The following is a 54,631-nucleotide window of genomic DNA, read 5'->3' on the forward strand; positions in this document are numbered from 1 at the left end:
GGCTTAATCATTAAACTCGCTGTAATTAATGCAATGGGTAATTTAACGATAACAGGCGGTTACGCAAACATTATTGAGACCGGGCAATCAGCCCCATTAAGTGTAGCCGGTCCATTAACCCTTGAGGCGAGGTACCCATTACTTCCCCCCCAATACGTTAATTTAAGCACAATAGGCGTTAAGGGCCTGGTTAGTGGTACGTTTTATGGGGGGGATCCAATGTACATAGGCTTCTTCCTGGTGGCTCCAGTGAGTGTTAGGATTAATGTTTGGGTAAGTAACGTGAAGTATAGTGACTGTATCCTCGACATAACCCTTTCATACTCAACGCCAATACCCCTCGTAATAAGTGAATTGACGAATGCGACGTTAGTTGATGATACTCAATCGTCATACGTGTTTTACGTAATTGGTAATATCCCGGTAAGAACTTACATAAGCCCTGGCATTAATAATACCGTCATTACAATTAATTTAAGCAAAATCTCGAGTGCCAGGGTATTTACATGCTCATTAATAAGTGGTCATACGTATACCCTTTACTTACCAATTACGGTCACGTATATGTACCCAACAACAAATGTAACGAACCAGTTAACGCTTTATAACGTGTTCAGGGCAGGTGGTTGATGTGAGGATTGAGGTTATTATCCAGTTGATAATTGCGTTGGCATTTGCGATATCCTGGTTTCTGTCACCGCTGTGGTACTTAAAATCCAACATTTATGTCCAAGAATTAACGCCACTAGGCTTCTCAATAACATTCCTCGGCCATAGGTACTTCCTACCCCTACCAAATGCTATTACGGCACTTACTTACGCGATTGCCTCAGCAGTAATACCAGTAATTTGGAGGAGTAGTAGGTATTCCCTATACCTATCCTTATTCACGCTTTCGCTCGCGGTCATGCTTATCATTACGGTTTTCGTATTCCAAAGTAGGTACTTATTCTATGGAGCTACTCAATACTTAGTACCGAGACTGGCTACATGTACATTAGGATACTCTACAACACGTACTTCGGGGCACCACTTTACTTACTGGCGATACTATATGCTGTGACCTCCGTAAATGCCGTGACTAGGGCCAGGTGGATCGTTATGAGGAGAATGACCATTATTGAGGAGACGTTGATAATGGCTAGGACGGAGGGGCCTATTAAGGCCATTAAGAGGGCCCTAGATAAAATTGGTATTCAGTACTCAGTAATCAATGAGGCATTAATTATTGGGGGGGATTTGGCGATTATGGCTAGTGGCGCTGAAAGGCCTAAGGAGGCTAGGGAATACGTGGCCTTCACCGATAAGGGCTCCATGTACTTTGACGGCTCATCAATCACCGAATTAAGTATTGAGCAGGGGGGGATAATGCTTGCCCTCTCCAGGGCATTGGTTAAGGGAAGGCCAGGTAAGCCTCCGGTGATTGAGTATGCGTAGGTCACCCCTGGTAGCGATTTCCATATTTGCCGTGGCGTTAATAGCCTTGGCTAGTGCCGTGTATTATAAGTATGTAATAACGTCAGTGAGTATTACCAATCCTCCAGTGAGTATTGAGGAAGTTCAATCTCAGTATGTAAATAACTTCATGAATGGACCAACTGGGCTTTATGTGAGTATTTCAATTAGTAAATCAGAAATGATCAGCATTAATAATACGGAGGCCATAAACATAACCCTAGCAAAGCTAATAATTATGCATCAATCAGAAGTAAGGCTCGATTTAGGCGTCCAGGAACCAGCGCAGTTATTGCTAATGATTGTGAACTCAAGCAACGCCTTAATAGCCACCTACCCTAATAATACTATTATCAGCCTAAATCCTGGGGATTACCTAATTATTGAAGAGCTGAAACTACCGATAAACTTCACAGGAACGGTCACAATAAGTGGAACATACGCGGTCATTATTAAGGGTGTGGAATTCGTATACGATATCAACGAAAATGTTAACGTTACTAATTAACACACCATAGGTACTTTTGCTTATCCTATTCTCTTTATTTCAAAAAATAGATTTATAAATACAGGTTATTATTGAAAAATATTTGAATTATAATTATTTTATTAAACTTTTTCTCAATAAGAATAGAAATATTTAAATACTAGAAATAGAAAGCGAAATACCTGTGAGAACAGCATTCATAGCATTAATACTTGCATTAGTAATACTCGCCGTAGTTAATGTCATGGTCTCCGCGCAACAACAGCATTATCATTATTTATTTAATATTCATGTTCAATTAACCAATGCATCATACATATACTATGATGATGCTGATGAAATAAGTATTCAGCAATCAGAGAGCCTTAAGCTCACGAATGTTTCCTACCTAGGCAATGGTATTTACAATGCATGGCTATATATACAGAGACCCAATGGTCAGTACGTTGCGATACTGCATGTAATTAATAATGGTGAGCCGTATGTGGATTCGAAGGATGTATTATTAACGCCAGGTAATTACTACATATCCATACTCATACAGCCAAGCCCTGTAATTCACTACGGTGATAATGCCACGGTAACGCTGTACTTTGTAATAACTCATGGTTAAGATGCCCATGGTCACTGGTGCAACGCGTTAATAATTTATCTATGAAAATAATAAGTAATGACAATGATTGCCAACTTCGGCTACTTTGAGAGGTTTAATGAGAGGACTGCCAGGGTGTACAGGTTCATTGAGATACTCCTACTATGGAGTTATAGATTAGCTGCGAACGTGGTCAGGAAGTTCGTAAAGTCTCCTGCAACAATACTTGAGATAGGTTCTGGCACGGGTAGGTTGGCCAACATATTAAGTGGTTATGGTTATTACGTGGTTGGTGCAGATGTGAGTTTGCCAATGATTAGGCAGGCTAGGAGGTTTTGGAGGCCTGACTTTATCAATGCAGGAAGTTGGTTCTTACCAATAATGCCAGGGAGATTCGATGCTGCCGTGGCTATGTTTACGCTTCATCATTGGGGGGGGATCATGCCTCATCAATTAGGAATGTTTATGAATCGCTAAGGCCGAACTCCATTTTCATAGTAGTCGAGGCCGATGCCGATAGGGTAGGGACGTTAGGGGGGGGCCATTCATGCGGTGAAAAATGCCTACTGAATGTATTAACTCCCTACTTTAACGTTGATTTCATTAGATCGTTCCCACTAATAATAGCTATTGGTAAGAAGTTAAAGTAATTAATTACGGCATGGATTTAACAATGTATGAGCGGTTTATATGTTAATAAAATTAAAGAGGAGAGCCCTGAACGCACTCCGTATTGCTGAAAATACTGATGACTTTGATTTAGCCATGTTCCTCATAGATCAAGCACTTCAACTTTACATAAAGGCTATTTATTTCGAGTTGTTTGGGTCTAAAGTTAGGGGGGGTCACGGCATTAGGGAATTGATTGGTATGTTAACTAAGGGACTTGAATATCAGGGCTTTAATGAATTAGTGCGTGAGTTGAGGGATTTTGTAGTTTCCAATAGGGATATTCTAATAATGCTTGAGGAGGCGTACACCGAGGGGGGGGAGGTATGGCGAAATTAGTTATGATGTCGATGATATATCTAAAGCACTTAATGTGGCTAAGGAATTAATAAGATATTGTTAGATAAGGTTGCTAGTAATGTCAAGTTGGGTTAGGTACCACTTCGAGCATTTAAGGAGGTGGAGGGAGTACGCAGTGGCAGTTATGAGGGCTGCCAAGGACTTAGTACCGGGTGTTAGGGTTTTTGTCATTGGTGGGATTGCCGAGGGTAGGACTACGGTCCTTAGTGACATAGACATATTAATAATCGTACCAGGAGGGATCACTGTGAATAAGGGTAGGCTTTATAGGGACATTCTCATTAGGGCTATGGATGTCTACGGCCTTCCCTGGGACGCACCGGTAGAGTTACACATAGTCTACGATTATGAGAGTAAGTATTACCTCGAATCATCAAGTAAAGTCATTGAAATTAGGGTTTAAGTGAAGCAGCCATTTCTTAGGTAATTCCATACGATGCCCATTGATGAACCCTCAATGATTATTACTGAGGATGTGATCGCTATGTTTATTAGTGATGGTGGATCAATAACCATTGTAAATAAGGAAAGTAGAAATGCAAGACTTAATTGAGCCGCCGCAAGTACTTTAAGTAGTCCCTTATTCATGGTGCTGCACTTAACGTTTTTCCTTGATTGAATTACCTTCTCCATAGGTACTTAGAAAATGATTTTGCCAGGTATTTAAGTATTGATGCTGTTAAGAAATGCATTAAATACCCTGCCATTAGCATTATGCGTGGCTTCATTAAACGAACTAGGAGGTATCATTAGGGATGTTAGGGACTTGGTTGATGATGCCATAATTATGTATAGGAGGGTTCGCTGGTCAATGATTAGGTTTGCCAATAATGAACCCACGATAGCCAATAACTGGGTAACTCATGAAACAACGATATACGTTGCCAAGTCGAGGAGGTATTTAACGGCGTCACTCTCTACGTCGGATATAAACGCTATTAAAAATAAGATTCAGGAGTTGCTCAGGGAATTAAATAACATGCCGGAGGATGAGTTTTACGTACCGTTAACCCATGGTGAGAGGCCAAGCCGGTTAATTGGTAAGTATGACGGCAGAATTGAGGGAGAGACCGATAAGTTAATTGATGGGTTAAACGAAGCAATCCAGGCATCGCTCAGTGAGGGTTCGCAGAGAAATGCGGGTGCAATGACCTTCGGTGTTGAGGAACGTTATTATACCGATAATGCTGGGCTTGAGCTTGAGGATAAGGCTTCCTTCGTGACTCTCACAATTAGGGCGTTTATTGATGATTTAACTGCAACATCAGTATCAATATCCAATACCCTGGATGGATTTAAACCAAAAGATGCGGGTGTTGAGGCAGGCCGCTTAGTGAGGATAGCCAAGGATTTACCTGAGGAAAGTGTGGATAGTGGTCGGTATAATGTAGTTCTTGGTCCATTAGTGTCAGCTCACTTATACGGCTTAATGACTGCTGTGTGGTTTAACGCCTACTCAGTAATAACAGAAATGTCAGGCATTTCTAAGAATGATATTAGCAATACCATAGCTAGCGAGGGATTATCAATAATGGATTTATCAAGCGACCCCCCCAGCGCCTTTGGTTCAGAGTCCTTTGATTATGAGGGCAATAAGACAATGAACATGGAGGTAATAAGGAGGGGAGTACTCACTGGGTTACTACATAATAATAGGACGGCCGCTAAATTCAATACAACCAGTACAGGTCATGCAGTTGGTAATTGGTTACGGCCGAGGCCGAGGCACGTGGCGATAGGCACAGGGCAATTACCCAGTGATATTGAGGCGATAGCAGCTGAGCTTGGGAATGGCATTATCGTAACGAATAATTGGTACACAAGGTTTCAGAATGTTAAGGAGGGCGTATTCTCAACGGTCGTTAGGGATGTGGCGTTTTTAGTGAAGAATGGTAAGTTAAGTGCCAGGATTCGTGGATTAAGAATTGCGGATTCCTTCAAGGCATTGCTTAGGAACTTCGTCGACTCAAGCAGGGAGGCTAGGCAGGTTTATTGGTGGGACTCGCCACTACCTGGCACGGCACCGTATGTGTTAATTAGGGATTTAAACATATCAAAGGGTTAACGCGGCGCCTTCAAAACCCTGACGTTAGCCACCCTAAAAGTGGGTCCACCTAAGTAGACAGGGACTCCTTGCTCCGGGTTACCCTTGCCGCAGGTTCCTGGGTAAAACCTGAGGTCGTTGGCTACGGCATCCACGTTACTCCACAATGTCTTTGTGTCGACCTCGATGAATGGTTCCCTAACCATGTACTTCAGATCTCCATTCTCTATGTAGTATGCCTCGAAACCCCCCCCATAACGCCCAAACCAGCGTTTATCGTCAATATTCCACTCAGTATATGAGGCGATGTACAGCCCCCTCCTGGTCTCCCTGATTATCTCCTCGGGCTTCCAATTACCCGGTGCTAGGTATGTATTGGCCATCCTCGGTATTGGCTCCTTATCAAACTCGCTGGCCCTAGCGGCGGCATTACTTGTTAACCCAATGTATGATGCGTACTCCCTATTCATTAAGAATTCATTAATCACCCCCCCATTCCTAACCAGGAACCTTGGCCTGGCAGTGACGCCTTCTTCATCGACTAGGTAGAAGCCGTAGCTATTGGGTATTGTTGGGTCATCAATTATCGTGACCAATTCACTGCCAATTCTGTAATTACCCAGGTAATCCGGCCTGGCATATGACTCGCCTGCCTCGGCACCCTCCCTACCCATGATCCTATCCAACTCCAGTGGATGGCCTATGCTCTCATGGACCATTATGCCCGCTAACTCGGGGCTTAGTACTACATCCATTACCTCGTCATGGGGAAGCGGCTTAGCCTTATCAAGCACGTCCTTAATTACGCTAACCTCCCTATCAACCTCCCCATCAACGCCGCTTAAAACTTCAAAGCCTCCCGAACCACCGAATTCAATATTCCTCTGGCGCTGCCTTTCTGCGGGTCATAGGCTATTAATGAACCGAATAGATAGACCCTGGGTACCCTGCTCCTAACGTAGGCCCCCATCACTAGTTATAATTAACTTCTCAGTAATGGTGGTGCTTAGATATAGGTTTCTAACCCTAATCCTAGGTTCAACCCTAGCATGAGCATCAAGCTCGCTTAAGTACTTAATTAAGTACTCATTTGATAAATCCTCAACCCTAACCCTCTGGCTAACATCATACGTAATCCTAGCCAGCCTCTCCCTACTAATGCTCACCTTCCTCCTCCTAAGCCTAGCCACAGACCTAGCCAACGACACAGCCCTACCAACAGCATCCCTAACCGACTCCCAATCAGTATTACTCGTCGCGGCAAAACCCCACATGCCATCAACCAAGACCCTAACCGAAACACCGCCATAGGAATAACTACTCAATGACTGAAGAACACCATTCCTAACATTAACAAACCTAACAGCATCAACTTGATACCTAACCTCGGCATACGAAGAGCCGCTGCTCAGGGCGATGTCAAGAGCCTTAGTCATTACATCCTCAGGCAAGCTCATTAAGTAGACGTTAAATAACGGCTTTATAGACATTATGTTCTGTTGATTTTTACGCTGGAAATCAGTAAGGATGTCCCTCATCAGGTTTCAGGGTCTAGGGATTCATCATAAACGTGATCAATAAGTTTATGCGTGAATATATTGATTTTCCTAATTAAACGAAAGCTAAACGCTATGTATACTAGTATGGGTCAGACTTGCCAGGTAATCAGCATCAAGTCAGCCAACCCTCTCTCGTCACTGTAGACATCCATTATCCATTCACTTAAAGCCTTTACTCCAGAGAAATAAAAATCAGCAGTGGTCTTTCACTTCACAGATCCGATACTGGGCCCTCATCACGAAATATTCATATTCACATTACAATTTATGCACTTCTGTTTAACTCCGCAGAGCTCGTCATATTTAATCGGAGACGTAATCACGAACTGCTTACTGAACCTGGCAATAATCATACCTTGATTACAAAGCATTGTTTGAGGCCCTCCAGGAATGAGTTTAACACCAACTCGTCCATAAGTATGGATACTAGTATGAGGCTTAACTAGGTTGTATAATAATCGTAATTATCGGCTTATATGCATGATGCATTGTACTTATATGCATGACTCGGAGGAATTGAATGTAAAAGTGGTGGGCCCGGTGGGATTTGAACCCACGACCTACGGGTCTGGAGCCCGCCGCTCTGGGCCTTGCTGAGCTACGGGCCCAATTAGGTATATTCATTGTTTGTTTTTAAGTTTTTTGCGGTGTTTGTGATGTACATATCTAGTACCTATTGTAAAACGCCTGCCTTAGAGTTGATCCTATTAATCCGATCACCGCCTTGGCGTGTGGTATTGGGAATCCATAAAATCCGTGGGTTACTCCGTTGAATCTCACAGTTACTGTTGGTACCCCCCCTGCCTCGGCGAGTTTCGTTGCGTAGGTTTCTGCGGAGTCCCTTAGTGGGTCGTACTCAGAGGTTATTACTAGGGCTGGTGGTAGGTTGCTTAGGTTGTCCACGAGAATTGGTGAGAACCTTGGGTCAAAGGCATCAGCAGGGCTCCTTAGGTAGGCCTTATTGAAGAATGCCATGGCTTCACGTTCGAGGAATAGGCCAGTGGAGTATTCCCTCATCGTGTATGATGCCAGGTCAACACCAATGAATGGGTTTATTAGGACTTGATACTTTAGGGCTGGTTTTAATCCCTGGTCCCTAGCCATTATTGCCACTACGGCGGCTAGGTTACCACCAGCGCTATCGCCACCCACTGCCACCTTCTCAGGGTCTCCATTAATTTCCCTGGCATGCTCAAGGGCCCACTTAGTTGAGTCGAAGGCGTCAATTACGGCTGCAGGGAATTTATGTTCTGGTGCTAATCTATAATCCACGGAAACTACTACGCAGTCGCAGGCGACAGATAACTCTCTGCATAGTGGGTCGTAAGTCTCAACATCACCAAGTACGAAGCCACCACCATGTAGATAAACAAGTACACCGAAGTCGTTGCCCTCCCTAGGCACGTAAACCCTAGCTGGTATTTTCGTCTCCGTCCCAGGTATCATTATATCGAAAACTCTATAAATAGGTCTTTTTGGTTGTGACGTAAAGAATGCCCTAAACATCTTTCTAAATTCGTCAAGTGGAATCTTCGTCATTTGGGGGGGCATCACCTTATTTAGTTCCTCAAGGAATCTCCTAACTGCAGGGTCAAGGGGGGGCATGCCATTATTTCGGTCTAAGTCTCTAAAGTATTCACTCTATATAGAGCATAGTCAGCGTCCTAAACCACACTCCCATCTATACCTATGTTTAACTTAACCCAGTTAGATACAATACATATGGGAAGGTCAGGGACCGCATCGGAATCGGCTACAATTATTGACTCATCCTCCCTCTAAACAAGAACTAAACCGCAGAATGTACTTATTGGTACTCTAGCAATTGAACTGCTCATTAAGTTAAGGCCAATTAACTTATCACTGCCAGACCTAATGATCTTTACTATTAAGTTGCTTGGTGCTTTATTTATTGGCATACTTTCGCTGAGTGTAATATGGCATGCCATGTAATGCTAATCCCAATGCTATTAGTAATTGAAAAATAGTATTAATCGCCTCAAGTTTAAACAGGCAATCTTTGGTGACGACTTCTTAATTGTTTTGATATTAACAATAGTCATTGCTCCCTCACGATTACGGCCGGGTTATAATTCATAATTGGCTTCATGTTCAATTTCGTTCTTAGCCTGTCCAGACCATCATAGTGCTAGTTAACTATAAAGGCTTCATTAAGAATGTTGGTTATTAGAGTGCTGCAGCCAAGCGGGTAAGATCGCCTTTGGCATATTGGGCTTATTCATGGTTGGTCTTGGTATTTACTCATTTTTCACTCCCAGCGGTTAGGGGAAGCACTATTTTTAAACTGGTACTTGGCGCCTCAATGCTGTGGTTGCTACTGAAAGTATTAGGTTGAGGAGTTACTTGTTTAATTACCCCCCCGTTAATAGGCCCAGGAGACTTAGGTCAAACGTCCTCGTTAGGAATATGGTTGCTGAGACGATGCTTAGGCCTGATGATTTCGTGATGCCAATATTCGTTAGGGAGGATATTAACGAGCCAGAGCCTATTAAGTCACTACCTGGACAGTACAGGTGGCCCCCCCTTAATGACAAGCTAATTAACTTTGTTGATCAGTTAGTCAGTTCTGGCATTAGGTCTGTTATTTTATTTGGCATACCTGAGCATAAGGATGAGTGGGGTAGTTCGGCGTATGACGAGCATGGCATAATACAGAGGACCATTAGATTCCTTAAGGACTCCTTCGAGGATAAACTCATCGTAATGGCCGACGTATGCCTCTGTGAGTACACAGACCATGGCCACTGCGGTATTGTTAAGAAGTTGCCGGATGGTAGGTACATAGTTGATAATGACTCAACAATAGAGCTCTACGCTAAGACCGCGGTGACCTACGCCGAGTCCGGTGTTGATGTTGTTGCGCCGTCCGGATGATGGATGGGCAGGTTAAGGCTATTAGAGAGGCCCTTGATAGGGCCGGCTTTAGCGACGTTATCATAATGGCCTATAGCGCCAAGTATGCGAGCTCGTTTTACGGCCCATTCAGGGAAGCCGCAGCTAGTGCACCTAAGTTTGGTGATAGGCGTAGTTACCAGATGGACCCGAGGAATGCGCATGAGGCTCTTAAGGAGGTTGCCATGGACATTAATGAGGGCGCTGACATAGTAATGGTTAAACCGGCAATGCTTTACCTTGATGTTATCAGGCTTGTGAAGCAGAACTTCCCTGAGGTTCCGTTAGCTGCTTACCAGGTTAGTGGTGAGTATGCCATGCTTAAGGCAGCGATAATGAATGGTTGGCTTGATGAGAAGAAGGCCGTTCTTGAGTCATTAATCGCCATTAGGAGGGCTGGAGCAGATTTAATAATCACGTACTTTGCAAAGGATGTTGTTAATTATCTAGATGAAATTGAGAGACTCTTCTAATTAATGACTTGGTCTAAAAATAAGTATTTATTCAATATATTTATTTTTATTCTAGAGAAAGCAATATAAATCCCTCAAATCATATCATGGCGACCAGTATGAACCTTAGTCAATTCCTGGCAGATAGGTCAAAATTAATGAGGGCTTCTGAAATTAGAGAATTATTGAAGTGGGTTACAGAGAATGTTATTTCCTTCGGTGGCGGAATGCCTGACCCATCCTCATTCCCTGTTAAGGAGATAATAGAAATAACGAGGGATGTATTATCAACTAAGGCAGAAAAGGCACTTCAATACGGAACCACCGGCGGTGTAACGGAATTAAGGGAGGAAATAGTCAAGTTTATGGGTAAGGAGGGCATTAAGGTTAATGGTCCTGAAAACATAATAATCACTGTTGGTAGTCAGGAGGCCCTTGACATAATTGGCAGGTTATTCATTAACCCTGGGGGGGATTACGTAATCACTGAAAGCCCAACATATCTAGCCGCGTTGCAAGCCTTTAGGATTTATGGTCCCAGGATAGTTGGTGTGCCCATGGACAATTATGGGATTAAGGTCGATATTCTCGAGGATACGATCAAGAAGATATCTGAGGATGGTGGCAAACTTAAGTTCATATACGTGGTGCCCACGGGGGGCAGAATCCGACGGGTATCACAATGAGTATGGAGAGGAGGAAGGCATTGCTCGATATCGCCAGTAGGTATGATGTATTAATAATTGAGGATGACCCATACGGCTACATATACTTCGGTGATGAGGAGCCGCCAGCGAGACTTAAGGCGATGGATAGTGAAGGTAGGGTTATCTACCTATCCACATTTAGTAAGATTGCAGCACCTGGGCTTAGGCTTGGTTGGGTTGCGGCTAGTGATGAGGTTATTAGGTGGTTTGAGCTTGCCAAGCAGTCCATTGACCTGCACACATCAACTCTCAACCAATATATTGCAGCTGAGTTATTGAGGAGAGGCGTCATTGAGAGGAATATACCGAGAATTAAGGAAATCTATAGGTCAAAGAGGGACCTAATGCTTCAGGCGTTGAGTGAGTACATGCCTGAGGGTGTTACCTGGACTAAGCCATCAGCCGGCATGTTCATTTGGTTAACAACGCCTGAGAAGATAGACACGGGAGAGATGCTTAGCGTGGCTATTAAGAAGTATGGTGTTGCGTATGTACCTGGTAAGTCCTTTTATCCAAATGAGGATAGGCACAATGACATGAGGCTGAACTTCACATACCCGACGCCGCAGCAGATATTTGAGGGTATTAAGAGACTGGCGCTGGCAATTAAGGAGTACTTATCTCAGTAGCTTTAGGTTTCTCAGAAATTTCATGGAGTTTCACGGTAAGTTTATCGTAAGTACCGCGGGTCTATACTTCACGAATCCTTATAAGCTACTAAGTAGCCCCCCCTAACTCAATGCAGAGAGGTAGCACTAGCGATAATGCCATTAATGAGCTCGATATTAATAAACTAGGTAATGTGCTGGGAATCGTTGAAAAGAGCGTCAACGAGAATAATAGGTTAATACTTACTGTGAGTTCAAGATTTAGTTATAATGACTTAATTAGCAAGTTATTCATTGGTTCATACATAGTAGTGGTTGATGCGTCAACAGGTAATGAGGTGCTTCTTAGGGTTAGTAAGGTTGAGAGTGTAATAAACCCGCCACTATCAATAAGGGGGGGCGTTAACTCGACGTATATTAGGATTGTCAGTGATTTCGTAATATCACGAATAAGGGAGAATGGGGGGGCATTTCGATACGCATCATTGCTTGTAATACCCATTAATGGTAGCATGGTTATCTACCCAAGTAGTGAGGTTATTAGAGGATTCCTTGGATTAACGGGAAATTTGACATTTGGCAAGACATTAATTAATGGGTATGACATACCAATAACCCTCAGTGAGGATGCACTTAGTAGGGGCTTATTAATAATGGGTCAGCCAGGTTGTGGTAAGTCCTTCTTCATAAAGAGGTTGATTAAGGAATTATACTCAATGAGTAGTTATGAAAACATAGTAATATTTGATAGGACAGGTGAGTATACGAAGGATCTCATTGAGAATGGAGTTGATGCGTCAGTGCTAATACCGGTGGACCTTATGAAGTTAGGTAGGCCGGCTGATATCGATGAGTTGAAGAAGTACATCGCAGACAAACTACGGATACTTGGATTTCAGAGGAGGGTTAGAATTTCAATGAGTATGTCGAAGAGCGACGGGGGTTGAATTTAATGTTGATTTTCAGAGGAAGGGACTTGGTAAGTTAAGCATTATGCCGTTATCAATAAGATTTAGGTGGTTTATTGAGAGGGCGGTTAATTACCTGGATCCGGAGATTAAGTATGTAATTACCACATTAATGATGGACAATGAGAAAGCCCTTAACACTGTACAAAGCTTCATCAGCGCCATTAAGGATCCAGAACTTCTTAATATAATTGGTAGGGGGCCGATAAATAAGGCCATTGATCTGGCATACTCATTGAAGGACACTGGATTCTTTGATGCGATGGTTAACATTGGCGGTGAGAACATGGATATTTCAGTGTTCAGCCCCATAAGGGTTTTGAGGAGTAGGATTGCGATTATTGATCTTCATGAATTACCTGACTCATTAATGAGTATTTATGAGACATTGCTCATAGAGGACATTATTAAATGGTTCATAGGATCCAGGGATAATAAGGTTATAATGATTGTGGATAACGCGGAGGGCCTCATGGGTAATAAGGACTTACTGAATTCGCTAATTAATAATATAAGGATTGGTAGGTCCCATGGCATATTCTTCATAGTAGCCACTAGGTTATTCTCGAAAAAGCTGTATAGAGAGTTTGGAAACCTCATGTTGATGAGGATGAATGGGTCGGTGAAAATTGGATGCCAGGAGAGCGTAAACCTACTTAATAATGAGTTCATCTTAATCTCTCCATGGTTAAATATTAACTGCATAAAGGGTTCAATAGCGTAATTCTTAATTAGTGGTTACGACTATTGCACATAATGGCGGTTATAATAGCTGAATTACCACCGCTGAGAAAAATTGATAATGTAGATAATTACCTGAATATGATTAGTGGCGTTATTGATTACGTGACGCACATCGACATCCCTGATTCCACATTCGCAAACCCATCGGCAAATGCAATACTCATAGGTGCATTAATTAGGCGTAAATTTAATATTGAGGTTATTGCAAATGTTAGGGTTGCTGATCACAATAAGGTTGGTCTTACGGCATTAATAATGGGCGGCTTAATCAATGGCGTTAGGAATTACCTATTAATGAGGGGTGACTTGGGGGCCGGGCGTTACGGCTGTCCCTGATTTAACACCAGTAAGCGCAATTAATTATTTAAGGGATGCTGAGCAAATAAGCGGTGCTAGGTTTGGTATTTCCATATCAAGTTTTGAGGAAAGCTACATAAGGGAAAGACTAAGTGCCAAACCTGACTTTGCAATGCTTCAATACACATTGTCAATGGAGGACTTAATGAGGGTTTTTACCGTGAATAAGGAGTTTAACGTCGATGTTTACCCAGCATTACTAATAATTACTAATAAGTCAGCTAAAATAATAGGTAGGATACTCAATACTGAGGTTCAGGTAAAGCCTGACCCAATAGGTGATGCGGTTAATAGAGCCCGTGAGCTACTGAGGTACTTCCCCGGTATTTACCTATCGGCCCCCCCAGGGGGGGACTTTGAAGCGATAGCTGAAACCGCAAAAGCCTTAAGGAAGTACCTATGATTCTTCCTGATTCTCTTCCTCCTCACCAGGTAATCTAAGCAACGACTTTATCTGCTTCTTTGCCGGGGGGGCCTCAACCTTAGCCTCAAGCCTATCCCTATACATGGCTATTATCGTATCCACAATACTCAGTATTGCCCTAGCCGTATCCGAAGTGGAGTACTTCATTAGGAAGGGCTCTCCAAGATCATTGGACTCACCAATCCTTGGGTCAAGGGGGGGTATCATGCCTAGGTACGGCACACCGTACTTATCAGCCATCTCCTTACCAATCAACTTCCCAAAGATGTAGTACGTCTTACCCGACTCAGGACAGTAGAAGCAGCACATGTTCTCGATTACACCGGTTATCGGTATTTTAACCTTCCTCGAGAAATCAATGGCCTTCTGCACAATCCTCTTTGAAACATCGCTCGGTGCAGTCACTATTATGCTACCGGTCATCTCATTAGCAAGGGCCTGTGCTATTGTTAATGGGGCATCGCCGGTACCTGGCGGTAAATCAATGAATAAGGCATCCAACTCACCCCCCCAGCGTACATTACCTAGGAAGTCCTTAATTGCCCTATCAACTAATGGGCCCCCCCTCCAAATAACAGCCGTATCGTCAGTGGGCAGTAGGAAGTCCATGGAGACCACCTTTATGCCGAATGGGCCTTCGGCAGGTATTATCTTCTCATCCTCACTAAGGTAAAGATTAGCGCCAACTAAACCAAGCAACTTAGGTATTGTTGGTCCATACACATCAGCATCAAGTATGCCAACCCTATAACCCCTCATTGCAAAGCCCAGCGCCAGGCTTGCCGTGACAAAGCTCTTACCAACACCGCCCTTGCCACTCATTATTGCGAACTTCGTTTTAATGGTCTTCATTGTCTGGGCTATCTCGCCTGTGTCTAATGGCCCGGCCTTCTGCACAGAGACCCTAATCTTACCTCCACCTTGACTGCTTTGTGATGACATGCGTATTACAACTACACTTGATGTATTTAAAAATCAAACTCCTTAAGCCATTATTTTTAGTACTGTGATATGAAGTCCTCAACCTTCGGAATCTCCTTAGGCAATCCCTTCCTCTCCCTAATCTTCATTATCATATCCATTAGCATGTTCTCAGGGACTGGAGACCACCTTGAGAACTGAAGGCTCCAGAACACCCTACCAGCAGTTGCACTTCTAAGCTCATCACTTAGGGTGAATGATTCAATGACGGGTATCTCGCCCTTAATCGTCACCATGTACTCAGACTGAATCATATCAAGTACCTTACCCCCCCTATGCCTATTCAACACACCGATCACGGAGCCGATGTTCTCCTGCGTCGTCTTAGCCTCTATTGATAGCATGGGTTCAAGCAGTGTTGGTTTGGCTGCCAGTATTCCAGCCATTATGGCATTCTTCGTGGCAGGCATTATCTGAGCCGGACCCCCCCTGTGCGCTGGGTCCTCGTGAACCACCGCATCATGCAGTACCACCTTTATACCCCCCCTAACAGGTTCCTGAGCCAGTGGACCTGCCTGTATTGACCACCTAAAGCCCTGCACTATGTAATCCCTAACCTCCCTAAGGTACTGAATACCTGTTGTCTTATCAACGAAGACGTTGATGTACTGCTCGTCAACAGCCCATATGCCCTGGCTCATCAGTGTCCCAGCCAGCTTTCTCCCTAAGTATCTTCGCCCTCTCCCTCGGGTCCTGGTCATCCGTTACCTCGCCAAGTTGTATAAGCCTTATGGTCTCCTCATCAAGCGGTTCAACACTTATGTAAAGCTTATTGTGCTTGTTCGGAGACTTACCCTCAAATGTCGGTGATGCAGTCCTAACAGTCTCCCTAAACCTAACTAGTGGCTGTGAAACAGTGAAATCAAGCTTAGTCCTCTCCTTAAGCATCCACGTAGCTATCTCTAGGTGCAGCGTACCAACACCGCTGAGCAGTACCTGCCTGTCTCCTCATCAATCTTTAGGCTTAGTGTTGGGTCCTCAATCGTTAATTCCTTAAGGCCCTCAACAAGCTTCGCCAGGTCATTTGGATTCTTGGGCTCTATGGCCACTGTAACCACAGGCTCGCTTATGTACTTCATCCTCTCGAATGGTGCCGCCACATCCTTAATTGAGGCAGCAACTATCGTCTCGCCAGCCCTCGCATCATCAACGCCCAGTAAGGCAACTATGTTACCGGCCGGTACCTCAGGTATTACTATTCTATTCGGACCCATGTATAGGTAAGTCTGTAGAACCCTCTTTGTCGTCTTTGCATTTATTAGGTAGACCTCGTCACCCTCCCTAATAGTGCCACTGAACACCCTGCCAGTGGCTATTAATCCTGCGTGTGGGTCCTTATTCATTTTGCTAACGGCTATCACTGTTGGGCCGTCAGGGTCAGCCTCAAGCAATGCCTTACCGAGTGGTGAGTTTATGTCTCCCCCCCTCCAGATCTTCGGTATCCTGTACTTCTGGGCTACGTTTGGTGGCGGTACGTGCTCGACGATCATGTTCAAAATAGCCTTATAGAGTGGGAATTCCTGCGCCAGCTCATCGACGTAGTTCTTCTCGTAAGCATCAACAATATTGCTGAACTTAAGACCTGCCTTAGCGGCCTGTGGTATTGTCACACCCCCCCACTTATGGAGCGCTGAGCCAAGCGCGACTTGACCCTTAGATGGATCAACCTTCCACTTGTCCTTGAAGGCTGGGTCCGCGTACATGTCGATTAGGTTGTTGAAGTCCTTAACGATCTCCACAATCCTCTGCTGGATCTCGTTGGGGGGGCTCAGCCTAAGCTCCTTGATTAACCTATCAATCTTATTGATAAAGAGTACTGGCCTAACCATCTCCTCCATTGCCTGCCTAACCACAGTCTCCGTCTGCGTCATAACACCCTCAACCGCATCAACGACGACTAACGCGCATCCATAACCCTGAGAGATCTCGTAACATGGCCCGTGAAGTCCACGTGACCCGGCGTATCAACGAAATTAATTATGTATGGCTTACCTTCATACTCGAAGTATAGGCTTATGTTAGCGGCCTTAACGGTCATCTGCCTTAACTGCTCGATTTCGACATAGTCCATTGCCAATGCCTTACCAGCAACCTTGGGGCTAAGTAAGCCGGCACCCATTAGCAGTGAGTCTGTGGTTGTTGTCTTGCCGTGATCAACATGAGCAAGAGTACCTGCGTTTCTAACCTGGGCAGGATTTCTCATTATTGAGAGTATATCCTCAATCTTCTTCTCGATAATCCTAACTGCCATCGATAATCAGAACCCAACGTTAAGTAGTCCTAATAAACCTTTCTAATAACGATATTAATAAAGACAAGGCATAAGCATGTTAGGCATATCGCATTAAGCGGGAATTACACGACCTAATCAATGAACGTAAAACAACGGAACAATTAATGTAATGTTTGACATCAATTAAGTAATCATTGGTTAATCTATTTAATTCATTGATTATGAAATCTCTCGATGCCTTTGAGTATCCTCCTTTACATTCTATTCCTAATAAATAATCAATCAATAAATAGTAAGTAGCAGGTATGGCGATTTCTGACGGTAATGACTCAAGGAGTAACTCCTTAGTAACGTTTAGGTGAATATTACCATGCCTAAGGTAATGACCGCTGCCAATACCGACTAGGTGGGCAATCTCGTGAGCAAGGACTTGCCAACCCCCCCAATAAGTCGCGCATTTACTAAAGTCACGTTTAATGCGCCAAGTCCCAATATGAATGCTGGCGGACCTATACCTCCTAATGTACATTACATAACCATAAACATGCCTGTGACCGACATTACCATGAATATACACACTACGTATATCCTCAGGAACCCCCCCAAAGAGGAGGGCATTATTGAACGTGGCAATTATGAAGTTGGTAATGCTTTGATCACTGAAATTACCGGTATTTAGCGTATTAATGATGGAACTGTTGATGACAAACTTAATCCCATTATTTAATACCCTAATCCACAGAACGTGAAACTTCAGCACAATTTATAAGTAAAACCCATCAGTTCCAGGCTAATCTCCTCATTAATCGGCGGAGGTGCATATCATCATTAGTACCTACATAAATACATAAAAGGTTAATATATTTTACAAGTAACTGTGGGCAGGTAATGGTTAGGTGGATTAAGCTTACGGTAATTAATGATAACAAGCCAAACCCACCATTACTTAATGATTGGGGGGGTTGGAGCATACTTATCGAGACGGATAAGTGGACTCTGCTTTACGACGCAGATACGGAGTCGAGGGTTATTGAGAATAATGTAAGGGCCTTGGGCATAGACCTCAATAGGGTTGATGCAGCCTTCCTTAGTCATTACCATGCTGACCACTATGGTGGGTTTAAGTACGTTGGTGAGGTTAGGAGGGGGGGGTTAACGGTGTATGTTCCTGAGGTTGATAACGTATTACGTAGGTGGGGGGGTCTTAATCCGGTTACTGTTAGGGATTCGAGGGAGATACTTGAGGACGCCTTTACGACAGGCGTCATGAGCGGTATGGGTGTTTATGAGCATTCATTAATCATTAGATTGAGCGGTTATGGTTCTATTATCGTCGTTGGTTGTTCTCATCCAGGCATTGATAACATCGTGAGGAGGGGGGGCCGTGAACTGCTCGGTGATGTTTACCTGGTAATTGGTGGTTTCCATGGCCCATCTAGGCAGCAGCTTGATGTTGTCGCTAAGTACTCAAGGTATGTATGCCCAGCTCATTGCTCTGGTGATGAGACTAGGCATTACGTGAGTGTGGCTTATAGGGATAAGTATTGTGATGTTAAGACCGGTACCGTGATTAACCTGCCAATGAGTTGATTCAACTAGAATGGTTCTTAAATTAGTGAGTGATATCGTTAGCTGATAATGGTTAGTAAGGACGTGATTTTCGACGAAGTTAGAAGAAATGGTAGAGAGTGGATAATTAGGGGGGGTAGGGTTAGGAGTAGGTCTAGGCCAAGTACCTGGCATAATGTTGAGGTTAGGATTAGGAGGTTGAGGAATAGCGAGGTGGCCATAGTTGGTAGGTGCGATTGCGAGGCATTTACTAAGGGCCACATGGTTTGTTGGCATATGCTTCACTTAACGAATGTCTTCATTAGGAATAGGCGTAAACTAGTTAATGGTCTTGGGATCTCTGTTAATTAGTAATTGAAAGAAAGACTTATAACACAGAACCTAGAGTAGATACTGTGCTTGATTTATTATCAATTATGGTGTTCTATATCTAACAGGAAATAGCTCACTGGTCACTATAAATGCGACAGTATACACGCCAGCACTATTAATGAACATAACACTCCCAGTACAGCCACTGGGCCTGTGACCGTGACGAATAGTACAGGACAGCCAATACCCTACTATATATTGAATAACGAGGTGTACCTACCGATGGTCAATACAGGAAATATAACAATAACATACACACCGTATATAAAGGTCTTAAGCAATGGAACATTACAACTCAGTATAAATACTAATTATGAGACCCAGGTCTACATGGCAAGTAATGTATTGCCAACAACAATACCAAGCAATATACAGGGCTTTCAGGAGACGGGCAATGGAGTTATACTAACACTAGCGCCAGGTAACTACGTGATAAACTTCTTAACAACAGGCCCTGTAATAACCATGAAGACCACAACCACGCAGCATACAGCGAAGACGAACATGGCACAGCTCATTCCCTACTCATCACTGGGTTACATAATAGTAATAGTTGTGGTTGTGATATTATTATCGGTATTACTCATCATAAGACGCAGAAAGTGATTGGTAAACCCGGGTAAACGTTAATAATTGAATTACTAATTAAGGCTGTGAGTCTAAAGTTACCGCCATATACATTTGACGACTTCCAGGTTGGCATGAAAATGAGATCACAGGGATTAACAGTCACTGAGACCCATATCATTCAATTCGCTGGATTAACGGGAGATTACAATCCATTACACGTTGATGATGTGTTTGCAAAAGAGACTATTTTCGAGGGTAGGGTTGCCCATGGACTATTGGTCCAAGCCCTCGCCGTTGGCCTATTCGCACCGTTGGTTGCCGGTACGACGATAGCGCTGCTCGAGGTTAACTCGAAATTTTTAAAGCCCGTTAAGATCGGTGACACGATATACGTCGAGTCCGAGGTCGTTGATAAGAAACCAAGTAATAAGTACAACGGTGGTGTAATAACGTTTAAGCATGAGGTTAAGAATCAAAGGGGGGGAGAGACGGTAGCTACGATAGAGACGAAGCTCCTAATAGCGAGGGGGGGATTAGCTACAAAGAAGAACGCACTAAAGATGTAATGACGTAAAATACGACGAGTAGCGCTTTTAAACTGGTTCCTTGCCTTTGTTATTAGCCGGGTCGTCTAGCGGCCAAGGATGGCGGGCTTTGGACCAGCAGGGGGGGTAGAAACCCGTTGACCCCGGTTCGAATCCGCCCGGCTACCAATGGGTATTAATCTTTGTTCAGTTTGCCTAATGTCCTCCTAAGCATGTACCTTACTCATTGTCTCTTCATGCATCTTTTTCAACATATCATAGACCTTAGTTGCGAGCTTTAGATGCCTCTCTATTCCATATCATAGTTATGTATACATCAAAAGCTATTATTCCTTGATTAAAGCCTCGGATATAGTACGACCACCCTACTGGGTCTTCCGATTTTTTCATGGGTCATTACCCTAACATACCTGCCTGCCCTACTCATTGCCTCATTTAATTCCTCCTGTGTTGGTCTTCTCCAGGGCGTGCCTGGTATTGGAATTAATGGGTCAATTATTAGGACTGGGTCTCTTGTAATGCCTGTCAGGTATTTCGCGATTCCCTCTATGTCCTTTGCATCGTTTAGACCAGGTATTAACACGGTCTCAAAGATAACCCTAACGCCGCTCTCCAGTAATCGCTTTATATTCCTTAGGACAGGTTCAAGGGGGGGTTTACCCGTATATTTAATATGCTTGCTTGGGTCAAGGGTCTTAATCCCAATGACGACCTCGCAATCCCCGCATAGTCCTAGTTCGTTTAGTAATTCATTACTTATTTCGTAGGCATTGGTTAATAGTCTTATTCTCAACCTTCTATTATTCAATTCCCTAACTATCATAGGTAGGGCTGGGTCGATTGTTGGTTCTTCACCTCCGAGGACGGTCTCTTCCATGCTGTATTGATTAATGGCGTTATCAATTATTTCTAGAAACTCGTTAATGCTCAATAATCCCTGGAACCTTAACTTAACCAATTCGTCATTGCCTAAATGGTGGTCCCATGGTGTTAGCTTCCTTATGCACCATGGCAGGTAAAGTTGCATCCTAGGAATTGCACGTAGGCTGAGTGCAGGTCTATGTAATACGTTATGTGGCTGATTCTTGTGCTCACATGGTTGGTTAGAAATCCTATTTTTAAGCATGGTCATTATTAAAGTAAGGTTAATAATTCATTGCACAAGCCTTATTTTGATGCTGATGACTTGCCCAACTGATAAGTGATGTAGATTAGGGGCTGGGCTTAGACAATTAGTTCTACGCCGGCGTTTTTCAGCGCCGAAATGGCTATTTCCTTATCATCCTGAGGTTTATTACCGGCAATGCCTATTGCGAACATTAAGCCCTGGAGCCTAAATGGTACCCCCCCGCCAGCTGTTACTGTAAGTCGCTCATTCCAGCCAACGCCGTAATTAATACCGACTTCATCAAACACAGCGTCTGATGGGACCTTAAAGGCTGCTGCTGTCCAAGCTCTATCGCGTGAAACCTCAATATAGCCGTAGGGAGTTCCATCCATCCTATAAATCAGTACTGGCCATCCCCCCCACTCATCAACTATTGTTATAGCTACTGGGCGTAGCCTCTTCTCTATGATGTGGTTAATCACGGTATCGGCGATCATCCTCAATGACCTAAGCATATCCTCGCCGGTAAAGTCAATATGATCCTCCCTATAAAATGCGCTCAACCCAGCCTGTGCTATTGCCTCATCCTCCTCGGCGGAGCCGCCGCTATGCCCTATACCGCCAATGACCTTATTACCTGAGACCACAGGTACTGAGCCAGGAATTATTGTGAGTCTACCACCATACTTAACATTGAGTCTCCAACCCTGACCTCTTGTAACAACCTCGAGAACTCTGGCTGAGGTCTTCATTGTTGCCGCTGTCCAGGCCTTGTCAATTGCTATGTCGAAGGTCGCCGGTAAGCCGTTGTCTCTACGCTCAGCTGCAATTACGTGGCCACCCTCATCAACCACGGCAAAACTGCCTGGTAATACCCTATTGTCTCTTGCATATCTAATCATTGCATCAATCATCTTCCTGCAACGTCGAGGGTTATAGTCCTTGGCACGCTCATGATTGCACACCCCTCCTAGCCCTTGGGTCAAAGCCCTTCTTAGGCTCAAGCTTAAGCCCCGACTGCATTAATAACTCAACAACCTTCTTACCAAGCATTGGTGAGGCGGATACGCCGGCCGGCCCAAGCACTATGTTGACCCAGTTTGGTACGTAGTCCGGTATGTCTACCACGAAGTCATGCCAGCCAGTGTCCGCGTTTGTGTATGCCATGAAGCCTATGAACGACTTAACAACATGCTTCTCAAAGGGTATTTCAGGGAATAACTCCTTGGCAACCTTGATATTGTGATTAACAGCCTCCTCACGGACAGCCCTATCGCTCCTATACGTGAGCTCAAGGTAAATGCCTGACCTAGCAAAACCATAAATATTGGGTAGTACTGCTTTCACATGCGGCATATCCTCTATCCTAGGCAGTACGTGAACCTCATGACTTATTAACTTACCAACTTCTTCGTCAAAGTCGGTCAAGGTGCCCTTTAGCGGCACAATAGAGAAGTTTCTCGCACCAACCATCTCGGCAATCCTATCAACCTCAATACCTGCCGCATTGACTACGAAGGTTGACTTAATGGCCAAACCCTGTTTAGTATAAATGTTATATACTATTCCCTGCCTCTCAATCCTAACAACCTCCTGGTTAAGTAGGAACTCGACACCATTAGCCCTGGCATTCTCCGCAAAGGCTTGGCAACCTTAACGGGGGGGTCAGTTATGCATAGGTTTGGGTCATGTAGGGCTCCCAAAGCATTTGGTGTAATGTATGGCTCCATATCCAATAATCGCTTCCTATCCACAAATTCAAGGGGTTGAAAACTACCCTCAGGTATGTAATAAGGCGCATTAGGCTCAAGCGATGATTTAAAGGCCCTTGAGTAAAGCCTCAGGTACCTCCTGAAGTCAGCCTTATCCCTAATTAACCAAAGACCACCAATTCTCTTCAATGGGAAACCAAGCTCATCAGCGAGCTTTGGCCAAAGCGGTATGCTCTTAACATTCAACTCGGCATGGAGTGTGCCCGGCCTAAATGATAATGCGTCACCACCTTGACAGACCAGGTTGTGATTCGTTGACGTACTTTCCAACCCAATGTCACTATGCTTCTCAATAACCACAACACTAACATTATACTGCGATAACTCGCGGGCTACCGATACACCGGCAATCCCACCACCAATAATTGCAACGTCAAAATTAAGAAATTCCGGCATAATTACTTATTCTTCTTAAATTAATTAAGTAATGCCCATAAAATAACTATATATTTAACGAAAATCACTCACCAGAATAAACTAAGTACTTAATTCCATTAAAAGTAACCTCCCTCGTTAAACTCCTTATCTTATCGAGAATCTCCATATCTAGATTATTCCTCCTAATAACATCCATCACCTGTTCAATAGTCATTGGCTGTATCTTGAGTATACTTAACAAGCTATTTACCGGATCATTCCTATCTATATGAAACTCTCCTCTCTCAATATAGTCTATTATGAAGATCCTATCACTATTTACATACTTTGAGAGCACTCTGGCTAGGTTCATTAGTACATCGGATGTTGGTGGCTTAACCCAGGTCTCAGCGGGTGGTCTTGTGGGCACCATCATGTAGACCCTATCCGGCCTGTACCTACTTATGGCATCGCCAATACGTTCTATCTCATCCTCATTATCATTTACTCCATGAACAAGCATTACCTCAGTCCATATCTGCCCACTAAACACCTCACGGAATCTCTCAATACCCTCTATGAACTTATCAAAGGTTATCTCCCTATGAGGCCTATTAATGAGCCTAAACGTTCTCTCACTTCCCGCATCAGTGCTTACCTTAACCACATCCAATTCACTTAACCATGCCCTGACATTCTCATCAATTAGCTTGGCACCATTGGTCAGTATTGCCAAGGGCTTATCCTGATTATCCCTAGCCCACCGAATTAACTTACCCAGGCCAGCATAAAGCGTTGGTTCCCCATCGCCAATAAATGTTAAGTAGTCATAATCCTTAGTCCTCACCGCGATTTCCAACTCTTTAATAATATCCTCAGGTGGGTAAAACATTCTCAGGTCATTTATTACGTGCTTTGTCCTGCCTAGTTGGCAGTATATACAATTGAAATTGCAGTACTTAAGTGGAACAACATTTACGCCAAGCGACCTACCTAATCTACGAGACGGCACGGGACCAAAGATATACTTAAACATTAAGTGCTCATTGAACTCTCACTATGCTTATTAAAATACTTTATTGAATGTTTATATTTCTATTTCTAATTAATAAGTAATTGAAAGTAATAATGAGATAACGCATTAAAAACCTCTTTCTACACCTGTATTTACGGTAAAATATCGCGTACTTAGGGAAAACATTATATTACATGTATAATACTCAATTATTAAAAAGGGTATCCAGTAAATAATGACTATTGCTTAAAGAGTTTTCGTAAATTTTTAGGATGGTTCTTTAATGAAGTATTTCGTGATTAGCCAAAAGGTTGAGTACTCAAGGAGGATTTATCAGGAGGCCATGATGCAGTGTTTAAAGCCATGGTATACCGATGACTGCCGCAGTTGTAGGTCTGAATTCAATAGGTGTTTGGTTAGTTACCTATCATTATTAAATTGAGAGGGAATACTTAAATCATCGTTATTAAAAATCATCGCGTGACATACATATTTCCAAGTAGGGAGTGGGTTAATGCCTTATGCCTGAATCTTAATAATGATAGGGATTTCCTCAATGCAATTAATGGCTGGAAAATAGAAGTACTACTCGTTGGCAGAAACCTAAGCCCAAACGTAATAAATCATCTACAGAGAACGTACGGCATTAATAAAATTGAAACGATAGGCGTATTCTTTAGGTTTGATGATTCATGCATTGAAGCCTCCCTCATTATAAATCCAGACATTAACTCATACCAATACGTGGTTATTGCTGATTACGATGTATGGCTTAAGATACTCAGTGGATTAAGTGATCCGGTAACGACTATGCTCAGCGTATTTAGGAAGTTGGAGGTTAGGGGTAGTATGGTGACGCTTATTAGGTTGGCTGCAAACATTGTTTCACCGATGGCTAGGGTTATTATGAGGACACCAACAGAGATAATAAAGTAATTTAATTTTTAATGAACTATGGCGCTATGTTACCACCACCAATGCCACCAGCGTCTCCAACCGCCATGCCATCCTCCGTAAAACCAACCCCCCCAGCCTGGACCCCCCCATGGAGCAGGTGGTGGGTATGGGTAGCTTGTGTACCAGCTCTTAAAGCTCTTGCCTAGGTCTGTCAATTCCACGTACTCCTCACCACCCTCCTTAACAACCCTTATTAAACCAGCCATTTGTAGCGCACTTATTGCGTAATCAAAGGCTGCGCCGTAGAGTGGTACCCTGCTTCTCAAATCGCTCATCTTTATCCTATCCGTTATTTGGTTTAGTATTATCCACGCACCCCACCTCGTTATGCCGAACATTCTTATCACCAATATCGCTTCTGATATCGGATTTAAAAACCTTTCTCATCATGTATTCATATAAATACTTAATTAAAATGAATACATCTGATTATCCCTTTATACCACCGATGTTGAAGCCCTCGAGCAACCTACCCATTATTATGTAGCTAAGCACCATAACAGGTAGCGCAACCACAAGGCCGATGAAGCCAGTAACCCCCCCAATCAACAGCCTTACTCCTTATCGCCTCTATTGCAAATATGGTTACTGTCTGTGCGCCCGTTGGCGGGAAGTTGAATTGCCATGGGGTCTCCGTTAGTATCAACGGATAAAATAGTAACTGCCAACTTATTATGAAGGATAGTATCATGACCATAAACCAACTACTCCTGGTTATTGGGGCTATGATCCTAAACAACGTATAAGTCGAGGAGGCACCCTCAATCTCAGCCAACTCCTGATACTCATTTGGTAAGTCCCTATAAATGTTGAAGAGGAGCCAGGCGGACAGCGTTACCGTGAATATGGGCTCGGCAAGTATTAATGCCCACCAGGTGTTTAAGAGCCCTGAGTTCATGAATAGGATGTACACTGGGAATATGAAGCTCGTGGCTGGTAATGAGTATAGATATATCGTGATTAGCAATAGCCAGTAAATGTTTTGCTTAGACATTATGTAAGAGGCAGTACCTGCAAGTATAGCCGATATTAACGCTACGAATGCGCCAACAACGAGGTTTGTGAATATGTATGGTGTGGAGCTCGTAATCGCGCTTATAAAGTACTTAGCCGTAAGTGCGACTGGGTATAGTATTGGTGGTGATACGAAGTCATAAATGCTGGGCCTAAAGGCGAGTATTACCATCCAATAAACGGGGGGGAATATTAAGAATAGCAGTATTATTACTGTTAAAATCCATAGTAATGAATCATAGACCTTATCCGGAACCTTAACCACGGGAAGCCTAACGTAAAGCCCCCCCCACTACGCATAACATAAAGCAGCGCAGCCGCCGGCAATGTAGCCAAGGCGCGAGCAACGCAGCGGCAGCCTCGCCACCAGAGAAGTTTCCAATGAAGTAAAGTAAATCGAATATGAGGAGGGGTAGTGTTGTTGAGGAGTAGCCTGGCCCACCCTCGGTCAATACGTATGGTATGTCGAAGTTACCCAGTTGGAGCACGAATATCACTAGGAATGCCGTAAGCACAATCTTGAAAATGTAGGGCAATGCAACACCACTATAGTACTGCGAGAGGGAGGCACCATCTACCTGGGAGACCTCCTTAAGCTCCTTACTAATTGACTTAAGCCCACCAATTATTATTAAATATGCAAAGGACGTACTGCTCCATATTCCTACGATTATTACCGCCCATATTGATAAGCCAGGGATTGTGGTCATGTTAAGCATGGGTATGTGAAATAACTTGAATAGGTAATAGAGGGGGGCCCGTACATTGGGTCGAAGAGTGTGTACCAGATCATTGATGATGATATAAACGGTATTGTGTATGGAACAAGTATTATCAGCGACATTGGCACCTGCCACCTCATGGGCAAGCTATCAACCCTAATAGCCAGTACTAATGCTAATAAAGTCGATACTAAGGCGGTTATGGTTGCAAAGAGCAATGTGTTATAAAGTGCTAAGTTGAATGTGCCGGGTGGGAAATCCGTTATTAAGCCCTTTATTGATGATGGATTAAAACCAACGAAGTAGAAGGTTAGGATTAATGGAATTAATCCAAAGGCTAGTATATACGTTAAATATGGTATTAGCCAAAACCTCCTCATGTCAGCCCAGTTACTTATCGTGAAAAATTTAATTTTTAATTTTTAAATTACGTAGTGTAGTATAGTTCAACATTAACCTGAGCTTGAACATGAACCATAGGTCTGAATAAGGGCGTTTATCCAGGATGACGCTGCCGTATTCATCGCCTGCTGCGCGCTCACCTGCCCAAGCAGGTAGCTAAACACTTCCTGGTTAAAGCTCGGTATTAACTCTGTGTATGTGGGTGGTATGTTTGGTGGATTCGCCCAGGCGTACTGAGCCGCGTCATAAACTGCCTCGAGTAATTCCTTATCATGCGGACTAAGCGTACTATTACTCAGTAGCATTTGGAATGCCTCCTTCGATATTGGGAACTTATGGAAGTACAGGTACTCATACACCTGGACCTTAGGCGATACCAGGAACGCGAGGAATTCAAGAGCCAACTGCTTATGTGTTGAGTACTTACTAACGGCGAGGAAGTTAGTGCCGGTCTCGGCGTAGCCGCCAGGTAACGGTGCTAAGCACGTATCATTGTACACGTTTGATGGTAGGTATGATAATTGGCTAACGAATAACAATGCCGCCGGTGCATACTCAGCATAAAGCTCTGGCAGGTTATCATAGGTTATTGGCGTAACGTTTGGCGGTGGCTCATATGAAACGAGCTCCTTATAGACCTCGAGTGCCTCAATACCATCTGTGGTGTTGAAGTCGGGCAATGGGTATGTACAGCCTGGCGCTGGTGCTCCGTAGAACATTATGTTGAAGTTGGGCAAGCCACCAATCCTGCCCTTGTTAAGATTTGGATCCCTCATATACCACCAGCCAAATATTGCTGGGTAAGCATCTATTATACCGTGTGATACGTGGTCATCGACCAGGACCCCATACTTGGTAATTCCGTGGCTCACGAGGAATTGATCAACCTCAAGCACCGTAGTCCAGTTTTGCCAGGTTAATGGGTTAAACTCAACGCCATACTCACTATAGAACTCCTGGGCCAATGTTTGGTTGTTGAATATTGAGCACTTATAAGCGAGCATGTAGGTTACCGTCTCATATGCTATGCCGATATACTCGATTTGACCTGTCGTAGTATTGTAGAACTCACCGCCAAAGGCTCCTGAGGAGCCATTAAATCGCTCATGTTAAATAAAGTCCCTACATATGGATTAAGCGGTAATACATAAGGCACAAACCTAAGCGCTGATGTTGACGTGAACTCTATAATGTCATACTCAGTTGAGTGCGCCTCGAGTGCCGTTAATTCATTAGTAACGTACTGACTAAATGGGTATGTAATAACCTTAACATACACATTTGGATGTTCCTCATGGAATAATTGACCGGCGAATTGTATGAATTGTGCAGTGGTTCCTGAGTAGGCAACCACAACTAATGTCACGGTTTTAGGCGTGGTTACTGCCTTAATGTAGTAGTATGCACCTACCGCGATTATTACTACGATTATAACACCAATTATGGCCCAGGCAGTACGTGAAATACCCCTCCTCACATAATGAATTACTACACTCTGATTATAAGTATTTCCTAGGATTGACTCTTTGATATTATTCAAATTACTATATTTTAATGTCAGTAAATCAGTAGTTAATTATTTCAATCTCTGAGTATCAATGGGTGTACATGGCAATGGTATTACTATGCTGACCTCATTACCAACATTACTTAATATTGGTGATTCCACGTAGTAATGAATCGGCACTAAATACTTAACACCAGCCTCCTTAGCAATCTGGACCGCCTCGCTAGTCGTTGAATGACCATGCAAATGAGATACCTCCTCAGTACCTGGGTTTCCTGATGCTTCATGAATTAGCAATGTGCAGCCTTTAGCGAGATTAACTATGTTCCTGGTGGGCCTGGTATCGCTACTATACGTTATGCATGATCCATCAGACCCATCAATCCTATATGCTAGGGTTTGCACGGTATGATCTGCCAATATCGCGGTAACTCTATAGTCATGGCTTATCAACACGGTTAAAGGCTCTGGACTTGGATCTATTGGATGAAAGTCTATTGCTGGTAGGTACTGAGGTATGCCTAAAGCATCAAAGAGCTTCTCTAAATCTACGTCCCTGGGGCCATAAACCTTAAGCGTAATTCCTCTAGACCTTGCAAAGAGGGCCAGGGTTGGTAGGCCCATTACGTGATCCCCATGCCTATGCGTTATGAGTATTAGGTCGAGGTCATTCACATCAAAGCTACAGCCCCCCCTTAAAGCCCTATACGTACCTTCACCGGCATCAATTAGAATCCTCGAATTACCGACCTCAACGATTAACGATACGTTACCCAGCAATGGATTAGAGACCCAGCCACCAACTCCAAGTGGGATTACCCTCACAGCACTTAGTAAAGATCCCAGCAATTATAAGGAGTACTTCAGAAAGACATCATATTAGGAAGGCTATCTCAAGCACCGCAAGTAAAGCACCTATTATAGTCCACCATGTAAAGACTAAGTTTAAGGCGGCAACGACGATGCCTAACGTACGAACTTCAGGATCATCATGTCTAGATATTAGTAGCGCGCCGGCGCCTATATTCATTATGGCGAGGGCAATGACTATTAATGTTAATGCCCAGAGAATCGTAGTGCCTATGTTGGGTATTGGTACGAGAATAAGCGATGCGACGCCGAGGAGGAGGGCTGGAATGAGTAGAAAGGCTCCACTGACAAGCATTAATATACCGGCAACCCTGGGCTCGCTCATTAGAATCACGCATTATTAAGCCATTAAATACTTTAAGTTATCCATAAACCCTCCTTAACCAATCGACCATCTCCCTAACACCAACATCAATGGCGGGCTCAACATCGCCCAACACCCTCCTCGTACTTTCACAATCGTATTGCACATTGACATACTTAAGTAGTGAACGAGCACCACCAGGTAGGAATAGGCCAATAATGCCTGGCGGTAATGGTATCCTAATACCACCAACACCTAAATACCCAGCCATTAACTCGGCGAAGTTACCCAAGCTATACATGGTGCACTCTGTTGCGTATAAAAACGTGTTCCTGTAATCCTCATTAACCGCCAGCTTCTCAAGCATCTCCACCAGGTAACCCACATAGATGGCATTAACAAGACCCCCCCTGATCTGCGGCACCAAGCCCATCCTCACAAACCTATAAAGGCTGAGGAATTCGTAGTGATCATTATAAGGTCCATAAACGAGCGTTGGTCTAACAATGACGTAATTAAGCCCCTCATTACCCAACTCTCTAATGGTCCTTTCACCATCGCACTTAGACCTCTCATAATCACTCCTTGGCTTTACATATGAGTAATCACAATGCACAGGCTCCTCCCTTATGTAATTACCTATCCTGCCCGAAGCCGCTGATGCACTTATGTGTATGAACTTTATTGATTTATCAACGTTGAGTATTGCCCTCGCGATATTGCGAGGAACCTCAACATGGGCATTCCATAATTCATTCCATGAGCCGTTTAACAAACCAACCGTATTAAATACGTAATTCGGCCTAACACTACTGATTAGCTTCACTACCTCATCGTAATTACCTGGGTCTAACCTATGCGGTTTAACGTTCAATTCAAGTATGTCCCTCATCATGAACGCCTTACTGCCGTGAATGGACCTGTAGGTTATATGTACATCAAAGCCTTTATCAACTAAGTGCTTAGCCAGGTTGGTAGCAATGAACCCAAGACCTATAATCAGTGCCTTCTCCACAGTGTCTTATTTATGACAAATAGTAATTAAGTCTTTCCCTAAATAGAGAAAATAGCCGATATCACTAACAAAGAAGGTTTTATAAATGCTGGGCTTCCGAATGCCATAATCGTATGCAGAGGGAATTGTGGGTATCAATAAGTGAGGGTCAGAGAAGGGCTGTATTGATAAATGCATTTCTTGGGGCGTTGCTTGGATCAATAAATATCTCATCAGTCGTTATTGCATTACCTGCAATACTCAGGGGTATTGGGCTAAGCATTAATTCATCAATAGGCTTCATGATAATGGCTTGGATAATGTTTGCATATCCATTGATAATGGCAATAACCGTGGCGCTCATTGGCAGGTTATCTGACATGTATGGCAGGGGGGGTAGAGTATTCACGATAGGCGATGTCGTATTCACCACAGCATCGTTACTACTGGGATTAACGCCAGGTTATGGAGCCATTGCCGGGATTCAAATGGTCATTTATAGATTCGTGCAAGGCTTAGGTGGATCAATGATGTTCGGAAATAGCGCCGCTATAATAACTGATGTCTTTCCGCCAGAGCGTAGGGGGGGCGTGGCTCAGGGAATCGTTGGTATATCATTCAGTGCCGGTAGTATATTAGGCTGGTAATTGGCGGATTATTAGCAACTATTGATTGGAGGTGGGTATTTCTATTCAACGTACCAATAGGCGTTATCAGCATTGTATGGGCATATAAGAGTGTCTATAGGTTACCCACAGGGTATGTAAAGGCTAGGATTGATTGGGTTGGGGGCGTCATTACTAACAATATCATTAGTATTATTACTCATGGGGGGGTTGATGCTGTCTATGATGCCCTATGGAGGCTCATCACTTGGTTGGGGGGCAATCCAATGGTTTGGGTATTACTCGGCGTTGGTGGCGCTTTATTTGCATTATTATTCGTTATTGAGTCCAGGGTCAGCGAACCAATGCTTAGGGTTAGGCTATTCAGGATTAGGCAGTTCACCTACGGCGTAGTGAGCAGTCTCTTCCTATTTCTTGCGCAGGGAGCTAACGTCTTTGTCCTATCACTACTCCTACAGGCGATTTACCTGCCGCTTCACGGCATTCCATACGCCGATACACCACTTTGGGCTGGTATATACCTAATACCAAGCAGTATCACCAACGCGGTCTTCGCACCAATAGGCGGTAAACTGCTAAATAGGTTTGGCGCCAGGGTAGTATCTACATTAGGTGCAGTATTACTTGCAGTAAGTTTTGAATTATTAACATTACTACCGATAACTAACTTCAATTACATATGGTTTGCAGCAATACTACTACTAATGGGTTCTGGTTCGGGGCTCTTCATGTCGCCAAACCTAGTATCAATACTAAGTGCCGTGCCACCGACGGAGAGGTCAGCCGCCTCTGGACTAAGGTCAGCAATGCAAAACATAGGATTACTGATGAGCTTCGCGATATTCCTAACGCTTATCTTAACCGGAGCCTCGACAGTACTGACTCAATCGATATATAAGGCATTATTAAGCGCCGGGGGGGTCCCCATAGCAGATGCGGAGAAATTGGTATCAATACCACCCGTCTACGCGCTATTTGCTGCATTCCTGGGCTACGACCCAATACAAACCTTAATTCAGCAGGCTGGAATATCGCTACCAAGCAACGTATTCTATAATATAGATAAGTTAACATTCTTCCCAAGTGCAATAGCGCCTGCAATGTCCGTGGGCTTCTATTATGCGTACCACGCAGCCGCGATACTAGCCTTACTAGCAGCCGTATTCTCATACCTAAGAGGTAAGGAGGCATTTCACCATAACCAAATCCCCCCCGAGATTGCCCATGTAAGCGTGAAAGGCACTACGAAGGTTATAGAGCAGGCAAACACCATCGACCCATTAAATAATAAACCCATTAGTGATACCAGCAATACCGCCAACATCGATATTAAATCAGATCCAATATTGAGAAAGGCCTATGCGGCCTATTTATTGATGAATACGGAACTTGGCGAAACTGTGTTGAATAGTATAACTGGTAGGGAGCTTGTTTATGCCGTAGCCGTGACCTCGGGACTACCTGAGTGGTTTATAAGCTTTGTAAATAATATTGATAATTGCCAAATCACCAATTCAGCTCTAGAGACATTAATTAAGTACGTAAACATACCAGATTGGCTAAGTGAGGTCATTAATGGTTGGTTTAAAATAAGGGGGGGTTCAAGTAAAACGTAAAATTATTTTAAGTAAGTTAATCATTTTAATAAGATCTAATTTTCAATTTTTAAACTTATAGATATAGTATGTATGACCTATTTCCACTCCACAAAACAGCCCTACCATCCCTTAGGTACTCAACAGCCGTATAGCCTCTGTATATCCTCCTTTCGGTATTCACGTGGTTATTCTTTGATCCTTCTTTGCTCATGAACATTTTCTTATCACCGAAACAAGGATAGAGTTTCTCTGTTAATAAATTTATATTGTGAAATGGGTTTAATCAATATATTAACTCTTGATAACTATATAGATTATAAATCACACAGAGCCTAGGATAAATTTTTATTTCGTTGATCAAATCATGTTTGAATGATTGAGAGCAGGAAGGATGATCATATTAGGATTGCATCGGAGCAAAATGTTGAGGAGGGCAACAACCTATTTAATGAAGTGCATCTCATACACATCGCATTGCCTGAGATCGACCTTGATGATGTCGACACGGAAATCACGATTTTTAATAAGAAGTTATCATTTCCATTCATTATTGGCGCAATGACTGGCGGTACAGAGACTGCTGAAAGAATTAATGCCACACTCGCTAGATGCGCTGAGGAGTTTGGTATTGGCATGTACGTTGCTCCCAGAGAGTCGCCATTGTTAAGCCTGAGACGGCTAGGAGCTTTAGGGTCGTTGCTGAGAATGCCCCCCCAACGGCCCTTAAGATAGCCAACCTAGGCGCCCCCCCACAGGTCTCTAGGCTTGATGAGAAGGTTCTCAGTGATTGGGTCTCACAGGCGATAGACATGATTAATGCCGACGCAATAGCCATACACTTGAACCCTGCCCAGGAGGTTTTTCAACCTGAGGGTGAGCCCTGGTTTAGAGGCGTCATTGATAAGCTTAGGTTCATTAAGAAGGTGGCTAATAGGCCGCTAATCGTTAAGGAGGTTGGTAATGGAATATCCATGGAGGTTGCAAAGGCACTTGCTTCTAAGGTAAGCCCTGATGCAATTGATGTTGCTGGCACTGGAGGTACGTCATTCATAAGGATTGAGAGCATAAGGCTGGAACTATTGATGAGGCCAATGTATTCAGTGGATGGGGAATACCAACTGCATTATCTATATGTGAGGTAAGGAGTGTCTATGACGGTATAGTGATCGCCTCAGGCGGTATTAGAAATGGTCTTGACGGCGCTAAGGCAATAGCCATTGGCGCTAATGCCTTCTCCATGTCTAGACCACTCCTGCTTGCCGCACTCAAGGGATATGATGAAACCAGGAAGTTCATTAGTAAGTTACAGAGGGAGTTTAGGATTGCCATGTTCCTTACCGGTTCTAGGAGCATTAATGACCTCAGTAAGGCACCCATTGTTTTTGGCCCAACGATAATCTCCTGGCTTAGCCAAAGGGGGGGTGTGCAATGCAGGCACATTAACCGTAGTGAATAATATAGTTATTGCTGTAGCTCCTGAGGGCGAGCATAAGCATTTTATAGATAATGAATTAACTTACCTATGAGTTATGTCTATTCAGGGTATTTCATGCCCAAGATGCGGCTCAAGGAGGATAGCCATCGTTGTTTCGGAAACATTGACATTTAAGTGCCTGGACTGTGGTTACACCTGGTCGCCAAACCTACCTGCCCAGGGCCTTGTTCACACTAAGGCCGGTGATGTTCACTGGACCGAGATTAAGAAGATAATGGAGGATGCCATAAACTACGTCATAGGCCTACTAAATGAGGGTGTGGTTAATTGTGATGACGTTATTGGTAGGGTTCAGGAGAAGTATGGTAATTACCTTTCATCGCGTGAAATCCTTAGAACCATAATAAATGGGGTTAAAAGGTATCTTGAAGAAATTAGATACAAGGACGTCAATAAATATTCAGCACTAAGTACCGAGCTGGCTAAGTGCAGGGAATTAATGAATAAGGGTGGCTGATCTTATTCTGACGGCATAGCACTTGTCCTCTTATTCTTAAGTCTCGTCTTCTTCGAATAGCCAGATGCCCAGACCCTCTTACCCCTAGGCACGATCTGTGGACACCTCCTGCCAGTACACCTTGGCGCTATTATACCAACCTTCTGACCAGGCGGTGCAGTCCTTGGCACCGGCGTCTCACCCTTCTGGTGACTACCACCACCATGTGGGTGAGCATATGCATTCATTGCCTTACCCCTAACTGTTGGGTACTTCCAGGACTTAGCCAGTGACCTGTAGTACTTGGCCCCAGCCTTAACCATCGGCTTCTCAATCCTGCCACCACCAGCCACTATGCCCACCGTTGCCCTGGCCCTCGAGTCTATCTCCATAACCTTACCACTGGGTAATTGAACAACAGTAGTGCTATCCTTATGGATGAGAACAACGGCGTAAGTACCGCCTGACCTAACGAATTTGCCACCATCATTAACCCTCTTCTCAATGTTATAAATCATAGAGCCCTCAGGAATCTTGCCAAGCGGCAGTATATTGCCTGGCGTTGGCTTGGCCGCTGCGCCAATCTCTATGATCTGCCCAACGTACATGCCCTCAGCCGCGTAATTGAGGAATTCCCTACCATCCTCAAGCACTATCCTAGCTACGGGAGCATTAAGACCAGGCACATGCATCAACTCCTTAACAACGCCCCCCCTAATTACGCTATTAAGCTCGGCATCACTCATTGGTAAATACCTAACGGGACCCTCCCTAATCCAGCTTGGGCTTCTGAACTGCGAACCGCCTCTCCCTCGTCTCTGCACTAGTATTCTCTTGCCCACGGTTAATCCCGTTAATGGTGATGGGTAGTGGGTTTTTAAATATTTACATTAATGGGTAATGCAGGATGAGGAATTCGAAGAATCAGGAGAAGACTATAGTCGTTAGGAAGGCGGGGGGGACTGATGAGTATAGTCTTATAGAGATTAATAATGGTGATGTTCATGAATTTGAGGAGAAGGGTATTGGCGATGTGAGGGATGGGACCATGGTTCTAAGGCCCATTGAGCTTGTGTACCTGTCCATTATCGGGTACAGGGTGATGATTGATGGTAATGAGGTTGGTGTGAATGAGTTGATAAGGGAGGTTAAGAATCCGCACGCCTTAACGGTGTACCTGGACATGAGGAAGAGGGGGGGTTACTTCATAAAGCCCGTGGTTAATGGCCCAGTGGACTTCCTGGTGTGGGATAAGGGTAAGAGCCCGGTGAATTCGAGCCCGAGGTACATGATTAAGATAGTCACTGAGGGGGGGTTGGGCATACAAGTAATGGAATTACTAAATGTGCTGAAGTACAGTGAGAGTATGGGTGCGCAGTTGGTCCTTGCGCTCGTGAGTTCTGAGGGGGGGTTATCACTTATTATAAGGCATTCACATTTAAGCCTGTTAAGGGTGGTTGATTCATGGTCACGATTAAGGACATAGAGCAGGTATTAACTATGGTTAGGAACAAGGGGGGGCTTAGGGTCATCATTAGGCTGAGGAAGTCAAGGAACATGATCGCCCTCGAGAAGGAGATTAGGGCCTTGAGCCTGAGGGTAATTACGTGGCCTGGGCTTCGGCATTTCCAGCACCGCCTCACCAGATCATTGATGCGTATGGGATAGCCTCGATAGAGATCTACTGCAGGAATGAATTAATTAAGCAGTTAAGTGATTGGAAGGAACTCGTCAGAGAGCTTCAGTTACTAAATGAGTGCCATTAACTGCTCTCAACTGTGTATTCCTTACCGCCAATCCTCAGCTTAATGACAACGCCACTCTCGCTCTTGCTCTCCACAGTACCGTCATCAAGCACAACCTCATTCCCACCACTAACCCTCATATTAATCCTAAATAGCCTAGCGCCGATTTGGGCTAAGTCCTTATAGCGGGATGTACATACGTTAACGTTTATCCAAGGCCACCTCCTCCTAATCTCACTGGCTATTTTAACGCCGGCATCAATACTGCCTATAACGCTACCGTCGGGCCCCCGGTTTATAGCCCATACTTATCAAGTTACTTATGTTTGCGGGGCTTACGTCAAGTTCGTTCAAGTTCACAAAGCTTATCAGGCCATTATTAATGAGTAGTTCAGCAACCTTAACAATATCATCCTCGAACCTGGGCAGGCAGGTACCTCAAGGCCAAGCTCAATACCCGCGTCCTTAAGTATCTTAAGTAGACCAAGCTTACCATTTAACTGGGTCGGGTTTATTGCGTGTATTCTGACCTCATCAATACCACTGCCGGCCAACTTCTTAATTGCCTCCTCATTAATGTTTAGGGCGTGGGTATACATGTGTATGTGAAAGCCCTGTCCATAAATGTCCTTGAGTAGTTTCACTAACGTAACTACCCTATCAACAACCATTATTGGATCACCACCCGTGATCGCCAATCCATTTGACCCAGCCCTATCCAACTCATCAATTATATCATCAGGGAACTTATTGACTGGTCTATCGTTAATGAACATAACGTCCCTGCCAAACCTATCCCTACTCACTGGGCAGTAGAAGCAATTAAGTGGGCATATCCCAGTTATGAAGAGCACGCTTTTAATGCCCAGTTGGCACTGCCTACATCCCTTCGCAAACTCCCCCCCAAACACTATGTTGAGTCGTCTCATTACTCGGGAGGCTATAACGTACCCCCCCCTTATAAATGCATGTGCGTTAAGCATTTTAATGAATTAGAACCGTAATGAACGATGTATAGATTCAGAAACACGTTGATCGCCTTCATAGTCTCAACGGCATTTACAATACCCATATTCATAGCCATGGGCATTAACCAGGCAACCTACGAAACCGTAGTAGCATTGCTGGGTAGTACATGGCCCCCAATAACTCCCTGGGGGGGCTTCCTAACAGCCATATTCGCACACCCAACATATACGGACTACCTCTTTGATATGTTAACCCTATGGATGATTGGGCCATACTTCGAGACAATGTTCGGAACCAGGAACTTCTGGCTAACCTTCATGCTCAGTGGCGTAGCTCAGCACTCTCGCCAATACTCTACTACGCAATGGGGACCCCCCCAGTCCTCGTTGGTGGCTCCTCAGGCGCGTTATTTGGCTTAGTCGGCTTCATAATAGCCACGCCGCATAGGGGGCGTGATACTGGCAAATCCAATAAATATAATAGCGATAATATTCTTACTATCACCACTGGCCTTCGCCTTCGGCATAGCATATCTAGGTCACTTGCTCGGCTTTATCGTGGGCATAATAATTGGTTACTTATACGTGAAGAGAGAACAGCGTTTTAGTTATGTAAAGTACCTCGGCTTTGCTAATTAATGAATCTACTTGGAATAGAAACAATAATACTTAATAATATACTAAGTTAGTATATTAGTATGCCAGGGATAGGCCTTAAATACGTAATACTTGCATCAATAATAATCCTGCTGGCAATAACAATAACAGCCAGTGCAAGTCAGGTGGAACACCCATGGATCTACAACATGACGATACCCCTCGGTAAGGATCCGTTCGTTACATACAACGGCTTTTACTCCTTCGAGCATACCAACCACTACCACCGAGTGTTAAGCCCATAGTAATTCATGTATTCACAAATGCCGTATTCCCATACCAAACCAATTAAATAATGCATATGCGGTTATACCACAGAACATCTCATTACTAAGCAATACGCTTTTGTGTTTCTTGACTCGGTTTAGGAACTCGTTAATCAGCTTCATGACTTCCTCAATTACTCTAGGATCATTGACTGGTTCGCCGCATTTAAGTCTCCTCGAGTTCTTAGCCTTGACGCCCCAGCAAATCCTTGAGCCGTTAAGAGACATGGAGACATCCATAGATTAACTCCCAACAAAGCTAATAAATCACTACCAGGGAGGTACTGAACAGACTTAAGTAAGCAATTGAAGGAGGGCTGTATTTTAATTAGGTTATGGGTGCACTCTTTGTCCTCCCACGTATGTTTCTATTATCTTTATGTTTCTTAATTCCTTACCGTTTATGCTTAGTGGGTCTTTATCAATTATTATGAAGTCGGCCAGGTAGCCTCATACCCATGCTCAGCCGCGTATATTCAATATGCACAGTTAACCTGGGAATGGATGCGCATGAGCACTACTCATTGCCGGGTATGGACTACAAGACAGATGTACTCGAATACCTCAACTCCTACGGTTTCATGAACCTGACGCTACAAATAATTAATCCATACGGCGGCGCAGTGGTCACAGGAATATCCGGAAACTACGCTAGAACAAGTAAGGAGTTAACGGCAGTGCATACCTACTCATACCCAACTGGTATACCCGGCTACCTGGAGAAGTTCTGTGCATTGGCAATATCGCCAAACGCCACAGACCTAATTGGTTATTACCAATACGTAATGCTGAGACTAATGAGGCTAGGCAGTGGCTGATGAATTAGTTAGGGATAGAAACTTAAAAATCACCATGAATTAAAATAATCCTAACTCGAAAACTGGTTAATTAACATATATAAAGACATTGTTGTATGAGTATAATATAGAGTATGAATAAGCCATTAGTCATTACAATAATGTCAGTTGCTGTATTGGCAGTAATTCTGGTCATACTAATGCTCATCTACGGTATACCAACAAAGACGCTACAATTGCTTGACCTCATTAGAATTCAAGCGGAGGCTCAACAAGTACCTCAATCAAGTATGCCATTATGCTCTAACGGCAGTAATTCGTGGTTTGCCAATGAATTTAATGTTGACATGACTCTGCGTCAGGGAAACAATTCAATAACCATTAATAAGGGGGGGTCCATAGTGTATATGGAGATTCCGTACTACTCAAATATAAAATATACCTTCATAATTCATAAGCCTAAGAATGTCTTTATACTGATGTTCCTTCTTGGAGAAACTTGCTCCCCAGTTATAATGCCCAATGCTGGTGGTGTAATCGAGATAGAGCTTAGGGACTTAACATGGTACATAATGGTTAATTCTAGCGGATTTGCGGAGATAGTGTATCCGTCATGCTTTTTACAGACTAAAACGATAAATATACGTGTAGACTCTATGGGATGCATACCAGTATATAATCTATATGATGATTATATATACGTATTCGTATATCCACCAGTAGCTCAACCACCAGGTTGGAAACCAACACTGAACATATACCTAATGTCTAATTGCACATTTTACGACTTAAGTAATTGTAATTACCTCAGCGAGACCGTCTACATATACTTCAGGGAGAGCGGTTAAGGTCATTCGTGACCCCATCATCACCAGGTCAGTGGCGGCACAACCCAATCACTAAAGTAAACCAACGTACTGGGTACTTAATCCTTAAGTCGTTACCCACTCATTAGCTCTCTAATTAGGTTCTCGATCTTATTAATGGCGTAACTAACCTCGCCTGGTTCATAAACGCCTTCGTAAAATGACTCATCATGAAGTGTCCTCATTAAATCACTATAAAGGCCCTTAAGTCCTCGCGGCCAATCTCTATGAGAATTCTCCTGCGCTCACTGTAGTTCTTAGGGATTGTTCCAGTCTTCCCGTAAATGAATGCGTTAATTGCTATTATTAATGCGAGGAATGCCCTATCCGCCGCATTTCTGTATAGAAGTATATCCCTTTAACTTAAGGGCTTTATCAAGCTCCTCCTTAGCGTAATTCAGAACCTCCAGTGCGCTCATGAACATGGCACTTAAGGCGTTACTTGGCATCCTAAGGCAAGTTACTCGTTGTGGCTTAATTATCAGCCCTCCAGGTGGTCATCACCGATCTGGTGTCCCGACAGCCATCATCACTCATTAATTCAGTGCGTGGTAGCTTTATAAGGCGTTAGTGATGATTACTCCGTGGTTAAGGTCTTTGTTGGCACGTCGGGATGGCTCTATGACTGGAACCTGGACTCAACCTTTGACTGGTACGTAAGGAACTCCGGACTTAATGCCGTTGAATTAAACGCATCCTTCTATAGGTTCCCATTTAGGAACCAGGTGACTTCCTGGACTAGGAAGGGCTCTGGCCTTAGGTGGGCCGTTAAGGTTCATAGGTACATAACCCACGTTAAGAGGCTCAGAGGATGCCTTGAGCGCTTGGCATAGGTTCAGGGAGTTGTTTCAACCGCTCGATCCATACATAGACTTTTACCTATTTCAAATGCCTCCATCCTTCGCATATAATGATGAGAGCATGGAGAGAATAAGGACGTTCGCCAGAGAGACAGGGCTTGGCCCTAGGCTTGCCATTGAGTTTCGCCACGATAGCTGGTTTAATAGTGAGGATGCCATTAATGAATTGAGGAACTTAGGCATCACCGTAGTGTCTGTTGACGAGCCTGGGGGGGTTACGTGGATCAGGAGCACAAGTGGCATTGTTTATTTGAGACTTCACGGTAGGACTGATTGGTACATGTATGACTATGGTGAGGATGAGCTTAGGGACCTAGCGATTAAGGCCGTTTCCCTTAATCCCAATGCAATCTACGTGTTCTTCAACAATGACCACTGGATGCTTGAAAATGCCAGGAAAATGCTGGAAATACTAAGGAGCTTAATAGGGGGGGAGTGATTTACCTACCAGTCCTTGACAGCATTAACAGTCCGGTGATTGTTAAGCTACGCCGACAGCCATCATAATCACCATGCCCAAGCCCATGGGACTTATCAAACCAACAATCATCGGCGCCCAACCACCAATCAACAAGCCCCCCAATTATAGGAGACCCCCCCAAGCCCACTCGCCCTATACTGAACGTCGAATTTATCGATTAGTACGTATGGCACGAGTCCCATTGCGAAGTTCTCGATAAACGCCAACACCACTAAGTTTGTGAAGTTTGGATACAGCAATAGTGCAATTGGCGCGTAAGCCAGTGACACAACTAACGTGCCTATTATGAACCACCTATAATTAATTGCCAGGGCCAATGGACCTGCAAGGAGCACCGCTATGACTGCCGCTATAGTCGAGATGAGCATGACGCTAGGTATTATATTTGCCATGCCAATTACCTTTAGGAAGTCTGAGTATATTAGGTATGTGGAGTAGTAAATGGTTAATAACCCACCCGTAAATAATACGCCAAACCCAAGCCAAACACCACCATACCTAAACAATAGTGTTAATGGGTTCACCCTGGGTCTCGACCACATTGGCGACTCAATGAGCTACTCCTTATTATGAAGGGCTAGAACCGCCACTATGGCTCCCGTGCCCATGTATATCCTCCAACCATAGGCACTAAATGCGTTGAACCCATGTAAGTTAGGAATAGTACGTTAACGATAGTTGCTACGACAACCCCCCCTATTGGGTAACCACTCTGTATGAACGCCGAGGTTACCTCCTTCCTCCACCTACTCCACTCCATGATCATTGCCCGTACCAGGACCCCCCCACTCACCGCCCAGGAATATTCCCTGCAGAAACCTTAGCGCCAGTAGGGTCATTGGTGCGAGTAGGCCTATGACCGCGTACGTCGGCAACAGCGCTATCACTAGTGCTGATAGGCTATAACCGAGGACCGTCGTTAATAGTCCGATCCTCCTACCAAATCTATCACCTACGTAGCCCATGATTACGGAGCCAAGCGGCCTACCAATAAGTGTAGCCACAAGTGTTGATAAGCCACCAAGCAGGGAGTATGAACCAGGGAAGAATAATTCACCGAGTAATGGCATTATTGGCGTGACCAGGAGCGCGTCATAACCATCCATGACCCAGCCAAGGTAGGCACTAATGATGGCCCTACGCCTAATGGACTCAAGGCTTCCCTGAATGCTCATACGCTAATCAGGTACGTATCGACTATTTAAGCTATTTCATACTATGTATTATATTGAGAGAGGTGGTATATTCGAGCAATTATCATCGAGGCTATGAAGATCATTAGGAGTAGCAACCTAACACTGAAGGGACCAGCCCATAAGTTCCTAAGCTCCCTCCACCTACCCCCCCTGACCACACTCTCATCACCGCTGAGCAACGGACCGGCCAACCTCAATGTGCGTGGAATGAGTAATAATGATACCAGTGAAATGTAGGTAGGTAATGCAGAGCTGTTGAAATGATGATTGATAGATACATAATGGCTATCGACGCATAAACCACGTACTTCGTATTCTTAATACCCACGAGTAGTACGAGCGTTATCTTACCCACCGCCCTACATGCGTCAATCTCTAAGGCACCTGAACCAATGAGTATTAGTAATGTGAATAATCCGTTTGGTATGCCAACGATTAATGGCGCGGGGGGGTTTGTGTAAATGCCCGTTTGGACAATGTATGAGCCCCCCCATGTAACGAGAGGACCCATGCGAGTGCCGCAAGTACCTCGCCGTAGCCTCTATAGTGGAATTTCAATGGTGGTATGCTGTAGCCAACGCCAATTATTAAGCCTGCCATGGCTAGTATCAACACGGGCCAGCCCACCAGGGTGAATAAGTAAACCCCCCCCGCCATGAAGGCTATCGCCAGGAATACGTAACCTACGGTAATCACATCCCTAGGACTTAACTTAAGGTCTATTATTGGGTGTGGCCTATGGGAGAAGCCACTGGCCCTATACAGTATGTCCACGCCACTTAGGTAATCGTAGTAGTCATGCACTAGGTTAACCCCTGCCTGAGCCAGTAATAGGGCTGCCAGCGTTATTACGTAGATTATTGGATTGAACTTATTATTTAAGTACCAAGCCAATGCCGTGCCTAGGGTCACGGATGAGAAGGCGCTCGTCAATGTTGTCGGACTGAATGAAATCAACCAGTTTCTAATGCTCATTATGTCATGATAACCACGAGTGTGTTTTAAGGATTTCCATGGAGGAAACCGTTATTTGCTTAATACACATTGGTTCTCCGTGGTTATTAAAGACCTTAGGTCATTCGTTAAGGCTCTGGAGGATAGGAGGGACCTTATCAGGATAAATGAACCACTCAGTGTTGACCTTGAGGTTGCCGCATTACTGAGGGAGTTAATGTATAGGGGTGGGCCTGCCGTAATAATCGAGAGGACTAGGGAAGGCACATTGCCGATAATTGGTAATCTATTTGGCAAGTGGGATAGGGTTATGCTGGCCATGGAGGGTAACGACCCGGAGACCATGGCCTCCAAATTAACGGACCTAGTAAATCTGAGGATTCCCCCCCAGGGACTGTTTGATGCCTTGAAATCCCTGAATGAGCTGAGAAGGTTTTCACAATACTTCCCAAGGAGTGTCAATGATGGGCCAGTTAGGGAGGTTGAGTGGAGTACCATTGATTTAACGAAGATACCAGCCATTAGGCAGTGGGCTCATGAACCTGGTAGGTTCGTCACCTTTGGGATAACGTTTGTTAAATACGGTAATTACAGGAACTTTGGCTACTATAGGCTGCAGGTGATTGGTAGGGATAGGTTTGTGATGCATTGGCAACCCTGGCGCAGGAGTGCGATGTACGGAGAGCTCAGTGGGAGGGCTGAGGTGGCCGTTGTCTTCGGTCCTGACCCAGTGACGATGCTTATGGCGGGTGTTTCAATACCACACCCACTGGATAAGCTCCTAGTCACTGGTGTGCTTAGGGGGGGCGAGGGTGTTGAGTTGGTGAGGGGGGGTTCGACTGTGGATGTTGAGTACCCGGCAAATGCGGAGTTGGTTATTGAGGGTGAATTGACCGGTGAATACGTTAGGGAGGGACCATTTGGTGATCACGTGGGTGTTTACTCAATAGCTAAGGAATATCCAGTAGTTAGGGTTAAGGCCATTTACTCAAGGAGGGACCCAATAATACCGGTGACTGTGACCGGGAAGCCTGTGCTCGAGGATGGGAACATAATTAGGTTTGGAACGAGGGTTGTGAAGCCCCTCCTAAAGCTAATACTCCCTGAATTGGTGGATCTCGAAATACCGCCTGAGGGCTTGGGCTACGTAATCATCGCATCCATTAGGAAGAGGTACCCTGGTCATGCCAGGAGGGTTATGGCGACACTATGGGGCTTGGTACCCGTCCTGGGTAAGGTGGTGATTGTGGTGGATCATGATGTGGATATCAGGGATTGGGGGGGCCAGGTAATGTATGCGGTGGCTGCCCACGTTAATCCGTCGAGGGACATGCTCGTAATTGATAATTACCCTGTGGAAGAACTTGATCCATCAACGTCGATTCCAAACCTTGGTAGTAAGGTTGGCATTGATGCGACGAGGAAGCTTCCTGAGGAGTACGGCGGTAGGGAGTACCCGATGGATGTTACGGCACCCGGCGACGTAATTGATAGGGTTAGGAGGATTGTGAATTCCATTATGGGCAAGTCAAGGAATTGACAATAAGCATATTAGGCTTAAGCCATTAACTGGGTAATGAGGGCATGCATAATTGGTTTGGGTAGGATGGGTAGGGGGGGGTATGGCCGTAAATCTCGTTAATAGGGGCCACGTGGTCTATGGGTATGACGTTAATAAATCCGTGTACGCGGCATTAAATAATGTTGGTGTGAAGACGGTAGATAACGTGGAACAATGTGGTGATACAGATTATGTGGTGCTTGCATTGCCCACGGGTAGGGAGTCAGCCCAGGTACTAAGTGAGTTGAGCACTAACGCCGTGGTAATAGACACAACCACAATGAGCATTACGGAGCTTGAGCAGGTGCTCTCCATAGTCCGCAGTAAGGAGCTTAAGTACATAACCGCCAGGCTCGAGGGTGGGCCGAAGCAGGCCGAGAGTGGATCCCTCGTGTTGTTCATAGGTGGTGATGAGCAGTTATATAGGCAATCCGAGGAATTCCTTAAGCAATTAGGCACGCCAATCTACATAGGCACCCACGAGCAGGCCACACTACTCAAGTTAATAAGTACGTCAATAATCATAGCCAACACCATGATACTGGCTGAACTATCGCCATTAATGAGGGAGCTTGGTTTAGACGTAAATACTGGTTAAGGCACTCAGCATGAGCGGAGCCGACTCAGCACAATTAAGGACTAGGCTACCCTGGATACTGAGCGGTAACTACCCAGAGTCTTTCTCAATAGACCTGGCCAAGTACGTGATTGATGAAACAATTAAGCACTCAATGAGCGAGGGCAAGCCATTACCGGTAATGTCTATAATCGGGAAATTACTTGAGATTGCAAGAAACGAAGGCAAAGGAAAAAGGGACTTCTCAGAGGTTGCTGAGATACTGAAATAGTATAATTAAGGATTGCATTAAGGCTTAGGACCATAAGCAAAGACTTACTCAAACTCATTACTCACCTTAGTACGCGGAGATTTTCATTCACTTCTCATAAGAAATGAATAATGAAAGTGATAATCGTTGCTGGTGCCGGGGCCGGGATTTGAACCCGGGCCCCCCCCTTGCGGGGGACAGGATCTCAAGTTTCGCACCGCGGAATCCGCGGACCTGCGCCTTGGACCTGGCTCGGCCACCCCCCCGGCGTGTCAATAAGCCATTAACTGCGATTTAAAGCTTTTCTTATTACTCTTCCTCAAGTAGTGTTGTTAGTGTTACCTGGATTGTCTTTAACTTCTCGTATTCCTCCTCCATTCCGTACTTAAGGGCCTTTACCATGTATTTAACGGCCTTATTCCTTAGTCTCCTTATATACTCGTTGCCCCCCCTTGGGTTTATTACACCCTTCTTTACCTTATTTATTACGTCCATGGACTCCTTTATTAATTCATCAATCTCCATCTTCAGGCCTATCTGAGTCATGTCCGTGTGTTCCTCAATCGCCTTTTTGTTTATGTTTACATTTAGGAATATGGGCTGTGTAATTACTTTAGGCTCTGGCTTGATTAATTTGTACTTACCCATTATGTAGCCAGCTACGAGATACCTAAGCAATTCTGAAACACCATCGAGCCCCTCCTTCTCAGCCAATTTCGTTAGCAACTCCTTAACTGATTTATGTACCCTGACCGAAACCACCGCGCCGTCCTTTTCCGGCGCCCTGAATAGGTCCTCGTACCTCACCGGTACGTCATCGATTATGAAGACCTCGCTCATCAATTGATTGTAATTTGCGATTTAAATTTAGAGATAACTTATTTTGCGATGTATTATGTGACTTATTACAGCTCTTTCTTAACTAATCAATTCTTAAATCCTCAGTAGGTTTATGTAGTTAACGAGAACCTCATTATTCACGACCTCCCTAACCACCTTAACCGCATTATCAAGCATTTCATTAAGTAATCCCCCCCTCGCCTTATCAATGGCACTCCTTACATCTCCATTGCCTTTACTCATTATCCTCACGATATTAATCTCATCGGTGTTAACCCCCCCAGGGTTCCTACTATCAATGTTCAAGTAATCAATTACGTCATCCCTAACCTGAAACGCAATACCCACAAACCTACCCACATCCCTAATCCTGCTTATCACCTCATTATCCTTAACATTGACTGAGTAAGCGCCAACGACCATTGAGGACTCAATGAGCGAGGCGGTCTTATAGTAAATAAGGCGTAGGTAATCATCTATTGTGACGTCAGCCTACCACTTAACTCCGACTCAAAGCTTTGCCCAATGGCTAGCTTAATGGATGAGTTTAGTAGTTCGAATACTATATCATTATCACCACTCCTTATGGCATACTCCACGGCCTTAGCAATTATCAGATCACTGGCGAGCATCGCAGTGTGCGGACCATAGATACTATACGGGGTTTCCACACCCCCCTCCTAATCCTCTGCTGATCCATTATGTCATCCTGAAGCAGAGACGCCGTATGTATCAACTCAACCGATGCGGCGGGTAGTATTGCCTTTTCTAGGCCACTGCCATTACCTAAGGCGTAAGCCATTAATAGGACTAGGGTCGGCCTAATGAGCTTTCCCCTATTCCTTATGTAGTGGTATGTGGCATTTAGTAGGTTATTGGGCATCCATAGACCAGTGAAGGACTCCTCGAGCACCTGGATGACCTTATTAATGGCTGACCTAACCTCGGCTGGCAGTAATTCCATGTACTTGCTCGGGTTCAATACGGCCATTTACTTCATAATTCCCTAAACTTATGCCTTAATAAATACTACATGCACGTTAAGCCAGACTTGAGATTAACCTAATGAGAAAATCGCCAATTAGAAACTTAATGAAGGTGCTAATCCTCATTGATGACAATGTGGCCTCGTAAATGGAACCAGCCATGTACCCCCCCTCGAGACCCTTAGCGCCAACTCCATGGCATCCCTACTCATCAGTAGTGGATCTCCGATCCTCCTAAACATGACCATCCTATCCATTAGGGGGGGCCTAAACACCTTATCCATAAGCACTGAGTAATCACCGCCATGTACCAGGGATTTACCGAGTAGGTGCGCCGTTATCATGGCTGGGTTTATGCCGGCGCCATTCGTTGGTATCACGGAGCCAACAGCATCACCGATTAAGTAGGCATTGCCAATGCCATACCTATTCAATAAACCACCAACCGGCAATGTCTTCATAAGCACTGATCTCTGAATACCCTCGAGACCGTACCTACTGACGAAGAGCATGTGATAATTAAGCGGATTACCACCCCCCCTCCACGCTATGTTATTCCTAACCCCCCCAACACCAATGTTGTGCGTACCATCACCCCCCCTCGGGAATACCCAGGCAAAGCTCCCGGTGCTACCCCCCCCGGATCCATCACGATCACCGCCTCATCATCCACGTACTTCCCCCCCTAGCCCTCGCACTCGTCGCTATTATTAGGTCCTCAGCCCTGAAGCCCTTAGTTATGCCTAAGCTTAAGTCAACAATTGATGGATAAGCATCCGCACCAATTAATGCCCTGGCATTAATCACGTACTCACCGCCATCTCTATCATGAACGAGGCATTCATAACCATCACCCTTAACTGCGCACTTAATGGCCGTAACGCCAAAACGAACCTTGGCGCCCCCCATTAATCGCATCCTCAATAATATTCCTAATCATCGCCGCCTTATCAATTACGTAGGTCCTAAAGGGCATCCTGCCCACATCATGGCCATTAATCATGAGCCTCAACCACCTAATCTCATTAACAATGAATTCCCTGCGCAGGGTTTCCCGGAGCGTCGTGAGTAGGACCTCGTACAAATCCTTATTAATCCAGGGCTTAAGGAGGTCCTCACTGGGTAATAACTCGCCGCATATTATTGGTGCGTATATCACGGACTTCTTATCAATGAGCATAACATCTCCGTTAAAGCCATTCCTAACAAGGTAACGGGCTAGGTAGGAACCCGCTGGTCCACCACCAATTATTAATACATCGGTCTTAACAACCACGCTGATACCGATTATTTAGGCTTAATTATTTTCTTCTGTAGAAATCCTTAAAAAATCCCCCCCTGAATCGACAATGACGTGCCTAGGGAGATATTCCTTGTGGAGTTATGGCGGAGGTATGCAGACGCTGCGGAGGAGATCAGGGTTAAGAGGTATCCTGATTATGTGAAGTTGAAGGCTAGACTTAAGCATTACCTATACACAATTAGGGTTCCTCCTGATGTCGCTGATCAATTAATTAAGGAGTATAAGTCAAAGAACAAGACTGTTAATGAGTATTAATTCGGGCTCACCACTCATCAACGCTCAGTGCTCCAGACCCTAATCATTGGCTCATGCGATTATCGAGTATAATTACCAACTAATAAACCTTATTAAGGGGCTGGACTTCGCTGTCCCGATGTCGAGTGAAGAAATAATCAATAAGGCCAGGGAATTAGTAATTAAGTTGAGGACTGCGGAGGAATTGATAAGAAGTGGGAAGCTTGACGATGGCGTTAAACTATTCAAGGAGGCCACGAAGGAGGCTAAGGAGGCGAAGCTCTTCGATAATTACATAGCAATTATTAGGAAGGTCAGGAAACTAATTAATGAGGAGAGGGCAAGGCAGGCTAGGAAGTCGGTCCGCGAAGCCAAGGCTGAGGAGGGCAAGGCATAATTTTTAAATTAACCCGCAATAACGCACTACGGCTTGGTGGTAATAATGGCAATAACCTGCTCAAGGTGGGAGAAACTAATTGAGAAGGCGGAGAGGGAGGGCAATAAGGAAAAGGCGCTGGAGTTTAGGGAGAAGTTCGTGGAATGCGTGGTGTACACGGCTCAGGAATTAATAGCCAGGGGTAGGTCTAGGGACTTAGACGAGGCCGAGGAGTTGCTTAAATACGGTGAGGACGTTGGTAATAAGCTTGGCATTAATGAGCTTTTATTCCACGTAAACCTACTCAGGAAGAGGATTGAGGAGAAGCGTGAGAGGAGGAGACCGAAGGAGACCGAGGCGAGGCAGTAATTTATAATCATGTCAGTTTTGGTTTCTCATTATTTATAGGGAATGCCATCTCCATGCTGCTGTTCATAGTGGGTGGTGTTTGGTTTATTTAGAATTGAAACTAAGTAGTTCCCTTAAAATAAATTAACTGAAGACCCTTTTATTGAGTGTGTTAATCCTGTTAATTGCATGTCAATACTAGATATAGAATTCACAGTGAGTAGGAAAGTAAACCCAGGCGATCTGGAGAGAGTATGGCAGGTATTGAGCGATGTTAGGAACATGCCAAGGTATTGGAGGGGGGGCCATAGAGAGGTAGAAATATTGAGCAAGGACGGCAATACGTACATGGTCAGGATAAGGTTCGCATTCCCAGGACCAGGTAATGAGGGTGTTGCCAGGATTGAGGTACATGATTTAGAGAAAATTGTGCTAATTAATTACCTGAATGGACCGATAAGGGGCTACGTAAGGAATTACATAAGTGGGAATCAATTAATTAGTCAGTGGGACGTAAGGATATCTCCATTATTCTTAGTGATGAAGCCCTGGATAAGGAAGCACTTCATGAGTGGAACGATAAATGCATTAACGCGAATATTGAATGAAGTAACAAACATTAAATAATGGTCAGGGTGGAAATTCCGTAAAACCAACGCAACATAAAAACTTAAAAGCCAAGAAAATAAATCATAACCGGCCCCCGTAGCTCAGCCAGGATAGAGCGGCGGCCTCCTAAGCCGTAGGTCGTGGGTTCGAATCCCACCGGGGGGGCCGCTAATTGTTTTTCATTATGGTATTGAATCATCGTTTATAATGTAATTATCTGCAATGCTGCACATAGGAATGCTTATCTGGGGGGCCTTCTTTATTGTTGATTAATGGGTAAGTTGGATGGTAGGGTTTCTATAGTGACTGGGGGGGCTGGTAGTGGTATTGGTAGGGCTATTGCATTGTTATTTGCCAGTGAGGGTTCCAGGGTGGTCGTCGTTGATGTGAATGATGTTGGTGGTAGGGAGACTGTGGATATGATTAGGGGGGGTAATGGTGGTGATGCCATTTTTGTACATGCCGATGTTTCCAAGGCGTCTGATTGTGAAAATGCTGTTAGGGAGGCGGTAAAGCGATACGGTCAGTTGGACATTTTGGTTAATAACGCTGGTATTGACTTACCTAGGCTAAGCCCTCGGTTGACTTCACTGAGGATGAGTTTGATAGGGTTATTAACGTGAATTTGAAGGGTGCGTGGCTCATGAGTAAGTATGCAGTACCTGAAATGCTGAGGCGTGGTAGGGGGGGTGTCATTGTTAACATAGCGTCGGTGGCTGGTATAAGACCACTACCGCTGGCAATGCCCTACTCGGTGTCCAAGGCCGGTTTGATAATGCTCACGAAGAGTATGGCTGTGGAGTACGGCAGTAGGGGGGGCATTAGGGTTAACGCTGTGGCGCCTGGGTGGGTTAGTACGCCGATGGCTGTTAGGGCCGCGTCTGCCTATGGAACAACGTATGAGGAGTTTACAAAGCTATTCCTACAGAGAATACCATTGGGTAGGTTTGCTGACCCAATGGAGATAGCCAGGGTTGTGCTGTTCCTCGCGTCTGACGATTCATCATACATGAATGGTGCCGTCGTAGTAGTTGATGGTGCGATAACCCTAGCGTAATGATTACTTAATAACATGTACCTATTAAAATTAATTTGTATTTTTGCCTAATCATGTTAGTAAGGTTTTTATATTCTGGAATAGAAAGTATTACGAATGCCGACACAGGCATTATTTGCACCGGGATACTCCGTGGTTATTTACTACCCATACAATGGTAATTCGCCAAGGAAGAAGATCCCTGAGGGTGTGAGAACCTTCGAGAGGAGGTATTACGACCTTGGCTCACTCCTTTGGTTCGTTGAGGCCTGGTACTGGGAACCCAGAAACGGCGACTTCTACCTTGAGAGAAGTAATGATATTCACCCCAAGGCACCCGCCATATACCTAATAATACCGCCTGGACAGGGAGTGGCGACTGATGGCGGTTCTGAGGAAGGTGGTGAGAGGAGACACTTCATTATTCTACCATTCATGCTAGCCCCAATACTATACCTATTAAGTCCCGTGATGATTAATGTCAACGTGAAGTTAGGTGATCACGCAATTACCTCCGGCAATAACGACGTAGTGGATCCCCCCCAGGCGGTGCCTGCCACGGTTAATTGGGCTGGATACGAAGTTAAGTAGCGCGGTCATAGGCAATACGTGGGAGTTGCTACGATGTAGTGGTTTGGCTCAGTGGTCGGTCTTCTCGTCACCCGATCCGTCCTGGAAGGAGTCAGCACCAAGGGGGGGTTATTAAGCCCGGTCCCTATTAAGTGTTTAGTGATGATTAGTGACACGACTGAGCAGTGAGGAGCGAGGGCGTGACTGATCACGCACTCCTGACAAGCTCAAAGACCTGCCCACCAATGAGCCTCCAGTGGTCGAAGTCGAACCTAGCATAGACCTTTTTACCGTTCAGGACCTTTGGCAACCACATCACATCATCACCCACATGTTATCATAAGGAACCTCATTAACACTAAACCAAATGGGTTCAGCCTCATCAGACTCCCTAGGCACTCCATCAAAGTCCCTGGCAAGGAAAACATGAACAAAGTGCACAGACTCCACCCTACCATCCTCATAATTCCAAAACTCAAGCAACCCCCCCATCCACTCCAGATTCTTCGGCATGATACCAACCTCCTCCCTACACTCCCTAACCGCGGCCGAGACCACGTCCTCACCCTCCTCCACCTTACCACCAATGCCATTGTAATAGCCAGCGCCAAGACCACGCTTCTTCCTTATTAGAAGGACCTTACCATCCTTAACCACGTAAACCAGGGTCTCAATGAAGAGCATTGAGCAATAGTATATGAATAAAATTAAAGGGTATTCCCAATACGTAGTGCCGTGCATCACCATCAACTATGCAAAACCTTAATAATGCCAGGCTCACCCTCCTTACCGCTAACCTCAAACCTCACGCCAAGCACTCTCTCGACTATGTATATATTCGTTAGTGCGTGCAGGGTTATTTTAGAAACACCAACCACACCACCGCCGGCGAGGGCCATGTACGGTATAACCATGTCACCCATGTGCTCATCAAGCGCCATACCACTCCTCAAATTCTCGAGTAAATTCCTGGCTGCTTCCTCACCAACCACCTCCGCAGGCTTACCCCCCCTCTCACCAAGCGCGTCCGCACCCTTTATCAAGCCCTTACTTGACACGGCCCACAGGACAATGCCACTGCCAGGGCCTAGATGCGGGTCCCTGCCCTGCTCGTAAGTCTCCACTGCAATGTCAATTGGAACCTTAACCCCCCCAGCCTTAACCAGGTACTCTCTGGCCGAGTTGGCCTGTCTATGAGCCACGTGGGCCGGCAACCTAACCGCGTGAGAAATACCCCCCCTGACCTCCCTCAAATCACCAAACTCAATAACCTCAACAGGCCTTAACTTACTCGGCTCCACCGTAAGCACAACCTCACCACCACCCTTGGGTAATGGCCTCGCCTAACCAACCTCACCTCCGCCT

The 54,631-nt window shown here is 44.6% G+C and carries 68 protein-coding genes, 4 tRNA genes and 12 pseudogenes (2 of these 84 running past the window's edge); 43 read left to right on the top strand and 41 right to left on the bottom strand.

What is annotated here, in order from left to right:
- The 8 genes from JCM11217_RS01300 to JCM11217_RS01330 all read left to right on the top strand — a co-directional run.
- Positions 1-630, top strand: the 3' portion of a protein-coding gene (locus tag JCM11217_RS01300) for a hypothetical protein (RefSeq protein ID WP_243677941.1). The gene continues 99 nt to the left of window position 1, outside the view; the window shows 630 of its 729 coding nt (coding positions 100-729); the start codon falls outside the window, past its left edge; it ends in the stop codon at positions 628-630.
- 1 nt (position 631) lies between these two features.
- Positions 632-1,063: a hypothetical protein gene (locus JCM11217_RS12430; protein ID WP_243677942.1), complete on the top strand. Its 432-nt coding sequence runs from the start codon at positions 632-634 to the stop codon at positions 1,061-1,063.
- A complete protein-coding gene (locus JCM11217_RS01305) occupies positions 991-1,437 on the top strand; it encodes a hypothetical protein (RefSeq protein WP_054841816.1) in 447 nt (148 codons plus the stop codon). The genes JCM11217_RS12430 and JCM11217_RS01305 overlap by 73 nt, the downstream gene beginning before the upstream one ends.
- Complete coding sequence (locus JCM11217_RS01310; RefSeq protein ID WP_054841817.1) at positions 1,430-1,963, top strand: hypothetical protein; 534 nt, start codon at positions 1,430-1,432, stop codon at positions 1,961-1,963. Before JCM11217_RS01305 ends, JCM11217_RS01310 begins: the two co-directional genes overlap by 8 nt.
- A 163-nt stretch (positions 1,964-2,126) precedes the next feature.
- Complete coding sequence (locus tag JCM11217_RS01315) at positions 2,127-2,555, top strand: hypothetical protein (protein ID WP_054841818.1); 429 nt, start codon at positions 2,127-2,129, stop codon at positions 2,553-2,555.
- A 57-nt stretch (positions 2,556-2,612) separates the two neighbouring features.
- A complete protein-coding gene (locus JCM11217_RS01320) occupies positions 2,613-3,011 on the top strand; it encodes a class I SAM-dependent methyltransferase (protein ID WP_243677943.1) in 399 nt (132 codons plus the stop codon).
- A gap of 213 nt (positions 3,012-3,224) precedes the next feature.
- Positions 3,225-3,542, top strand: a complete 318-nt coding sequence (locus tag JCM11217_RS01325; RefSeq protein WP_243677944.1) for a HEPN domain-containing protein — start codon at positions 3,225-3,227, stop codon at positions 3,540-3,542.
- 79 nt (positions 3,543-3,621) lie between these two features.
- Positions 3,622-3,966 (top strand): nucleotidyltransferase domain-containing protein, encoded by a 345-nt coding sequence (locus JCM11217_RS01330; protein ID WP_054841819.1) that lies wholly within the window; start codon positions 3,622-3,624, stop codon positions 3,964-3,966.
- Here JCM11217_RS01330 and JCM11217_RS01335 read toward each other — a convergent pair.
- Positions 3,963-4,196, bottom strand: a complete 234-nt coding sequence (locus JCM11217_RS01335) for a hypothetical protein (protein WP_054841820.1) — start codon at positions 4,194-4,196, stop codon at positions 3,963-3,965. The two genes, JCM11217_RS01330 and JCM11217_RS01335, sit on opposite strands and share 4 nt — an antisense overlap.
- Positions 4,197-4,281: 85 nt before the next feature.
- Between JCM11217_RS01335 and JCM11217_RS01340 the strand changes: the two genes are divergently transcribed.
- The gene (locus JCM11217_RS01340) at positions 4,282-5,628 is read left to right on the top strand and encodes a TldD/PmbA family protein (protein ID WP_054841901.1); all 1,347 of its coding nucleotides are present in this window, start codon (positions 4,282-4,284) and stop codon (positions 5,626-5,628) included.
- Here the strand turns inward: JCM11217_RS01340 and JCM11217_RS01345 are convergent.
- From JCM11217_RS01345 to JCM11217_RS12435, 4 genes and pseudogenes are all read right to left on the bottom strand, one after another.
- Positions 5,625-7,064 (bottom strand): annotated as a pseudogene (locus tag JCM11217_RS01345) (TldD/PmbA family protein). The gene JCM11217_RS01340 and the pseudogene JCM11217_RS01345 sit on opposite strands and share 4 nt — an antisense overlap.
- A gap of 631 nt (positions 7,065-7,695) precedes the next feature.
- Positions 7,696-7,774 (bottom strand) — tRNA-Trp (locus JCM11217_RS01350).
- 58 nt (positions 7,775-7,832) lie between these two features.
- Entirely contained in the window at positions 7,833-8,771 is a 939-nt protein-coding gene (locus tag JCM11217_RS01355) for an alpha/beta hydrolase (RefSeq protein ID WP_054841821.1), read from the bottom strand.
- A 173-nt stretch (positions 8,772-8,944) separates the two neighbouring features.
- Positions 8,945-9,085, bottom strand: a complete 141-nt coding sequence (locus JCM11217_RS12435) for a hypothetical protein (RefSeq protein ID WP_243677945.1) — start codon at positions 9,083-9,085, stop codon at positions 8,945-8,947.
- Between the two features lie 409 nt (positions 9,086-9,494).
- On the opposite strand from JCM11217_RS12435, the pseudogene hemB reads away from it, so the two are divergent.
- From hemB to JCM11217_RS12455, 6 genes and pseudogenes are all read left to right on the top strand, one after another.
- Positions 9,495-10,552 (top strand): annotated as a pseudogene (gene hemB, locus JCM11217_RS01360) (porphobilinogen synthase).
- Between the two features lie 98 nt (positions 10,553-10,650).
- A pseudogene (locus JCM11217_RS01365) lies at positions 10,651-11,867 on the top strand (PLP-dependent aminotransferase family protein).
- 110 nt (positions 11,868-11,977) lie between these two features.
- Positions 11,978-12,793, top strand: coding sequence for a DUF87 domain-containing protein (locus JCM11217_RS12440; protein WP_243677946.1), 816 nt, complete (start codon positions 11,978-11,980; stop codon positions 12,791-12,793).
- A 46-nt stretch (positions 12,794-12,839) separates the two neighbouring features.
- The gene (locus tag JCM11217_RS12445) at positions 12,840-13,538 is read left to right on the top strand and encodes a hypothetical protein (protein ID WP_243677947.1); all 699 of its coding nucleotides are present in this window, start codon (positions 12,840-12,842) and stop codon (positions 13,536-13,538) included.
- Positions 13,539-13,570: 32 nt separating this feature from the next.
- A complete protein-coding gene (locus JCM11217_RS12450) occupies positions 13,571-13,894 on the top strand; it encodes a hypothetical protein (RefSeq protein ID WP_243677948.1) in 324 nt (107 codons plus the stop codon).
- Positions 13,860-14,318 (top strand): hypothetical protein, encoded by a 459-nt coding sequence (locus tag JCM11217_RS12455; RefSeq protein ID WP_243677949.1) that lies wholly within the window; start codon positions 13,860-13,862, stop codon positions 14,316-14,318. The genes JCM11217_RS12450 and JCM11217_RS12455 overlap by 35 nt, the downstream gene beginning before the upstream one ends.
- Here the strand turns inward: JCM11217_RS12455 and JCM11217_RS01380 are convergent.
- The 3 genes and pseudogenes from JCM11217_RS01380 to JCM11217_RS01390 form a co-directional block, all read right to left on the bottom strand.
- Complete coding sequence (locus JCM11217_RS01380; RefSeq protein WP_054841822.1) at positions 14,313-15,281, bottom strand: Mrp/NBP35 family ATP-binding protein; 969 nt, start codon at positions 15,279-15,281, stop codon at positions 14,313-14,315. The genes JCM11217_RS12455 and JCM11217_RS01380 overlap by 6 nt on opposite strands.
- A gap of 56 nt (positions 15,282-15,337) precedes the next feature.
- A pseudogene (locus JCM11217_RS01385) lies at positions 15,338-17,571 on the bottom strand (elongation factor EF-2).
- Between the two features lie 79 nt (positions 17,572-17,650).
- Positions 17,651-18,313: a hypothetical protein gene (locus JCM11217_RS01390; RefSeq protein WP_054841823.1), complete on the bottom strand. Its 663-nt coding sequence runs from the start codon at positions 18,311-18,313 to the stop codon at positions 17,651-17,653.
- A 128-nt stretch (positions 18,314-18,441) separates the two neighbouring features.
- On the opposite strand from JCM11217_RS01390, the gene JCM11217_RS01395 reads away from it, so the two are divergent.
- From JCM11217_RS01395 to JCM11217_RS01415, 5 genes are all read left to right on the top strand, one after another.
- A complete protein-coding gene (locus JCM11217_RS01395) occupies positions 18,442-19,143 on the top strand; it encodes an MBL fold metallo-hydrolase (RefSeq protein ID WP_054841824.1) in 702 nt (233 codons plus the stop codon).
- Positions 19,144-19,191: 48 nt separating this feature from the next.
- Positions 19,192-19,473, top strand: a complete 282-nt coding sequence (locus JCM11217_RS01400; protein WP_054841825.1) for a hypothetical protein — start codon at positions 19,192-19,194, stop codon at positions 19,471-19,473.
- A 180-nt stretch (positions 19,474-19,653) separates the two neighbouring features.
- Positions 19,654-20,100 (top strand): hypothetical protein, encoded by a 447-nt coding sequence (locus JCM11217_RS01405; protein WP_243677950.1) that lies wholly within the window; start codon positions 19,654-19,656, stop codon positions 20,098-20,100.
- A 47-nt stretch (positions 20,101-20,147) separates the two neighbouring features.
- Positions 20,148-20,630: a MaoC/PaaZ C-terminal domain-containing protein gene (locus JCM11217_RS01410; protein ID WP_243677951.1), complete on the top strand. Its 483-nt coding sequence runs from the start codon at positions 20,148-20,150 to the stop codon at positions 20,628-20,630.
- Positions 20,631-20,684: 54 nt separating this feature from the next.
- Positions 20,685-20,777, top strand: a tRNA-Gln gene (locus JCM11217_RS01415).
- Positions 20,778-20,946: 169 nt separating this feature from the next.
- Here JCM11217_RS01415 and JCM11217_RS01420 read toward each other — a convergent pair.
- The 4 genes and pseudogenes from JCM11217_RS01420 to JCM11217_RS01435 all read right to left on the bottom strand — a co-directional run bounded on the left by JCM11217_RS01420 (position 20,947) and on the right by JCM11217_RS01435 (position 24,882).
- On the bottom strand, positions 20,947-21,567 hold the full coding sequence (locus tag JCM11217_RS01420) for a radical SAM protein (protein ID WP_243677952.1): 621 nt from the start codon (positions 21,565-21,567) through the stop codon (positions 20,947-20,949).
- A gap of 266 nt (positions 21,568-21,833) precedes the next feature.
- A complete protein-coding gene (locus tag JCM11217_RS01425; protein WP_054841826.1) occupies positions 21,834-22,631 on the bottom strand; it encodes a heme-binding protein in 798 nt (265 codons plus the stop codon).
- Between the two features lie 37 nt (positions 22,632-22,668).
- Positions 22,669-23,885, bottom strand: a pseudogene (locus JCM11217_RS01430) (FAD-dependent oxidoreductase).
- 64 nt (positions 23,886-23,949) lie between these two features.
- Complete coding sequence (locus JCM11217_RS01435; RefSeq protein WP_054841827.1) at positions 23,950-24,882, bottom strand: radical SAM protein; 933 nt, start codon at positions 24,880-24,882, stop codon at positions 23,950-23,952.
- Positions 24,883-25,144: 262 nt separating this feature from the next.
- On the opposite strand from JCM11217_RS01435, the gene JCM11217_RS12460 reads away from it, so the two are divergent.
- On the top strand, positions 25,145-25,303 hold the full coding sequence (locus JCM11217_RS12460; RefSeq protein ID WP_243677953.1) for a hypothetical protein: 159 nt from the start codon (positions 25,145-25,147) through the stop codon (positions 25,301-25,303).
- Positions 25,304-25,341: 38 nt separating this feature from the next.
- Positions 25,342-25,797: a hypothetical protein gene (locus JCM11217_RS01440; protein ID WP_054841828.1), complete on the top strand. Its 456-nt coding sequence runs from the start codon at positions 25,342-25,344 to the stop codon at positions 25,795-25,797.
- Between the two features lie 29 nt (positions 25,798-25,826).
- On the opposite strand, the gene JCM11217_RS01445 is transcribed toward JCM11217_RS01440, so the two are convergent.
- From JCM11217_RS01445 to JCM11217_RS01470, 8 genes and pseudogenes are all read right to left on the bottom strand, one after another.
- On the bottom strand, positions 25,827-26,156 hold the full coding sequence (locus JCM11217_RS01445; RefSeq protein ID WP_054841903.1) for a hypothetical protein: 330 nt from the start codon (positions 26,154-26,156) through the stop codon (positions 25,827-25,829).
- Between the two features lie 149 nt (positions 26,157-26,305).
- Positions 26,306-27,097, bottom strand: a complete 792-nt coding sequence (locus tag JCM11217_RS12465) for an ABC transporter permease subunit (protein ID WP_243677954.1) — start codon at positions 27,095-27,097, stop codon at positions 26,306-26,308.
- A gap of 7 nt (positions 27,098-27,104) precedes the next feature.
- Positions 27,105-27,542, bottom strand: coding sequence for an ABC transporter permease subunit (locus JCM11217_RS12470; RefSeq protein ID WP_243677955.1), 438 nt, complete (start codon positions 27,540-27,542; stop codon positions 27,105-27,107).
- Positions 27,539-27,934 carry a hypothetical protein gene (locus JCM11217_RS12475; RefSeq protein ID WP_243677956.1) on the bottom strand — a complete coding sequence of 132 codons (396 nt, stop codon included), beginning with the start codon at positions 27,932-27,934 and terminating at the stop codon, positions 27,539-27,541. The genes JCM11217_RS12470 and JCM11217_RS12475 overlap by 4 nt, the downstream gene beginning before the upstream one ends.
- Before the next feature lie 72 nt (positions 27,935-28,006).
- Positions 28,007-29,235, bottom strand: a pseudogene (locus JCM11217_RS01455) (ABC transporter substrate-binding protein).
- A gap of 297 nt (positions 29,236-29,532) precedes the next feature.
- Positions 29,533-30,288: an MBL fold metallo-hydrolase gene (locus tag JCM11217_RS01460; RefSeq protein ID WP_054841829.1), complete on the bottom strand. Its 756-nt coding sequence runs from the start codon at positions 30,286-30,288 to the stop codon at positions 29,533-29,535.
- A gap of 49 nt (positions 30,289-30,337) precedes the next feature.
- Positions 30,338-30,658, bottom strand: coding sequence for a hypothetical protein (locus tag JCM11217_RS01465; protein ID WP_054841830.1), 321 nt, complete (start codon positions 30,656-30,658; stop codon positions 30,338-30,340).
- 37 nt (positions 30,659-30,695) lie between these two features.
- Positions 30,696-31,652 (bottom strand): NAD-dependent epimerase/dehydratase family protein, encoded by a 957-nt coding sequence (locus JCM11217_RS01470; RefSeq protein ID WP_054841831.1) that lies wholly within the window; start codon positions 31,650-31,652, stop codon positions 30,696-30,698.
- A 113-nt stretch (positions 31,653-31,765) separates the two neighbouring features.
- On the opposite strand from JCM11217_RS01470, the pseudogene JCM11217_RS01475 reads away from it, so the two are divergent.
- Positions 31,766-33,873: pseudogene (locus JCM11217_RS01475) on the top strand (MFS transporter).
- 55 nt (positions 33,874-33,928) lie between these two features.
- Here the strand turns inward: JCM11217_RS01475 and JCM11217_RS12480 are convergent.
- Positions 33,929-34,066, bottom strand: a complete 138-nt coding sequence (locus tag JCM11217_RS12480; protein WP_243677957.1) for a hypothetical protein — start codon at positions 34,064-34,066, stop codon at positions 33,929-33,931.
- Between the two features lie 161 nt (positions 34,067-34,227).
- Between JCM11217_RS12480 and fni the strand changes: the two are divergent.
- Positions 34,228-35,311 (top strand): annotated as a pseudogene (gene fni / locus JCM11217_RS01480) (type 2 isopentenyl-diphosphate Delta-isomerase).
- A gap of 73 nt (positions 35,312-35,384) precedes the next feature.
- Entirely contained in the window at positions 35,385-35,807 is a 423-nt protein-coding gene (locus JCM11217_RS01485; RefSeq protein WP_054841832.1) for a hypothetical protein, read from the top strand.
- A gap of 2 nt (positions 35,808-35,809) precedes the next feature.
- On the opposite strand, the gene JCM11217_RS01490 is transcribed toward JCM11217_RS01485, so the two are convergent.
- Positions 35,810-36,628: a 50S ribosomal protein L2 gene (locus JCM11217_RS01490; RefSeq protein WP_054841833.1), complete on the bottom strand. Its 819-nt coding sequence runs from the start codon at positions 36,626-36,628 to the stop codon at positions 35,810-35,812.
- Between the two features lie 65 nt (positions 36,629-36,693).
- On the opposite strand from JCM11217_RS01490, the gene JCM11217_RS01495 reads away from it, so the two are divergent.
- The gene (locus tag JCM11217_RS01495) at positions 36,694-37,272 is read left to right on the top strand and encodes an endonuclease (RefSeq protein ID WP_243677958.1); all 579 of its coding nucleotides are present in this window, start codon (positions 36,694-36,696) and stop codon (positions 37,270-37,272) included.
- 121 nt (positions 37,273-37,393) lie between these two features.
- Complete coding sequence (locus JCM11217_RS12485; RefSeq protein WP_243677959.1) at positions 37,394-37,552, top strand: hypothetical protein; 159 nt, start codon at positions 37,394-37,396, stop codon at positions 37,550-37,552.
- Between the two features lie 347 nt (positions 37,553-37,899).
- Here the strand turns inward: JCM11217_RS12485 and JCM11217_RS12490 are convergent, their stop codons facing one another.
- Entirely contained in the window at positions 37,900-38,460 is a 561-nt protein-coding gene (locus JCM11217_RS12490) for a radical SAM protein (protein WP_243677960.1), read from the bottom strand.
- 81 nt (positions 38,461-38,541) lie between these two features.
- On the opposite strand from JCM11217_RS12490, the gene JCM11217_RS12495 reads away from it, so the two are divergent.
- The 3 genes from JCM11217_RS12495 to JCM11217_RS01515 are packed head-to-tail and all read left to right on the top strand — an operon-like array spanning position 38,542 to position 39,401.
- Positions 38,542-38,919: a rhomboid family intramembrane serine protease gene (locus JCM11217_RS12495; protein ID WP_243677961.1), complete on the top strand. Its 378-nt coding sequence runs from the start codon at positions 38,542-38,544 to the stop codon at positions 38,917-38,919.
- A gap of 33 nt (positions 38,920-38,952) precedes the next feature.
- The gene (locus JCM11217_RS12500; RefSeq protein WP_243677962.1) at positions 38,953-39,138 is read left to right on the top strand and encodes a rhomboid family intramembrane serine protease; all 186 of its coding nucleotides are present in this window, start codon (positions 38,953-38,955) and stop codon (positions 39,136-39,138) included.
- Between the two features lie 59 nt (positions 39,139-39,197).
- Positions 39,198-39,401 (top strand): hypothetical protein, encoded by a 204-nt coding sequence (locus tag JCM11217_RS01515; protein WP_054841834.1) that lies wholly within the window; start codon positions 39,198-39,200, stop codon positions 39,399-39,401.
- Between the two features lie 12 nt (positions 39,402-39,413).
- On the opposite strand, the gene JCM11217_RS01520 is transcribed toward JCM11217_RS01515, so the two are convergent.
- Positions 39,414-39,662: a hypothetical protein gene (locus JCM11217_RS01520; protein WP_054841835.1), complete on the bottom strand. Its 249-nt coding sequence runs from the start codon at positions 39,660-39,662 to the stop codon at positions 39,414-39,416.
- A gap of 218 nt (positions 39,663-39,880) precedes the next feature.
- Here JCM11217_RS01520 and JCM11217_RS01525 point away from each other — a divergent pair, with 218 nt between their 5' ends.
- From JCM11217_RS01525 to JCM11217_RS01540, 3 genes and pseudogenes are all read left to right on the top strand, one after another.
- Entirely contained in the window at positions 39,881-40,240 is a 360-nt protein-coding gene (locus JCM11217_RS01525) for a hypothetical protein (RefSeq protein WP_054841836.1), read from the top strand.
- 140 nt (positions 40,241-40,380) lie between these two features.
- Entirely contained in the window at positions 40,381-41,067 is a 687-nt protein-coding gene (locus tag JCM11217_RS01530) for a hypothetical protein (protein ID WP_243677963.1), read from the top strand.
- A 602-nt stretch (positions 41,068-41,669) separates the two neighbouring features.
- Positions 41,670-42,384: pseudogene (locus tag JCM11217_RS01540) on the top strand (DUF72 domain-containing protein).
- Between the two features lies 1 nt (position 42,385).
- On the opposite strand, the gene JCM11217_RS12505 reads toward JCM11217_RS01540, so the two are convergent.
- From JCM11217_RS12505 to JCM11217_RS12535, 7 genes are read right to left on the bottom strand one after another with little or no spacing between them, the layout of a single operon-like run.
- Positions 42,386-42,547: a hypothetical protein gene (locus tag JCM11217_RS12505; RefSeq protein ID WP_243677964.1), complete on the bottom strand. Its 162-nt coding sequence runs from the start codon at positions 42,545-42,547 to the stop codon at positions 42,386-42,388.
- Entirely contained in the window at positions 42,513-42,968 is a 456-nt protein-coding gene (locus JCM11217_RS12510) for a hypothetical protein (protein WP_243677965.1), read from the bottom strand. Before JCM11217_RS12510 ends, JCM11217_RS12505 begins: the two co-directional genes overlap by 35 nt.
- A 47-nt stretch (positions 42,969-43,015) precedes the next feature.
- Complete coding sequence (locus JCM11217_RS12515) at positions 43,016-43,192, bottom strand: hypothetical protein (protein ID WP_243677966.1); 177 nt, start codon at positions 43,190-43,192, stop codon at positions 43,016-43,018.
- Positions 43,173-43,601 carry an MFS transporter gene (locus JCM11217_RS12520; protein WP_243677967.1) on the bottom strand — a complete coding sequence of 143 codons (429 nt, stop codon included), beginning with the start codon at positions 43,599-43,601 and terminating at the stop codon, positions 43,173-43,175. Before JCM11217_RS12520 ends, JCM11217_RS12515 begins: the two co-directional genes overlap by 20 nt.
- A gap of 41 nt (positions 43,602-43,642) precedes the next feature.
- Positions 43,643-43,813, bottom strand: coding sequence for a hypothetical protein (locus JCM11217_RS12525; RefSeq protein WP_243677968.1), 171 nt, complete (start codon positions 43,811-43,813; stop codon positions 43,643-43,645).
- A gap of 2 nt (positions 43,814-43,815) precedes the next feature.
- Entirely contained in the window at positions 43,816-44,133 is a 318-nt protein-coding gene (locus tag JCM11217_RS12530) for a hypothetical protein (RefSeq protein ID WP_243677969.1), read from the bottom strand.
- Positions 44,058-44,597, bottom strand: a complete 540-nt coding sequence (locus JCM11217_RS12535; RefSeq protein WP_243677970.1) for a prenyltransferase — start codon at positions 44,595-44,597, stop codon at positions 44,058-44,060. Before JCM11217_RS12535 ends, JCM11217_RS12530 begins: the two co-directional genes overlap by 76 nt.
- Before the next feature lie 55 nt (positions 44,598-44,652).
- Here JCM11217_RS12535 and JCM11217_RS01555 point away from each other — a divergent pair, with 55 nt between their 5' ends.
- Genes JCM11217_RS01555 through JCM11217_RS12540 form a run of 3 tightly spaced genes read left to right on the top strand, consistent with a single transcriptional unit; the run spans position 44,653 to position 46,985 of the window.
- Positions 44,653-46,116: a UbiD family decarboxylase gene (locus JCM11217_RS01555; protein WP_243677971.1), complete on the top strand. Its 1,464-nt coding sequence runs from the start codon at positions 44,653-44,655 to the stop codon at positions 46,114-46,116.
- Between the two features lie 52 nt (positions 46,117-46,168).
- A complete protein-coding gene (locus JCM11217_RS01560; RefSeq protein ID WP_243677972.1) occupies positions 46,169-46,735 on the top strand; it encodes an NAD(P)-binding domain-containing protein in 567 nt (188 codons plus the stop codon).
- 10 nt (positions 46,736-46,745) lie between these two features.
- A complete protein-coding gene (locus JCM11217_RS12540; RefSeq protein ID WP_243677973.1) occupies positions 46,746-46,985 on the top strand; it encodes a hypothetical protein in 240 nt (79 codons plus the stop codon).
- Between the two features lie 130 nt (positions 46,986-47,115).
- Here JCM11217_RS12540 and JCM11217_RS12545 read toward each other — a convergent pair.
- The 8 genes from JCM11217_RS12545 to JCM11217_RS01590 all read right to left on the bottom strand — a co-directional run bounded on the left by JCM11217_RS12545 (position 47,116) and on the right by JCM11217_RS01590 (position 50,066).
- A tRNA-Ser gene (locus tag JCM11217_RS12545) sits at positions 47,116-47,228 on the bottom strand.
- Positions 47,229-47,273: 45 nt separating this feature from the next.
- Positions 47,274-47,804, bottom strand: coding sequence for a ribbon-helix-helix protein, CopG family (locus JCM11217_RS01570; protein WP_054841839.1), 531 nt, complete (start codon positions 47,802-47,804; stop codon positions 47,274-47,276).
- 93 nt (positions 47,805-47,897) lie between these two features.
- Positions 47,898-48,227, bottom strand: a complete 330-nt coding sequence (locus JCM11217_RS12550) for a polyprenyl synthetase family protein (RefSeq protein WP_243677974.1) — start codon at positions 48,225-48,227, stop codon at positions 47,898-47,900.
- A gap of 53 nt (positions 48,228-48,280) precedes the next feature.
- Entirely contained in the window at positions 48,281-48,436 is a 156-nt protein-coding gene (locus JCM11217_RS12555) for a hypothetical protein (protein WP_243677975.1), read from the bottom strand.
- Positions 48,418-48,795: a polyprenyl synthetase family protein gene (locus tag JCM11217_RS12560; RefSeq protein ID WP_243677976.1), complete on the bottom strand. Its 378-nt coding sequence runs from the start codon at positions 48,793-48,795 to the stop codon at positions 48,418-48,420. The genes JCM11217_RS12555 and JCM11217_RS12560 overlap by 19 nt, the downstream gene beginning before the upstream one ends.
- A 117-nt stretch (positions 48,796-48,912) precedes the next feature.
- The gene (locus tag JCM11217_RS01580; protein WP_054841840.1) at positions 48,913-49,302 is read right to left on the bottom strand and encodes an FAD-dependent monooxygenase; all 390 of its coding nucleotides are present in this window, start codon (positions 49,300-49,302) and stop codon (positions 48,913-48,915) included.
- A 142-nt stretch (positions 49,303-49,444) separates the two neighbouring features.
- A complete protein-coding gene (locus tag JCM11217_RS01585; RefSeq protein WP_054841841.1) occupies positions 49,445-49,699 on the bottom strand; it encodes a hypothetical protein in 255 nt (84 codons plus the stop codon).
- Positions 49,659-50,066, bottom strand: coding sequence for an FAD-dependent monooxygenase (locus JCM11217_RS01590; protein ID WP_054841842.1), 408 nt, complete (start codon positions 50,064-50,066; stop codon positions 49,659-49,661). Before JCM11217_RS01590 ends, JCM11217_RS01585 begins: the two co-directional genes overlap by 41 nt.
- A 78-nt stretch (positions 50,067-50,144) precedes the next feature.
- On the opposite strand from JCM11217_RS01590, the gene JCM11217_RS01595 reads away from it, so the two are divergent.
- The 7 genes and pseudogenes from JCM11217_RS01595 (at position 50,145) to JCM11217_RS01630 (ending at position 53,287) form a co-directional block, all read left to right on the top strand.
- Positions 50,145-50,348 carry a 50S ribosomal protein L38e gene (locus JCM11217_RS01595; RefSeq protein WP_054841843.1) on the top strand — a complete coding sequence of 68 codons (204 nt, stop codon included), beginning with the start codon at positions 50,145-50,147 and terminating at the stop codon, positions 50,346-50,348.
- A 118-nt stretch (positions 50,349-50,466) separates the two neighbouring features.
- The gene (locus JCM11217_RS01600; protein WP_054841904.1) at positions 50,467-50,724 is read left to right on the top strand and encodes a hypothetical protein; all 258 of its coding nucleotides are present in this window, start codon (positions 50,467-50,469) and stop codon (positions 50,722-50,724) included.
- Positions 50,725-50,769: 45 nt separating this feature from the next.
- A complete protein-coding gene (locus JCM11217_RS01605) occupies positions 50,770-51,072 on the top strand; it encodes a hypothetical protein (RefSeq protein WP_054841905.1) in 303 nt (100 codons plus the stop codon).
- A 168-nt stretch (positions 51,073-51,240) separates the two neighbouring features.
- Entirely contained in the window at positions 51,241-51,678 is a 438-nt protein-coding gene (locus JCM11217_RS01610; RefSeq protein WP_054841844.1) for a polyketide cyclase, read from the top strand.
- Between the two features lie 72 nt (positions 51,679-51,750).
- Positions 51,751-51,827 (top strand) — tRNA-Arg (locus JCM11217_RS01615).
- Between the two features lie 105 nt (positions 51,828-51,932).
- Positions 51,933-52,717, top strand: a pseudogene (locus tag JCM11217_RS12565) (glucose 1-dehydrogenase).
- A 96-nt stretch (positions 52,718-52,813) separates the two neighbouring features.
- A complete protein-coding gene (locus JCM11217_RS01630; protein ID WP_054841847.1) occupies positions 52,814-53,287 on the top strand; it encodes a hypothetical protein in 474 nt (157 codons plus the stop codon).
- Between the two features lie 187 nt (positions 53,288-53,474).
- Here the strand turns inward: JCM11217_RS01630 and JCM11217_RS01635 are convergent.
- Positions 53,475-53,950: pseudogene (locus JCM11217_RS01635) on the bottom strand (8-oxo-dGTP diphosphatase).
- Positions 53,951-54,012: 62 nt separating this feature from the next.
- A pseudogene (rtcA, locus tag JCM11217_RS01640) lies at positions 54,013-54,631 on the bottom strand (RNA 3'-terminal phosphate cyclase) (it continues 445 nt past the right edge of the window).

The sequence above is a fragment of the Vulcanisaeta distributa JCM 11217 genome (assembly GCF_001316005.1).
GTDB lineage: Archaea > Thermoproteota > Thermoprotei > Thermoproteales > Thermocladiaceae > Vulcanisaeta > Vulcanisaeta distributa_B.

Bases quoted from the DNA above. Each gene is read 5' to 3' on its own strand.
- JCM11217_RS01305 (WP_054841816.1), top strand. From the start codon at position 991: ATGTACATTAGGATACTCTACAACACGTACTTCGGGGCACCACTTTAC.
- JCM11217_RS01310 (WP_054841817.1), top strand. From the start codon at position 1,430: ATGCGTAGGTCACCCCTGGTAGCGATTTCCATATTTGCCGTGGCGTTA.
- JCM11217_RS01320 (WP_243677943.1), top strand. From the start codon at position 2,613: ATGACAATGATTGCCAACTTCGGCTACTTTGAGAGGTTTAATGAGAGG.
- JCM11217_RS01325 (WP_243677944.1), top strand. From the start codon at position 3,225: ATGTTAATAAAATTAAAGAGGAGAGCCCTGAACGCACTCCGTATTGCT.
- JCM11217_RS01330 (WP_054841819.1), top strand. From the start codon at position 3,622: ATGTCAAGTTGGGTTAGGTACCACTTCGAGCATTTAAGGAGGTGGAGG.
- JCM11217_RS01335 (WP_054841820.1), bottom strand. From the start codon at position 4,196: ATGGAGAAGGTAATTCAATCAAGGAAAAACGTTAAGTGCAGCACCATG.
- JCM11217_RS01355 (WP_054841821.1), bottom strand. From the start codon at position 8,771: ATGCCCCCCCTTGACCCTGCAGTTAGGAGATTCCTTGAGGAACTAAAT.
- JCM11217_RS12435 (WP_243677945.1), bottom strand. From the start codon at position 9,085: ATGCCAATAAATAAAGCACCAAGCAACTTAATAGTAAAGATCATTAGG.
- JCM11217_RS12440 (WP_243677946.1), top strand. From the start codon at position 11,978: ATGCAGAGAGGTAGCACTAGCGATAATGCCATTAATGAGCTCGATATT.
- JCM11217_RS12445 (WP_243677947.1), top strand. From the start codon at position 12,840: ATGCCGTTATCAATAAGATTTAGGTGGTTTATTGAGAGGGCGGTTAAT.
- JCM11217_RS12450 (WP_243677948.1), top strand. From the start codon at position 13,571: ATGGCGGTTATAATAGCTGAATTACCACCGCTGAGAAAAATTGATAAT.
- JCM11217_RS01380 (WP_054841822.1), bottom strand. From the start codon at position 15,281: ATGTCATCACAAAGCAGTCAAGGTGGAGGTAAGATTAGGGTCTCTGTG.
- JCM11217_RS01395 (WP_054841824.1), top strand. From the start codon at position 18,442: ATGGTTAGGTGGATTAAGCTTACGGTAATTAATGATAACAAGCCAAAC.
- JCM11217_RS01400 (WP_054841825.1), top strand. From the start codon at position 19,192: ATGGTTAGTAAGGACGTGATTTTCGACGAAGTTAGAAGAAATGGTAGA.
- JCM11217_RS01425 (WP_054841826.1), bottom strand. From the start codon at position 22,631: ATGATTGATGCAATGATTAGATATGCAAGAGACAATAGGGTATTACCA.
- JCM11217_RS01435 (WP_054841827.1), bottom strand. From the start codon at position 24,882: ATGTTTAAGTATATCTTTGGTCCCGTGCCGTCTCGTAGATTAGGTAGG.
- JCM11217_RS12460 (WP_243677953.1), top strand. From the start codon at position 25,145: ATGAAGTATTTCGTGATTAGCCAAAAGGTTGAGTACTCAAGGAGGATT.
- JCM11217_RS01445 (WP_054841903.1), bottom strand. From the start codon at position 26,156: ATGTTCGGCATAACGAGGTGGGGTGCGTGGATAATACTAAACCAAATA.
- JCM11217_RS12470 (WP_243677955.1), bottom strand. From the start codon at position 27,542: ATGACCACAATCCCTGGCTTATCAATATGGGCGGTAATAATCGTAGGA.
- JCM11217_RS12475 (WP_243677956.1), bottom strand. From the start codon at position 27,934: ATGAGGAGGTTTTGGCTAATACCATATTTAACGTATATACTAGCCTTT.
- JCM11217_RS01465 (WP_054841830.1), bottom strand. From the start codon at position 30,658: ATGAGCGAGCCCAGGGTTGCCGGTATATTAATGCTTGTCAGTGGAGCC.
- JCM11217_RS12480 (WP_243677957.1), bottom strand. From the start codon at position 34,066: ATGAGCAAAGAAGGATCAAAGAATAACCACGTGAATACCGAAAGGAGG.
- JCM11217_RS01485 (WP_054841832.1), top strand. From the start codon at position 35,385: ATGTCTATTCAGGGTATTTCATGCCCAAGATGCGGCTCAAGGAGGATA.
- JCM11217_RS01495 (WP_243677958.1), top strand. From the start codon at position 36,694: ATGAGGAATTCGAAGAATCAGGAGAAGACTATAGTCGTTAGGAAGGCG.
- JCM11217_RS12490 (WP_243677960.1), bottom strand. From the start codon at position 38,460: ATGAGACGACTCAACATAGTGTTTGGGGGGGAGTTTGCGAAGGGATGT.
- JCM11217_RS12495 (WP_243677961.1), top strand. From the start codon at position 38,542: ATGTATAGATTCAGAAACACGTTGATCGCCTTCATAGTCTCAACGGCA.
- JCM11217_RS01515 (WP_054841834.1), top strand. From the start codon at position 39,198: ATGCCAGGGATAGGCCTTAAATACGTAATACTTGCATCAATAATAATC.
- JCM11217_RS01520 (WP_054841835.1), bottom strand. From the start codon at position 39,662: ATGGATGTCTCCATGTCTCTTAACGGCTCAAGGATTTGCTGGGGCGTC.
- JCM11217_RS01525 (WP_054841836.1), top strand. From the start codon at position 39,881: ATGCTCAGCCGCGTATATTCAATATGCACAGTTAACCTGGGAATGGAT.
- JCM11217_RS01530 (WP_243677963.1), top strand. From the start codon at position 40,381: ATGTCAGTTGCTGTATTGGCAGTAATTCTGGTCATACTAATGCTCATC.
- JCM11217_RS12510 (WP_243677965.1), bottom strand. From the start codon at position 42,968: ATGTGGTCGAGACCCAGGGTGAACCCATTAACACTATTGTTTAGGTAT.
- JCM11217_RS12515 (WP_243677966.1), bottom strand. From the start codon at position 43,192: ATGATCATGGAGTGGAGTAGGTGGAGGAAGGAGGTAACCTCGGCGTTC.
- JCM11217_RS12520 (WP_243677967.1), bottom strand. From the start codon at position 43,601: ATGAGCATTCAGGGAAGCCTTGAGTCCATTAGGCGTAGGGCCATCATT.
- JCM11217_RS12530 (WP_243677969.1), bottom strand. From the start codon at position 44,133: ATGGGTCCTCTCGTTACATGGGGGGGCTCATACATTGTCCAAACGGGC.
- JCM11217_RS12535 (WP_243677970.1), bottom strand. From the start codon at position 44,597: ATGAGCATTAGAAACTGGTTGATTTCATTCAGTCCGACAACATTGACG.
- JCM11217_RS12540 (WP_243677973.1), top strand. From the start codon at position 46,746: ATGAGCGGAGCCGACTCAGCACAATTAAGGACTAGGCTACCCTGGATA.
- JCM11217_RS01570 (WP_054841839.1), bottom strand. From the start codon at position 47,804: ATGAGCGAGGTCTTCATAATCGATGACGTACCGGTGAGGTACGAGGAC.
- JCM11217_RS12550 (WP_243677974.1), bottom strand. From the start codon at position 48,227: ATGGTCGTTGGCGCTTACTCAGTCAATGTTAAGGATAATGAGGTGATA.
- JCM11217_RS12555 (WP_243677975.1), bottom strand. From the start codon at position 48,436: ATGCTCGCCAGTGATCTGATAATTGCTAAGGCCGTGGAGTATGCCATA.
- JCM11217_RS12560 (WP_243677976.1), bottom strand. From the start codon at position 48,795: ATGGCCGTATTGAACCCGAGCAAGTACATGGAATTACTGCCAGCCGAG.
- JCM11217_RS01580 (WP_054841840.1), bottom strand. From the start codon at position 49,302: ATGCTCTTCGTCAGTAGGTACGGTCTCGAGGGTATTCAGAGATCAGTG.
- JCM11217_RS01585 (WP_054841841.1), bottom strand. From the start codon at position 49,699: ATGGGGGGCGCCAAGGTTCGTTTTGGCGTTACGGCCATTAAGTGCGCA.
- JCM11217_RS01600 (WP_054841904.1), top strand. From the start codon at position 50,467: ATGTCGAGTGAAGAAATAATCAATAAGGCCAGGGAATTAGTAATTAAG.
- JCM11217_RS01605 (WP_054841905.1), top strand. From the start codon at position 50,770: ATGGCAATAACCTGCTCAAGGTGGGAGAAACTAATTGAGAAGGCGGAG.
- JCM11217_RS01610 (WP_054841844.1), top strand. From the start codon at position 51,241: ATGTCAATACTAGATATAGAATTCACAGTGAGTAGGAAAGTAAACCCA.
- JCM11217_RS01630 (WP_054841847.1), top strand. From the start codon at position 52,814: ATGCCGACACAGGCATTATTTGCACCGGGATACTCCGTGGTTATTTAC.